This is a genomic window from Nocardia sp. NPDC088792 (assembly GCF_044750615.1).
GTDB lineage: Bacteria > Actinomycetota > Actinomycetes > Mycobacteriales > Mycobacteriaceae > Nocardia.
Window position 1 is genome coordinate 457454 of sequence record NZ_JBIVKC010000004.1, and the last position, 56039, is coordinate 513492.

Here is a 56039-nt window from a genome sequence, read left to right on the forward strand (position 1 = left end):
ATCGCCACCCTGGTGGTGGGGAGCATTCTCGGCATGAGCCGCAAGCTCATGCTCGGCGGGCTGGTGCGGATCTTCCCGCCGCTGCTGGCGGGCACGGTCGTGGCGGTGGCGGTGGGGCTCGGTGTGGCGATGTTGTTCGGCAACAGTTTTCACCGGTCGCTGTTCTATATCGTGGTGCCGATCCTCGGCGGCGGTATCGGAGAGGGGGTGATCCCGCTGTCCTCCGGATACGCCTCGGCGCTCGGTGGTGAGTCCGGAAGCTATGTCGCGGAACTGATTCCGGCGGCGATCATCGGGAATATCGCGGCGATCATCACCGCCGGTGTGCTGCGCCGGCTCGGTGACAAGCGGCCGCAGTGGGATGGCGGTGGGCGGCTCGTTCACGAGGCGACGCCGGAGTTCATTGTGCCGCAGCAAGAGTCACCGTCAGATCGGGAACCGAATCACGCGCTCGGGGTCCTGATGATCACGGGCCTGTTCGTCTTCGCCTCGCTGCTGGAGAAGCTGATCCATCTACCCGCACCGGTGGTGGTCATCATCCTCGCGGTGTTGTGCAAGCTCTTCGGAATCTTCCCGCAGTCCGTCGAGGCGGACGCGCGGGCCGTCTACGCGATCATCTCCCGATACTTCATCTTCCCCACCATGGTCGGCCTCGGCATGGTCTACCTCCCGCTGAACAATGTCATGTCCGTCCTGTCCCCCGGCTACGTGATCGCCTGCACCGCAGTCGTTCTCACCATGGCCCTCACCGGCTTCCTGGTCGGCAAGGCCATCGCCATGTACCCGGTCGACGCCGCGCTGGTCACCGTCTGCCACAGCGGCCTCGGCGGCACCGGCGACGTAGCGATCCTCTCCGCCGCCGACCGCATGAACCTGATGCCCTTCGCCCAGATATCCACCCGCATCGGCGGCGTGACCACCGTGATCACCGCCGCCTGGCTCATCCGCCTACTCAGCTGACCGGAAACCTCCCCATGCGCGTACTGATCGCACCCGACAAGTTCAAAGGCAGCCTCTCCGCCGCCGAAGTGGCCCACTGCCTCGCCCGCGGCCTCTCCGCCGCAGGCGCCCACCCCGTAGAACTACCACTGGCCGACGGCGGCGACGGCAGTGTGGCGGCCGCAATTCGAGCCGGCTACACCGCACACACCGTCACGGTGGCGGGTGCGACCGGTCTGCCGCATCGAGCCCGCATCGCCGTCTCCGACGGACTACCGAATGCCCGGACAGCGCTGGTCGAGGTCGCGGACACCTGCGGTCTCGCCACCCTGCCCAGCGGCCGGCTCAGCCCACTCGACGCCTCCAGCCTCGGTTTCGGCCAGGCGGTCCGGCAGGCTCTGCGGCACCGGCCGGCCCGGCTGGTGCTGGCTCTCGGCGGCAGCGCCAGCACCGATGGCGGACTTGGGCTGCTGACAGCCCTCGGCATCCGCGGCCTGGATGCAGCCGGGCGACCGCTGTACCCGTGCGGGCGTGCGCTTTCGGCGCTCGCACGGATCGACACGAGTTCGGCAATCGACCTGACGGGCGTCGAACTCATCGTTGCCTCCGACGTCACCAATCCCCTGACGGGCCCGCGCGGTGCGGCGCACGTTTTCGGCCCGCAGAAGGGTGCATCGAACAACGACACAGCCGTATTGGATCGAGGCCTATCGCACTTCGCCAAAGTCCTTGCAGAGTCCAGTTTTCCGCAAGCTCAATCTCTCGCTACGGCGCCCGGCGCCGGAAGCGCCGGCGGAATCGGTTTCGCCGCAGCCCTCCTCGGCGCCCGCATGATCTCGGGCGCCGAATTCTTCCTCGACCTACTCGATTTCGACACACATGCGGCGGGAGCCGACCTGGTCATCACCGGCGAAGGTAGCCTCGACGACCAATCCGCCCACGGCAAACTACCGACTGTCATCGCCGGCCGCGCAGCCCCGATTCCGGTGATCGCGGTAGCGGGCCGCAGTACCCTCCCCCGAAATCACTGGTCCACAGCAGGTTTCACGCACGTCCACGCCCTCGCGGACAGCACTGCGCTCGACACGAGCCGAAACCGCCCGCTCACCGAGCTCCTGCTGGAACGCATGGGCCATCAGATCGCCGATACCTACCGCCTCTAAAGCAACTCGACCTCGTCGAACCCCACGGTGAAGCTGTGTCGCTGCTCCCGCAGCACGCCGCCTTCCCGATGCACGGTGCCCTCCCGGAAGTCGATGCGCAGCTCCTCCCGCCGCGCATCGACCTCCTGCACTACCGCACACACCCCACTGAACGGCCCCTCCGGGAAGTAGACGACGTCACCCGGTCCGTATTCGCTGAATCCCACGCCGCCACAGTAATCCCGCACGGCGATCAGGCGGCACAGTCGATCTCCCCACTGGTCATCCGATGCGTGGTTGTATAGCCCAGGCCCAGATAGATGCGGCGCGCGGATTCGTTGGGGTGCCAGTGATGCAGCGCGCAGAGTCGATCGCCCGCCGAGAGCGAGTGACGGGTCAACCGAGCACTGACCGCGGCGCCGATGCCCTGTGCCCGCGCCGAGGGCAGGGTCGCGATGGAAGCCAGCCAGCCGACGCCGCCACGGCGGCAGTACGCCCCGCACCCCACCAGCGCACCCGCCTCGTCTCGGACCACCGCCCACAGCTCGATCTCCGAGTCGCCGGGGCGCACCGAATGTGTCGGATTGGCGAGCGCGAGCAGCTCACGAATTTCTTTATCCACCAATGGATCCGGCGCCGATACGAGGACCCGCGCTTCGCCCGGCAACCGCGCCATGATCCCCGCATCACGGCTTCTCACCATCTGATCCCACTGCTCGTAGCCGGTCAGACGAAGACCACCCAGGTCAGTCCCCCTCGGAACCGAGATCCCTTGCGGCGGGCAAGGCAACTCGGCCAGGGCACGCGACAGCAGCTCCGACGCGCCGGCCCCGATCACCGTCAGCCACTCGACCAGACCGGGACCTCGGTCGGATCCGCCGAAGGCAACAGTCCCGTCGCCACCGGCCCACGCCACGGTGAACTGGTACGGCTCGAGGCTCGCGGAGACAAGATGGTCGGCGGTCGCCACCGCCAGCAGATCCGCATGGGATTCCAGACGCCGTATCCGCATCGCTCCAGTGTGGCCCAAGGCCGCGGTCACGTCCGATCATCGGATTCGGGAACGTAGACGTCCATTCCGATGATCGAACTGCTCCAGGAGTCCGCCTCGGACCGTCCTGGTTGGTGCGTGGCCACATGGAACCGTAGTCGGGGTTGCTCGATTCGTCTGCGACCATGCCGGGCATCCGTGATACTTGTGACTCTTGGGGTGATAGCGAAGGGCCCGGCGCGGTGGGCGGCTCCGCACTGAGGTGTGAGAGGGCGGGTCGGGAATGGCGAGACCACCACACACCGGAACGTCCGCCTCTGCCTGCGTACTGACCGAACCAGCCAGCGCGATGCGGTAGAAGGTCAACTGGCCGTGTCTAGTCGTGGCCGACGGAACTCGCAATATTGCCGAGGACCGAGTGGCACCTCACCGTCCAAAATCCGGACAGAATTGCACGCTGAGGTGCCACTCGAACGCGCCTTCCGCTAAGACATGGACGACGAAAAGAACTCTGCCGTAGCCGATTCCGGCAAGTACCCTTCGCAGTGTTCCGTTGATCTTTCCTGTTGGTGATGTCCGGACTGTGCCGGACCTCGGACAGGGTGATGATCGGGAGCGCATGCAGGGGGACGGGGATGCCCGGGTTCGAGTAGGGTTGACTGGTTCCGAATGTTGCTGGGGCACAGAACTGCTAGGGGCCTTCATGTCGGCGGTGGGACGACCGGGGTGGGTGCTCGCCGGGCGCTACCGGTTGATCGAGAAGCTGGGTAGTGGCGGGTTCGGGACCGTGTGGAAGGCGCGTGACGAGCGGTCGCGGATCGATGTCGCGGTGAAGGAAGTGTTGCTGCCGCAGGCAGAGTCGAGTGCGGAGCATGCCGAGCGAGTGGCTCGGGCCGAGCGGGAGGGCCGCAATGCCGCACGGTTGCGCGACCATCCGAATATTGTCGGGGTGCTCGATGTCGTCACTGATGGCGGGACGCCGTGGATCGTCATGCGGCTGGTTTCCGGTCGGTCCCTGAAGCAGCGGGTCGACAGTGACGGGCCGGTGGGCGTCGTGGAAGCCACTGCTATTGCCGGCGCATTGTTGCAGGCGCTGCGGGCCGCGCATGATGCCGGCGTGGTTCACCGGGATGTGAAGCCGGGCAATATTTTGCTCTCTGCCGAGGGTGAGGTGCTGCTGACGGATTTCGGGACCGCCCGCCATCATTCCGATCACACGCTGACCGCCAAGGAGTCGATTATCGGATCGTTCGAGTACATGGCGCCCGAACGCATCGACGGCGACGACACACCGGCCGGTGACCTGTACTCCCTCGGTGTCACGCTCTATCACGCGGTGGAGGGGGTTTCGCCGTTTCGCCGCGACACGATTCACGGAACCATGAAGGCGGTGATGTTCGGCGCGGCTCCCCCGCCAGCGCGCGCCGGGCAACTCGGCAGGCTGATCACCCGGCTGATGGACAAGCAACCGGAGCTACGTCCCTCCATTCCGCAGGCATTGACGCTGCTCACGACTGAAGCGCCGGCCCTTGCGGCGAAACCGGAAGTCCCCACGGATAATTCACGATCACCGAGAGCCGGGCGCAGGCGTGGCGAGGTCGGCCAGCTGCTGGCCCGTGCCCGCGATCATCAGAAGCGCGGCAATATAGGCGAAGCCGAACGGCTACTCCGCCAGGCCGCAGCAATGAATGACGCCCTCTCGATGTCCTTCCTGGCGCGACTTCTCGAAAACCGCGGCGCCCGCACCGAAGCCGAACGCTGGTACCGGCAAGCCGCCGAGAGCGGCGAAACCCTCTCGATGCTCACCCTGGGTCATATGTGCATGAAGGCGGGCGACCTCAACCAAGCCGCCTACTGGTACCGGCGCTACGTCGACCACGGCCATATCCTCGGCAAGGTCCACCTGGCAACGGTGCACGAGGCCCGGGGAGAGGACGACCGAGCCGAACTCCTCTACCGCGAGGTGGAACAGGACGGCGATATGGTCGCCCTGAAAGCCCTGGGCGACCAATGGAAATCCCTAGGGCGCACAGACGCCGCCAAACGCGTGTACCGCAAATCCGCCCAAGCCGGCTACACCCCCGCGAAGGAAGCCCTCGAGAATCTGACCGCACGCTAGTCCTCCGAGTGGCCTGCCACGCGCTAGATCGAGCTGAGTTCCGCGAGCCGATCTGCGGCATCAAAACTGCTGGAGGCCAGGCCCACCATGGGTGGCCCGGCGGGCGTACGTCTCTTCTGGGTGGACGGCGATCACATCGAGTTGCAGCACCAATGAGCCAGGAACCTGCCCGTTCTCGAAATGCTCGGGGCCGGGGACGATGACAGCCTCGGCATCCAACCGAGTGGCCTGGGCCTTCAGTTTGGCCAAGGGCGGTCGTCCCGAGAGCGGGTCGTAGATGACCATGCCGGAGAAGTCGTAGCCGAGCCGTGAGGCCGTCTTTCGGATCTGCGATTCGTCCCAGAGCTGGGCTACGCCGGATACATCGGTCCTGAGATATCCGAGTGCTGTTGGCTGATAACGCATTACCGCCCCTCTGTTTTCTTGCCCGTCGAGTGCGAGGTATCCGTGGAACTCCAGGTAGAACCCTGAGCAGCCCCCGGGCTTGTCGCCGTAGTTCTGGAGTTCGAGAAAGCCGCCGGGGAATGTGAAAAGCCGCCGGCGTTGAACGGTGCCTGGCTCTTCGACCGCCTGGTCTTCACTCTGTGGCTCGTCGCTCACGTCTGCCCCGTTCGTAATTGGTGAGGCAGGCTCAGGGTCGGGATCGAGTCGGTATGGACACTGAGCGCCTATACCGGACCGACCGTAGGGTCGAGATGAGTTCAAGGCATTGCCGCATATCCGGAACCGGTTGGGATATACAGAAATCGGTATATAGTTCGCTCAGTAGCGAGACGTGCTGGTACCCCTGTGAGCCATCTGAAACCAACCATTCCAACGCGACACAGCGGGGTGTCCGATCATGCACTTGACGACCGGGGCGGCGATCCGACGGATGCGCAAGTCCATTGGCATGACGCAGGCGGAACTCGGGGCTCTCATTCACTTCACGCAGCCGGCCGTCTCACAGTTGGAGCACGACGGCGCGGCCGTCCACGACGTTCGTGTTCTGCGGCGCGTGGCGAAGGCACTGCAAGTACCCCTCTCCATGCTGGTCGTGGAGTCCGACGAGGAGGCGGACGTGAACCGACGCGCGTTCCTCAAAACCGGTGCGATCGGCACTGCCGCGGCTATAAGGCAACGACGTGCTGACGACACGACGATGCACGCTGGGATCAAGGTCGGCGTGGCTGATGTCGAGAGAATCATCAACGGCACCAATCAAATTCACAAGCTGCAATTGATGGTCGGTGGAAACCGTTTGCACGATGTAGCCGCCAATGAAGTGCGCTATGTCGAGCATTTGCTCGACCACGGCAGTTACGCCGACAGAGTCGGTAAAGCCCTGACAAGCGCGGGGGCCGAGATGATGACCGCCGCAGGTTGGATTCACTACGATGCCGGTCGCTGGAGCGAAGCGAAGCGGTACTACGCCGATGCCGCTCAGGCTGCGACCGCCGCCGGTGACGCGACCGCCACCGCGCATGCCTGGATCAATTCCTGTCTGCTGTCGTATCGGGAAGGTTCGCGGCCGAGGGAAGGAGTTCAACTGGCCGAGGCCGCGCAATTGGCGGCCAGGCGCGATGGCGGCCCCAAACTGCGCGCCCTGGCCGCGATCCGAGAGGCTGAGGCTTACAGCGTGATCGGCGATCGTTCGGCCATGGTCACGGCGATCAGCCGAGCCCATCGGGCGTACGACTCGACCAGAGGGCAGGATCCAGGCTATCTCGACTACCTGTCGGATACACAGCTGAATGGCCTCACCGCGTTGGCGTTCATGCGGTCCGGCAGCCATCGAGATGCGGAGACATACCTGCAATCTGCAATCGCAGGAACTGCGGCTTATCCTCGTGAGCGAACCGCCTGGCAGATCAGGTTGGCACAGAACTACATTCGCGCGGGCGCTGTTGCTGATGGCTGCACACTGTTGATCGACAACTTCGAGAACATAAGCAGCGTTGCCTCGATGCGGTTGCGCACAGCGGTCACCGACCTTGTCGCGACGATCCAATCACACTCCACGGTCCCAGAAGCGCGCGAATTCTCGGAGAGATGGACGACCCGCTGATCGAATCATGCGCCCATACCGACACGGCTGGCGATTCTCGCACTGAGCAGGCGATACCGATCCTTTGTGTCCTCGTTCGAGAGACAATAGTCACGAGTGGACCGCGCACCCTTGGTCTTCGGTGCCGGATCGGTAAACCTGGTACCGCAAGGAAACTGTTGCTCGGTGAGATCGATCGTCTCACCATTTATGACATTGAAGTAGTGTGAAACCTTTTCGCCAGTAGGCAACGTGGCAACCGTATTCAGTATCTCACCGCCGAGATAGTCTTGAACTACGCACGCAGTTACCGCGCACTGGCCCCTTGCCCGATCGTGCTCGTTCCAGCCGGAACTCTTGCTGGTGTCCGCTGACCAGGACTTCTGTAAGGCATCCTGTAGGACTTCAACGGCGACAATGCCCATACGTACAGGATACGGAAGTCGGTCCAGTAACGACCAGCTGGCTTCGCGGTCGAGAGTTACGGCGTTCGAGGCGATGGCGCGTCGAGGAGTTCGTTCCAATAGTTGGGATTTCGACCATAGTTCGGGGTGGTGAAGGCGCGGTCCCAGGGTGCGTCGGCGGGCAGGTCGGGTCCGTCGGTAGAGACCGCATCCTCGGCTAGAGCAACGTCGTAGTTGCGTTCCAATGCCGCGCGTACGGTCGCCTCGACGCACACATTGGTCTGCAGTCCGGCCACGATAAGGCGTTGGATAGCAAGACTTCTCAAGACCGGGTCTAGTTCGGTGTACGCGAAGAAGCTGTGTCTGGTCTTCTCCAGGATCAGATCCTCGGGAGTCGGCGCTACCGCTTCGATGATCTCCCGGCGGTATTCCTGTTGTGCGGCAGACAGCACCGGCACGCGGGACTGTCTCGATTGCATATGGCGGACCGCTCGCGGATTCATTGCAAGCGACCCGGCCGGGCTCCCCATCTGCTTCGAGTAGATGACTGGAATCCTCGCGAGCCGGGCCGCGGTCAGGAGTTCGGCGCACTCGGCGATGACGGTGTCCAGCCGCCAGATCGGCGGCCAGCCCAGAGCATCTCGCACCCCGTCGTCGACGGTGTAGCCCGTCTGCATATCGATCATCAACAACGCCGTCCCGGCCATGACAGCTCCTCCCACGAATTCCATGGCATCGCGCCAACTTCATGATGAACGGGATTGATGAAGTGGAGCGGGGAACACGTCGATTCTGGCGGGAAAGGGCCTGAGGAGCCGCTGGGCGGCTCGATCAGCTTGGGGTGCTCAGCGATTCATCTGTCTCGCGAGGTTCCGGTTCGGTTGTGGGTTGGGATTGGGCGCGGGCTGTGGGGAGGAAAGAGCAGCCCAGGCAGATGATTCCGAAGAAGAGGTAGCCGAGGGTGACCTTGGGGGCTGCGGCCCAGGCGACCTGGCCGGCGTGGATGAGGCCGATCCAGGCCAGGGCGGCGCCTACTGTGCAGGCGATCGCGGCTGTGCGGAAGCGTTTTTCGAGGATGAAGGTGACTACTGTGCCTAAGACCAGGCCGGCCAGGACGCCGCCTTCGCCGAGGGTTTTCATGCCGTCGTAGACGACGCCGGCTTGGCCGAGGGCGTCCATGCCTACTTTGTCGGCGGTGGTGCCGGCGGCGCTGAGGGCGTTGTCGATTTGGCCGGTGGCCCATTCGGCGATGTTGGGGAGCAGGGCCGCGACTACTGCGACCGCGTGGAGGCGCGGAACTGCTTGGAAGGCTTGGGCTCCGATCAGGAGGCCGATGTAGAGGAGGATCGGGACGATTGCGGGGATGGGGAGGATGGTCGAGAGGAAGCCGAAGAGGCCGAGTAGGCACATGAAGCCGATGACTACGCCGCTGGCCAGGGAGTAGCCGGTGCGGCCACCGGCGTCTTTCCAGCCGGGGTGGCCGATGTAGACGGCGGGTGGGAAGGGGGAGCCGAAGGCGGACCCGATGATTGCGCCGCAGCCGTCGGCCAGGAGGACGCTGCGGAGGTTGTAGTTGTCGCCTGCGGCGGCGGCGCTTTCCACGTTGCTCATGGCTTCGGTGAAGTTGTAGACGCCCAAGGGGATTGCGGTGGCGAGGAGGGGTGAGAGGTTGCCGAGGCCTTCGAAGAGCAGGTGCAGGCGGAGGGTCGGGAGGCCGACGGCGATGTCGTGGGCGGCCTTGGTGACCTCCGGGACCGACATGTATCCGCCGATCCAGCCGATCGCGGTGCCGACGAGCAGGGCGACGAGGCCGATCGGGATATTGCCGGGCAGGCGGACATCGGTGAAGAAGCCGATCAGGATGATGGCCAGGACCGGCAGGGCGATCCAGGCGGCGTCGAACATCTGGGCGGCGGGGCGCATGGCGATGAAGGTGATGGAGATACCGGCCAGCGTGCCGAGCATGGCGGCGCGCGGTGTGATGCGGCGGATGTAGGGGCCGACCAGGGCGCCGATCATCACGATGACGCCGATCATGAACGCCCACGCCAATCCCGCCGACCAGGCTTTGATCGGGTCGTGGGTTTTCAGATAGATGGGCAGCATGACAACGAAGACCACGATGAACATGTGCGGCACGCTCGGGCCGTACGGTAGCGCGGTCACGGTGTCGCGGCCTTCGCGCCGGGCCAGCCGGCGCGCGAGCACCATGTAGTAGCAGTTGCCCAGCACCAGTGCGACGCCCAGCGCGGGCAGCATGGTGCCGAGCACATCGTGGCTGGGGATCTTCACGACCGCGATCGAAAGGGTCGTCAGGGTCAGGACATTGACGAGGATATTGAACGACAGGCCGAAGAAGGCATTGGTGTCGCCGCGGGTCCACCACGGCAGCGGCATGGGTGTGGCGGTGGCGGAGTGCGGGCCGGCGGGGGCATCGACGGACATCGGAATTCCTGTTCGCTAAGCCGGGGTGGTCGAGGAGACCGGGGTATTCGAGGCGGCGGTCGACAGTGCGCCGATCACCGTGGCGGAGGGGGCGACCCAGCCGAAGATGCCGCCCTGTGCGGCGATCATTTCCAGGCCCACGCGCTGGAATTCCGGGAAATACGATCCGACGCAATCGGAGACGACCAGGCATTCGTAGCCGCGGTCGTTCGCCTCACGGACGGTGGTGTGCACGCATACTTCCGTGGTGACCCCGGTGACGAACAGGGTCTGAATCTCGTTGTCGTTCAGGACGGCTTCGAGTTCGGTGGCGTAGAAGGCGCCCTTCCCGGGCTTGTCGATCACGACTTCCCCCGGCGCGGGAGCCAGTTCGTCGATGATGTCGTGGCCGTATTCGCCCCGGATCAGGATGCGGCCGAATCTTCCAGGATCGCCGATGCGCTGGGAGGGATTGCCGCGCAATAGTTTCGCGGGCGGGCAGTCGGAGAGGTCGGGCAGGTGGCCCTCCCGGGTGTGGATCACCGGGATCCCGCACTCGCGGGCGGCGGCGAGAAGTCCGGCGAGCGGATCGATCACGGTGCGCAACAAGGCGACATCGTTGCCCAGGCTCTCGCCGAAGCCGCCGGGCAGCAGGAAGTCGCGCTGCATATCGATGACGAGCAAAGCGACAGTATGCGGGTCGAAGGTGAAAGGTCCCGGCTGGGCCGGGATTTCGTGGACTGCGGTCATCTTGGTTCTTTCTGTGCGAGCCGGATATGGGTCTGCGCCCGCACGGGGCGCGGCTCGTCGAGGAGGCGGGCGGCGGCCGCCAGTACGGTGTCGTCGCTGAGTGCGGGGCCGAGGACCATCGCCGAGATTGCGCGGCCGTCCGCGGTGACGCCGACCGGTACGGCAATGGCGGTGAGGTCCAGCAGGTTTCCGAAGTGGGTGTAGTGGCCCAGAACCGTATTGGTGCGGATGGGGTCCGCGAGGACCTCACCAACGGTGAAGGTGGTGCCGATCGTCGGCACGACCATCACATCGAAATCCGCCCACAGGCGCGCCACCACCGACCGCAGGCGCTGCAGCTCCTGCTGGGCGCGGAAGACGTCGACGGCATCGAATCGATATCCACCGGTGAGTATTTCGCGGATCACCGGCAGGATGGACTCCGGATGCCCGGTCAGGAAGTCGCCGAATTCCACCAGCCGTTCGGCCACCCAGGGGCCTTGATACAGCAGTTCCCCCGCATCCAGGAACGGCCGCAGCGTCGTTGTGACGCAGTCGAAGCCGAGCCGGGCGAGGCGGTCACGAAGCGCGAGGTGCGCGACCCCGAAGACGTCGTCGCCGAAGAATTCCAGCTCGTCCTCGGCGGGCAGTCCCACCCGCAGCCGGGTCCCGCCGTAATGCGGGCCGCGGGATCGGCTCCACGGATCGTCCGGATCGGCGGCGCCGATCACCTCGAAGACCCGGTCCAGATCCTCGATCGTGGCGGCCATCAGAGTCATGCAATCCAGCGACTTACACGCGGGCACCAGGCCGACCGCGCTGATCAGGCCGCGCGAGGGCTTCCAGCCGACAATGCCGTTGAGCGCGGCGGGCACCCGCCCCGAGCCCGCGGTATCCGTCGCGACACAGAACGGCACCTGCCCGAGTGCGACGGCCCGCGCGGACCCCGAACTGGAACCGCCGCAGATCAACTCGTCGCCATAGACGCTGCGCGGTATCGGATAGGGCGTGCGGGTGCCATTGAGCCCGGTGGCGAACTGGTCCAGGTTCGTCTTCCCGACGCACAATGCCCCGGCATCCAGCAGCCGCCGCACCGCCGGTGCGGTCTCCGTTGCGATATAGGCGAAGTCGGGGCAGGCGAGGGTGGTGGGCAGGCCCGCCACATCGATGCTGTCCTTCACCCCGAACGGGACACCGTACAGCGGCAGTGTCCGCGCCCCCGGCCGTCGCTCGATTTCCGCTGCCGCGGAGAGCAATTCCGTCCGCGAGCGCCGGGTGATCCAGGTGCCGTCGTCCCCGCCGGCCGTCATGGCGTCGGCGACCCGCGCCGCCGTGCTGGTCGGTGATCCGCTGCCGCTCTCGTGCGAGGCGAGGATCTCCGCGATGGTGGGGCCCGATATCCGCATTTGTCGATTGTCGACAGAATGTGTGAAGTCGGTTGTCTCCGTATGTATCCGCTGTGTTAGCGGATCTCGAGATCCAGGTAGGCGCGCTCGCCGTGCTGCCGCAGCGCCGCGCAGGCCACCGCGGAGTCATTGGCCTCCAGGGCGGCGAGCAGATCCTCGTGCCGGCGGATGCCATTGTGCCGCGCGGTCACCCGCTCCTCCCGGCGCATATTGCGCGCCATCGGGAGCTGCAGTTTCAGCAGTATCGGCGCATAAGCGAGATCCAACTGCCGGTTTCCCGCCAGCGCCACGATCTCACCGTGGAAGCGCCGATGCGCATTGTCCCGCTCGAACAGATCCCCCGCCGCATCCGCGACCCGCATATCCTTCAGCGCCCCTCGCACCTCCCGCAATGGATCCCCCTCTTCCGCCAGCGGGAAAGCCGACTCCATCGCATGCTGCTCGAGCACCCGCCGTAGTTCGAACAACTGCAAGATATCCGTCGCCGACCAGACGGCGACCCGAAACCCTCGCCGCGGCAGATGCTCGATAAGCCCTTCCTGTGCAAGCAACCTCAATGCTTCGCGCACCGGCGCCCGGCTGGTCCCCAATCGCGCGCACAGCGCTTCCTCCCCCACCCGCTTTCCCGGCTCCAATCCCCCGCTCAAGACCTCGGCACGCACATGTCGCGTCACCATCTCCACCAGACTCGGTGGCAGCACCGCAATTTCCGCACTCGACGTCATGACACGAGTGTACGAATCCGATGATCAGTCACCGGCCCTCCACCAAATCAGAAGTGTCACCACTTCGGACACGGCGAAGTCCGCGCCCGACACCCATGATCATTTGCCAGCTAATTGCTACTTCATTCACGTATGATTCCCTGGCAGCATCTCGCTCCACTGTTCAGCAATAGGACGAAGACCGATAAGTCGCGTGATATTTCTCCAATCATGTTGTATGGCTGGAGGTTTAATGGCACGGCTCGACGGTGGGCAGCTTACGGCGCTGGGTGTTCAACTTGCGGTAACCCAGTGGGCGCTGGTGGGAGTTTCCACTATCTATATTGGTTTGATCGGCGGGCTCGGCGTCCGGGAATTGGCCGCCGGGGGGTTGGCGCTGATGTTGTTCGATCAGGTGCGCAATACCTGCGCCGGACTGATCAGTGCCACCGAGAATCGGGTGGCCGGGGTGCTGGGCGAGCTCGATCGGTTCGGCGCGGCCTCGGAGTCGGTGGCGGATACCGGGATCGAGGATGTGCTGCGGTCGAGTTTCCTCATCGCGACCGGCTCGGGACTGCTGGGGACGATGCTGCTCGTCGGGCTGGGCTGGGCGCTGCGGTGGATGAGCCAGGACCTACAGGTGGTGGGCGGGGCACGGGTTGTCCTGCTGGGCCTCGCGCCCGGCTTGGTGCCGAGCCTGTGGTTCCTGGTGCTTCGCCAATACCTCGTGGGCCGGCAGCGCCCGCGCAAGCTGATGCTGGTGGCCCTGGCCGCGGTGCCGCTGAACGCCGGCCTGGGCCTGATGTTCATTCACGGCTGGGGCGGGTTTCCGGCCTTGGGGCTCACCGGATTCGGCATCGCCATGTCCGTCGGCTACACGCTGATCTTCGTGGCACTGTGGACGGCGGTCCGCACCGACCGCGAACTCGGCCCGGCCCTCCCCCACGGCCCGGCCCGGCCGACCGGGCACAGTGTCCGGACCGACCTCCGGCTGGGCACGCCGATCGCATTGACCTACGGCGCCGAGACCGGCATGTTCTCCCTGCTGGCCACGGTGATGGGCGCGCTCGGCCCCGAGGCGCTGGCCGCGTATACCGTTGTCTCCCAACTGATGCACATCGCCGCGCAGGCGGCCACCGGACTCGCGCACGGCGCCTCGGTCCTGGTCAGCCACGCGGTCGCGCGACACAGGAGCCATGAGGCGCGCGCTGTGGCGTGGGGCGCGCTGCGCCGCGCGACGGTCGTGCCGATATGCGCCGGCTTGCTCTATCTCTTCTGGGCCGACTGGATCGTGCGGCTGTTCCTGCACGGCGACACCGCCGACACGGTCGCCGACCTGGCCCGCTGGCTGCTGCTCATGGCCGTACTCCTGCAGTTCTTCCACGCCGGCCAGCACCTCGGCATCGCCCTGCTCCGCGGATTGCAGGCCACCACCGCGGGTTTCCTGCTGGCGATCACCGGCTCCTGGGCGATCGGCATCCCCGCGGCCGTCCTGCTGGCCTTCCCCGCAGGTTTCGGCGCGCTCGGGGCCTTGACCGGTCTCGGCCTCGGCATGGCCGCGACCTCCGCGCTCACCCTCCGCCACTTCTTCTACCGCTTCGAACCCAGCTTCAACGGCGTCGGCCCAAAGCAGCTGTCACCAGCACCCGAGTGGCATCTCCCGTAGAAAGCCCTCCAGCAGGGATATCAAACGCCTGACAGATTCCGTAATTTGTTGCGGGCCAGGATATTCCGTTGTCACCACGAAGCGTCGGTCTCGATGCAACATACGCGATCTCATTGCACTTCAGCACATTCCGAGCTAAGTTTGCGCGCATTCGAACCGTGTGAGATGGGGTGATGTCGATGGCGTCCGACCTGCGGCAAATGCTGTCGGAGTCCCGGATGGTCGTGGCTCCGGGTGTACATGACGGCTTGGCGGCGAAGGTATTCGGGGACGCCGGCTTTCCCGCGGTGTACATGAGCGGAAATGGAACCTCCGCCTCGTTGCTCGGGGCGCCCGACATCGGACTGCTCACCATGACCGAGATGGTCATGCGCGCACGCGCGATCGTTGCCGCGACAGGCGTGCCGGTCATAGCGGATGCCGATACCGGCTACGGAAACGCGGTGAATGTCGCGCGCACAGTGCGGGAATACGAAGCGGCAGGCGTGTGCGCGATCCATCTCGAGGATCAGGTCATGCCGAAGAAATGCGGCGCCATGGCCGGTCTGGAACTGGTTTCCGCCGACGAGCACGCCGATCGGATTCGCGCCGCGATCGACGCCCGCAGCAGCGCGGATTTCCTGATCATCGGCCGCACCGACGCGCGGCTGCCACTCGGTTTCGAGGAGGCGCTGCGTCGTGCCCGCACGTACGCCGATGCGGGCGCGGATCTGGTGCTGGTCGAAATGCTGCAGTCGCCGCAGGAGATCGAGCACCTGGTACGGCAGATGCCGGTTCCGGTCATGATGAACGCGGTCTCGGGAAAGACCCCCGATCTTGTGCCCGCCGAGTTCGCGAACCTCGGTATCGCGATTCTGGCCTATCCCCTGGCGTCGATCCTCACCTACACGCGATCGATGCGAGACCTGGCCGCTCATCTCGCACACGGAGGGTCCCCGGCGCAATTCTCGCCCGCAGAGCTGTCATTGGACCAATACGCGCAAGTGCTGGGGTCTCGGGCATGAAGAAGCCCCGCACCTTGGGTAGGCAGGTGCGGGGCTTCGCCCTCGCGCGCGAACTGGGCGGGGTGTCGCCTAGATCGCGCCCCAGCGCGAGTTCAGGGTGCGCTCGGCAGTGGGGGTGAGGGACCCGAGGATGCGCAGGCGGGCTACGCCTCCATCGGGATAGATGTCCAGCCGGACGTGGGTCGCGGGCCGCTGGGCGTCGGGGCGGACACGGAAGCGGTGCGGGGTGTCCGGCTGGACCGGGATGCGGGGCTGGAGTTCGAACCAGGCCGGGTCGTCGGCGTCGGGGAGCGGGCCGTTGCCCTCGTGATCGATGGCCAGCAAACGGATTTCGCCCGGCGAGTTGAAAACCAGGTTGGTGGTATCGAATTCGATGAGGTCGGGCACGCCCTGAGCGGCCAGGCGGATGATCGCCCAGTCGTTGGCGTCGTCGCGGCGGCGACCGGTCTCCCAGCCTTCGGCCTGGTTGCGGGCAAGACCGGGAGCCAGCATATTGTCCGGTGCCGAGTAGAACATGTTGGAGCAGGCCTCGACCCGCGCACCGTTCTCCAGCGCCGCGAGGTCCACGGTCAACCCGGTGAGCAGGGTCGGGTCCGGGACCACGTCACCGTGCACGCGGATGCGGGCGATACCGCCGTCCGGATGCATGTTCAACCGCACATGAGTGAAGACACGCTCGTCGGAGACCGGGAATTCGTGCTTGGCGTCGCCGCCGATCGCGCTCTTGGGCACGATCTCCACCCATTTGGCGGCCGAATTCAGTTGCGCCACGGACGGATAACCTGAGACACGGCAGGCCTCCACGGAGATGTGCGGCGGGTAGTTGCCCTTGAACCAGGCGGTATCCACCACCACGCCGCGGATGACACCGGTCAGGCCCAGCCGCACGATCGCCCAGTCATTGCCCGGACTGCGCCGGCGCCGGGTTTCCCAGCCGTCGTACTCCTGGCCCTTGGGCCCGAAGGTCTCCGGGGAGAACCGGGGTTCCCACGGCTGGATGAGGTTCTCGCGCTCCTCGAAGGATTCGTCGTTGGCGGCGATGACCGCACCACGATTGCTGCGCAGGGCGAGATCCGGGAGGCTGGTGAAATCCGACATGTCTTCTCTCACTGGGGGTTCAACGGGACAGTTCGCGATCCAGGTGATCGGCGGCGATCCGCGTGGCCAACTGCTCCAGCAGATCCCCGGCATTGCTCATGCAGACCTCGGGATCGGGTTCGATATCGGTGAGGGCGTAGGCGTCCGCTATTCCGTAGGGGCGCAATTCACTTCGTTCGATCAGGCGCCGGCCGGAGACGGCCAGTACCGGCACCTCGGCCTTGGCGGCCGCGCGTGCCACGCCGATCGGGGCCTTGCCGTGCAGGGTCTGCTCGTCGAGCGAACCCTCCCCGGTGAGCACCAGGCGCGCGCCGGCCAGGGTGGCGTCGAAATCGACCTGCTCCAGGATGATCTCGATACCGGGCCGGATATTCGCGCCGAGAAACGCGAGGGCGGCGAAGCCGACCCCGCCGGCGGCTCCCGCCCCGGGACGATCGGCCACATCATGGCCCAGCTCGCGCCGCGCCACCTCGGCGAAGCGCGCGAGTCCGCGCTCCAGTTCCGCGACTTCGGCTGTGCCCGCGCCCTTCTGGGGCCCGTACACCGCCGCCGCACCGCGCGCACCCAGCAGCGGATTGTCGACATCGGAGGCCACGACCACCGGCACCCTCATCATGCCCGTGAGATCGATGGTCTCCAGCCGCTGCAGGGCCGCACCGCCGGGCGGCAGCACCCGCCCATCGGCGTCGAGCAGGCGCGCGCCGAGCGCGGTGAGCATGCCCGCTCCGCCGTCGGTACAGGCGCTGCCACCCAGACCCAGGACGACCCGTCGCGCACCGCCCAGGACAGCGGTGCGGATCAGATCGCCGGTGCCCGCGCTGGTCGCCGCCAGCGCGGTAGCCGAGGTGGGCTGATCGGGCAGGCGCCGCAGCCCGGAGGCCTCGGCCAGTTCGATGACGGCCGACTCCCCCTTCATCGCGAAGGAGGCGACGACGCGGTTGCCGACCGGCCCGGTCACGGCGGTCTGCAGACCGGCGTAGCCCGCGGCCACCATCGCGTCCACGGTGCCGTCGCCGCCGTCGGCGACCGGCACGGTCACGACCGGAATGTCCGGCCGGGCCTGCCGGAGCCCGGCGGCCAGGTGCGCGGCGACCTCGGGAGCGGTGAGCGAGCCCTTGAACTTGTCAGGGGCGACGACCACATGTCCTTCGTTCCACCCCTTGTTGCCGCCGCGCACCTGGATCATCGCGCGCTCCCCGCCGCTTCGAACTCCGGCTGCGCCGCAATGGCGGTGGGGGCGTCGTCGAACGATTCGGCGAGCTCCTCGAACTCGGTGACGGCGTCGATGTTCGCCGCACCCATGGACACATTGGTGACGCGCTCGAGGATGACCTCGACCAGCACCGGCACCCGGTGCTCGGCGAGCAGCTGCTTGGCCTCGTCGAACGCCGCACCCAGCTTGCTCGGGTCGGTGACGCGAACGGCCTTGCAGCCCAGGCCCTCCGCCACCTTCAGGTGGTCGACGCCGTAGCCGTTGACGTCCGGGCTGTTGATGTTCTCGAAGGACAGCTGCACGTAGTAGTCCATGTCGAACGCGCGCTGCGCCTGACGGATCAGGCCCAGGTACGAGTTGTTCACCACGACGTGGATGTACGGAATGTTGAACTGGGCGCCGACGGCCAATTCCTCGATGAGGAACTGGAAGTCGTAGTCACCCGACAGCGCGACGACCGGCGTGCTCGGGTCGGCGGTGGCCACACCCAGCGCGGCGGGCAGCGTCCAGCCCAGCGGCCCGGCCTGGCCGGCATTGATCCAGTGCCGCGGCTTGTAGACGTGCAGCATCTGCGACGCCTGGATCTGCGACAGGCCGATGGTGGTGACGTAGCGGGTGTCCGGGCCGAACGCGCGGTTCATCTCCTGGTACACGCGCTGCGGCTTGATCGGGATATTGTCGAAGTCGGTCTTGCGCAGCAGGTTCCGCTTGCGGTCGCGCACCTGCGTGGCCCACTCGGAGCGGTCGGGCAGGCTGCCCGCGTCCTTCTGATCCTGCGCGACGGCGATGAAGGCGTTCAGCGCGGCGCCCGCATCGGAGACGACACCGTAATCGGGCGCGAAGACGCGGCCGATCTGGGTCGGCTCGATGTCGACGTGCACGATGGTGCGGTCCTTGGTGTAGGTGTCGATGCCGCCGGTGTGGCGGTTGGCCCACCGGTTACCGATACCCAGCACGAAGTCCGAGGCCAGCAGCGTCTCGTTGCCGTAGCGGTGCGAGGTCTGCAGACCGACCATGCCCGCGTGCAGCGGGTGGTCGTCGCCGATGGCGCCCCAGCCCATCAGGGTCGGGACCACGGGAATGCCGGTCAGCTCGGCGAATTCGAGCAGCAGATCCGCGGCGTCGGCATTGATGATGCCGCCGCCGGCCACGATCAGCGGACGCTCGGCCGCGGCCAGCATGGTGAGCACCTTCTCGGCCTGCGCGCGGCTCGCGGCCGGGCGGTGCACCTCGAGCGGCTCGTAGGTCTCGATGTCGAACTCGATCTCGGCCAGCTGCACATCGATCGGCAGATCCAGCAGCACCGGGCCCGGACGACCGGAACGCATGAGGTGGAACGCCTTCTGGAAGGCGCCCGGCACCTGCGCGGGCTCCAGCACGGTGGTCGCCCACTTGGAGACCGGCGCGGCGATCGACGAGATGTCGACGGCCTGGAAGTCCTCCTTGTGCAGCTTGGCCACCGGCGCCTGTCCGGTGATGCACAGGATCGGAATGGAATCCGCACTGGCGGAATACAATCCGGTGATCATATCGGTGCCGGCCGGACCCGAGGTGCCGATGCAGACGCCGATATTGCCGGCGGCGGCACGGGTGTAACCCTCGGCCATGTGCGAGGCGGCCTCGACGTGGCGGGCCAGCACATGCTTGATGCCGCCGTGCGCGCGCATCGCGCTGTAGAACGGGTTGATCGCGGCGCCGGGCAGGCCGAATGCCTGTGTGGCGCCTTCTTTTTCGAGGATGAGGACGGCCGCGTCCACAGTCCGCATGCGTGCCATGTCAGTTCTCCGTGTTTCGGTATTCGAGCAGGCGCTCGGCCCGGCCCAGCACTCGTGCCGGGCCGGGTGTGATCACCCAGCCCGCGGGAATGTGGAGGGCACACTGCCCGTGCTCCTCCACCGCCCGGAGTTCAGTGGTTGTCAAGCCTTGTTGCCCTTGCCGGACAACGCCTCCGCGACCAGCAGCAGGGCGGAGTGATCCAGCGAGCCGTGGCCCATGGCGCGGGCGGCGGCGATGAGCTGCGCGGTGAGCGCACCCATCGGGATCGAGACGTCGGCGTCGCGGGCGGCATTCAGGATGATGCCCATGTCCTTGTGGTGCAGGTCGATCCGGAAGCCCGGCGCGAAGCTGCGCTCCAGCATGGACTTCCGCTTCAGCTCCAGGATGCGGCTGCCCGCGAGGCCACCGGCCAGCACATCCAGACCGGCCTCGGCGTCCGCGCCCAGGCCCTCCATGAGCAGGATCGCCTCCGCCACCAGGGCGTAGGTGCCGCCGACGACCAGCTGGTTGGCGGCCTTCACGACCTGACCGGCGCCGTTCGGGCCGACCAGCGCGACGACCTTGCCGACGGTCTCGAAGATCGGCAGCGCGGCGTCGAAGTCGGCCTGCGAACCGCCGACCATGATCGACAGCACGGCATTGACCGCGCCGGCCTCACCACCGGATACGGGGGCGTCGAGGACCCGCAGGCCCTTCTCGGCGCCCGCGGTGGCGGTCCACCGGGAGGTCTTGGGGGTGATGGTGGAGAAGTCGATGTACAGCGTGCCCTCGGCGGCGTGCTCGAGGACGTCGGCGAAGACCGCCTCCACATGCTCGTCCTGCGGCAGCATGGTGATGACGATGTCCTTGTCGCGCACCGCTTCCGCCGCGCTGCCCGCGGTGGCGCCGCCGGCGGCCTTCAACTTCTCCAGGCCCGCGGGCGAGAGGTCGAATCCGGTGACCTCGTGACCGGCCTTGACCAGGTGACCCGCCATGGGGCCGCCCATGATGCCGAGGCCGACGAAACCGATCTTGCTCACTTGATCCACTCCCAATCCAGTTCAGGGTCTTTGTATTCCAGGCCGATGTAGCCGTCGTAGCCGATGGCGTCCAGGGCGCCGAAGAGCTGCGCGAAGTCGAGCTCGCCGCTGCCCGGCCGGCCACGGTTCGGGGAATCGGCGATCTGCACGTGACCGAAGTAGCGGCCGTAGGTGTCGATCGTCGAAGTCAGGTTCTCGTCCATGCGGGCGAGGTGGTACAGATCGCACAGGAAACGCACGTTCGGCTCGCCGACCTGCTCGATGATGCGCACCGCGTGCTCACTCGAGACGACCGGATAGGCCGGGGACTCAATGGCATTCAGCGCCTCGAGCAGCACGATGGCGCCGATGCCCTGCGCGGCCTTCGCCGCGAAACGCAGGTTCTCCAGGGCGAGCTCGTCCTGCTTCTCGGGGCTCTCGCCCTCGATCCGGTTGCCGTACAGCGCGTTCAGCGCCTTGCAGCCGAGCCGCTCCGCAATGCCGACGGCGACCGGCACGTTATCGCGGAACTTGGTCTCTGCCCCCGGCACGGAGACCAAGCCCCGCCCCGCCGGAATCAGATCGATGAAATTCAATCCGACCAGCTGCACGCCGGCGTCCTCGATCGAACGCACGAAGGCGTCGATCTCCTGGTCGCCCGGCGTGGCGTCTTCACCGAAGGGCCACCAGAATTCGACCGCGTCGAATCCGGCCGCCTTGGCCGCCGCGGCCCGTTCGAGCAGCGGCAGGTCGGTGAAGAGAATCGAGCAGTTGACGTCGAATTTCCGGGGCACGCCCCCGGTGGTGAAACTCATCGGATTCCTTCGCGATAGGTCTGCCAGCTGCCGATCTCGGTGATATCGACCAGCTGCGTATAGGAAACGGGCGACCGGCGCAGCAACATCGACAGCACCGAACGGTTGTCGTCGAGTTCGATCACGCCCAGTTCCAGTTCCGGCGGCTCGGCCGGCAACAGGCTGGCGCGCAGCGTATCCATAGATACATCGAATAACTCACCGGCGATCGAGGCGCCGCCGTCGGAGACCGGGTGCAGACCCGGGAACCGATCGCCGACCGAATAGAACCGGTAGCGGGCTGCGGTTTTCACCTCACCGGCGAAGGGCGCGCCTTCGAGCAGGTGGTTCAGCGGACCGCCACGCATGGCGCCGCCATTCAGGAAAATGAGGGGCATTGTAAGGTCCTTCCTCCCCCGTCGGTCGAAATTATGTCGGCGATCACGTGTGCCGCGAAAGCCGTGATCAACCCAATCGTGGAGATCGTTCCGGGGTCGAGTTCGTAGATTCGTCCAGCCGAGGCGGTTCAGTCGCGAATTTCGTCCGCGAGCCGATCGCCGCCGCCTTCCATAACACCGAGTACTGCGTCGCGTTCGTCATCCGCCGCGGCGAAGACGGAGGCGCCCGAACGATTCCCGATACGCAACTCGTTGAACAGCAAGTTGAGCAGGATCGCCGCGATCGCGGTGCCGGTGATACCCGCATTCATGATCGTCGCGAACCATTGCGGGAATGCGTCCCAAAATGTCGGCGCGGCAATCGGAATGAGCCCGAAGGCCATTGCCACCGCGACGATCACCATATTCAGGTTGTCGTGGAATTGGACCCGCGCCAGCGACCGGATACCGCTGGCCGCAACGGTTCCGAACAGCACGACGCCCGCGCCGCCCAGTACCGGATACGGAATTCCGGCGACCACCGCACCGAATATCGGGAAGAAGCCGAGCAGCAGCAGGATGCCGCCGCCGGTGGCGACCACGAACCGGCTCTTGATTCCGGTCAGGGCCACCAGGCCGATGTTCTGCGCGAACGCGCTGCACGGGAACGACCCGAACAGCGGGGCCACCGTCGAGGCGGCCATATCCGCGCGGATGCCCGCCGCGACCCGGCGGGTGTCGACCTTGGTCTCGATGATCTCACCGATGGTGATCACATCGGCCACGGTCTCGGTCATGATCACCAGCACCACGATGGTCATCGAGACGATCGCGCCGATGTCGTAGGTCGGCGAGCCGAAGGGCAGGATCGACGGCAGCGCAATCACTTTCGTCTGCCCCACTGCGGAGAAGTCGGTCTTCCCCATCAGGGCGGCGATGGCGGTCCCCGCGATCAAGCCGATCAGGATGGACAATCGCGAGATCGCGCCCTGGAAGAGCCTGCTGACCACCAGGATGATCAACAGCGTGAGCCCCGCCAGGCCGATATTGCTCATCGACCCGTACCCGGCCCGGTGCGGATCATTGCCCAGCGCCCAGGTGAAGGCCACCGGCAGCAGCGACAGACCGATCATGGTGATGATCGTTCCGGTCACCACCGCCGGGAAGTACCTGATCAGCTTGGCGACGAAGGTGGACAGCACCAGGCCGATCAAGCCGGCGACGATGATCGCGCCGTAGACCGACCGCAGGCCGCCCGAGTGCGAGATCGTCACCATGGTCGATACGGTGGCGAACGAAATGCCTTGCACGATGGGCAGTTTGCTGCCGACCGGGCCGAGGCCGAGAGTCTGCAGCAGGGTCGCCACACCCGAGACGAACAGTCCGGCAGTGACCAGCAGGGCCATGTCGGGGCCGGAGAGTCCGGCCGCGCCACCGACGATGAGCGGCGGCGCGATGACACCGCCGTACATCGTCAGAATGTGCTGGGCTCCGTAGGCGATGGTCTTACCGACCGAATAACGCTCGTCTTCGGGCCCGGTATGTCGTACTCGCCCTTGCAGTTTCACGCCGAACACGGCTCTCTCCTCAGCAAAACCCGGGGACGCCGAGCCAGGCATTGCCGGCGGGGGTCGCATCGTCGCGGTTCAGGCTGGCCTCGATCAGGCCGTAGGGGCGGTCGGCGGCAATGAACACCTCGCCCGGGTTCTCCACGTGGAAGGGGCTCAGGTCCACCAGGAAGTGGTGCTTGTTCGGGGCCGAGAACTTGATCTCGGCGACCTCGCGGTGCTGCTCGAGGACGGCGCGACCCATGCTGTAGAGGGTCTGCTGCAACGCCATCGAGTGCACCACGGCGAACTGCCGCAGCAGGGTGGCACGGATGGAGGAGTAGGACTTGTCCCAGTCCACATCGGTACGGTCGTAGCGCCACCGGGCCACCAGCGAGGTCGCCATGATGCGGTCCTTGGTGGGCTGCAGGGTGGTGTACTTGTCCTCGAAGTAGCCGTGGAACTCCGAGCCGGTGGACTTGAGCAGCACCAGGTCCTTGATGCCGGTGATCACGTGCGCCTCACGGCTCGCGCCGTAGCCATCCATGTTCACGACCGTGGTGCGGGTGCCGCCACCGGCCTTCACGAACGAATGATCATGTCCCGCACCGTCTACCGGGATCCGGTCCCAGGCGTACTCCTCGATCTCGATGCGCGCGCCGTCGGCGCCGGGGCAGCGGGAGACGAAGTGATCGGCCAGGGTCAGGCCGAACTCCTCGATGGAGCGGACGCCCTTCTCCTTGGCGAAGGCGAAGGCGGTGTTCTTCTGGGTGTCGGTGGGCAGGATGTCCTTCTGATCACCGGTGATGTGCGCGTCCTCGAAGCGGCCGCGCAGCGCGGTGGAGACGTTCAGGTCGCGAATGGTGTGCCGATCGGTGTCGCGGTAGACGCGCACAACCCGGTTCTCGGCCTTGCCGTACTGGTTTTGTCCAAGCTGAATGGCCATGGAAACGAATCAACTCCCTCGGTAGGCAGAACAAGCGAATGGGGACAGCAGCAGCGGCACGTGATAGTGCGCGCGATTGCCGGTGGGGGTGAAAGTGATGTCGACCTGGGACAGGAAGTAGTCCTGCCCGGTCCGGGCGGCGTACGCGGCGACCTCGAAAACCAGCCGGTAGCGGCCGGATTCGAGGCGATCGGGGCCGAGGTTCTGGATGCGGCCGTCGGCGTCGGTGACACCGACGCCGAGCAGGGCGGGCGCGTCGTTGCGATCGGGCTCGCCGATCAGTTCCAGGCGGACCGGAACTCCTTCGGCCGGCAGGCCGCGGGCGGTGTCCAGCACATGCGTGGTGATGGCGCTCATGCGGATTCTCCCGTCGCAGCCGATTCGCCGACCGTGGCGCGGCCGGCGGAGACCACCTTCTGCAGGCGCAGGCGCGCGATCTTGCGCAGTTCGGTGGCCACCACCTTGGCCTCGGTGTCTTCGTCGTTGCCCAGCCGCAGCAGCACCGCGTTGAGGATCTCCTGGGAGGTCAGCCCGGTGGCGCAGATGAGGAAGACGCGGCCGAATCGCTTCTCGTACAAGCGATTCGCCGATGCCAGGGATGCGATGGTCTCCACGTCGGCGGCCACGCCGGACTGTTCCTCGCGGGACCAGGCGGCGCCGCGGTCCTCACCCTCACGGCGTTCGCCGATGCGCGGGTGCGCGGCCAGGGCGCGGTCCACGTCCTCGCGGGTGAAGGTGTCGGCGAGCAGGTCCGAGGTGTCGAGCAGGCTGTCCAGATCCGGGAAGGGCCGGGCGCCGAGCAGGGCGTCGGCCCAGGCGGGCACATCACAGCACTCGAGCAGAGCGGGCCGGATAGCGGCGCCCTCTACCTCGTTGAACTCGTCGACAGTGACCATATCCTGCTCTTTCTCGCATTGCGGAAGTTCTATTCCGACTGACGAAATAGTGTCACAGGTCACGCGCCCACGTCAACAGTTTGTTGAAATCTGTTGAAATGCAGTCAACCGCACAGTCCGGCAACTGTCCAGGAAACGCAGAAAACCCACTGCTGAGCAGTGGGTTTCCGAAAGCCTCGAACGGGCCGAGCGACCTCTCAGGCGCGGGTTCGGTTGAGATAGTTGTAGACGGTGAAGCGAGTGACGCCGAGGGCCTCGGCGACCGTCTCGGCGGACTTGCGATAGCTGAACGCGCCACGTTCTTCGAGCAGACGCACCGCCCGCTGCTTCTCCGCGCGCGGCAGCTCCGCCAGCGACGTGCCGAATTCGGCGGCCACCTCGCTCAGGATCCGGCCGATCCCCTCGGCACTCTCGGCGGGTTCGGGATCGGCCGAGACGAGCCGGACACAGGCCAGCGTCTCCCCCTCCCACACCAGCGGGACATCATCGGGCAAACGGTCCTCGGCACGAATCAGCGTGCCGCCCACGCGTTCCAGCAAGGGGGCGAGCGTCACCAGCACGGGGTGCGTGACGTCCGGCCCGGCACGTTCGCTCATTGCGCCCGCTCCCCATCGCCGGCCTGCTCCACCTGCAGCGTCACCCGGGTCGCGCCATTGGCGAAGGCCACCGCGAGCATTTCCTGCAGGGCGGGCAGCAGTACCGCGCCGGGACCGGCGACCTCGGTGCCCAAGGGCCCGAATTCGCATGTCAGACCGAGCTTCTCGAGCGCGGCGAAGGTTTCGGTGGCATGGGGCGGCGGATCACCCTCGCCGTCGAAGGGTTCGGTGGTGAATTCAGCGCGCAACCGCATGGCCAACAGGCTACCTCCGGCAAGATCGGCGACACGTCGGTAAACTTCCGCTATCCGGAAATCTCGACGAGGCGGGACAGTGACTGAACAAGACTCGGCCAAGGGACGCGGCGGCGGCGTCCAATCCATCGAGCGCGCGTTCGCGCTGCTGGAAACCATGGCCGACGCGGGCGGCATGATGGGCCTCTCACAACTCGCCACCGAATCGGGCTTACCGCTCCCCACCATTCACCGCCTGGTTCGTACGTTGGTCGATCTGGGATATCTGCATCAGGAGCCGTCGCGCCAGTATGCGCTGGGCCCCAAGCTCATCAAGCTGGGCGAGACCTCGGCCCGCATGCTCAGTCTCACCGCACGGCCGCATCTGACCCGGCTGGTGGACGAACTCGGCGAGTCCGCCAATATGGCCATGCTGGACGGGGATCGGATCGTCTACGTCGCGCAGGTGCCCTCCCGGCACTCGGTGCGCATGTTCACCGAGGTCGGCCGGCGGGTCCTCCCGCACTGCACCGCCGTGGGCAAGGCCATGCTGGCCGGGATGCCGCCGGAGCGGGTCCGGGAGTTGCTGCAGCGCACCGGAATGCCACGCTACACCGACCACACCGTCACCGACCCCGCGGAATTCGCGCGGCAGCTGGAGGTCACCGCGCGCACCGGCTTCGCCATGGACGACGGCGAGCAGGAGCTCGGGGTGCGCTGCGTCGCGGTCGCGGTACCCGAAGCCCCTGCCCGGCTTGCCATTTCGATCTCCGGACCGGCAGGCCGGATAACCGAGGAACTCATCGATCGAGCGGTGCCGCTCCTGTCCGAAGTGGGCCGGAAGGTGTCGGCCGATCTTCGCTAGGCGCGGCGGTCTGTCGCATCCGCGGCACCGCTGCGATATCGGCGAATTCGAGCGTATCGGGCACTTCGAGATCCGGGATGGGCACGCTGTCGCGGTGCAGCGCCCCCCGGCTCTCGGTGAGCGGCAGTCCCGATCCGCCCTTGCGCACCGCGATGATCTCCGCCGCGATGGAGACCGCGGTCTCCTCCGCGGTGCGCCCGCCCAGGTCCAGCCCGATGGGCGAACGCAGGCGCGCCAGTTCGGCTTCCGTCACCCCCGCCTCGCGCAGGCGCGCGAGCCGGTCCTCGTGGGTGCGGCGGGAGCCCATCGCGCCCACGAACGCCACCGGCAGCCGAAGGGCCACTTCCAGTAGCGGCACATCGAATTTGGCGTCGTGGGTGAGCACGCACAGCACAGTCCGGGAATCCACCCGGATGCGTTCCAGATAGCGGTTCGGCCATTCCACGACCACCTCGTCGGCATCCGGGAAACGCGCGCGGGTGGCGAAAACCGCCCGTGCGTCGCACACGGTGACGTGGTAGCCGAGGAACTTGCCGATGCGGGCGGTCGCCGCGGCGAAGTCGATCGCCCCGAAGACGATCATCCGCGGCGGCGGCACATGGGACTCGATGAAAACGGTGACCTCGCCGGCAGACCGCACGCCCGGCACAGCGGCAGGCCGCACGTCCGATACAGCGGCAGGCCGCACGTCCGATACAGCGGCAGGCCGTCCGTGATCACAACCGATGGTGCGTACTCCGGTGGTGCCGGCATCGAGCATGGCTCGCGCCTCGGCAAGTACGCGGTCGTCGAAATCGGCTCCGGTGGCCCACCAGGTGCCCAGCGCCAGGACGGCGCCGCTGTCGAGGTCGCGGACCAGTGCCACGGCCTCCCCCTCAGCTCCCAGGACCGCCGCCATCGCCTCGCGATTGGCCGCGGTCACCGGCTGGACGAACACCTCGATGGTTCCGCCGCAGGTCAATCCGACCGCGAAGGCGTCGGAATCGCTGTAGCCGAAGGTTTCCCGCATCGCGGTACCGGATCGCAGCGACGCGCGGCACAACTCGTAGACCGAACCCTCCACACAGCCACCGGAAAGACTTCCGATGACCGTGCCATCGGCGTCCACGGCCAGGGCCGCGCCGATCGGACGGGGCGCACTGCCGCCGATCCCGATGATGGAGGCGACGGCGTAATCCTTGCCCGCCGCATGCCATTCCATGAGTTGTGCCGCGATGTCGCGCATCACTTATCTCCCGAATGCTGCTTCTATGCCGTTGATGCCGAAGTAGGCGACGAACACGACGCTGACCACGGCCACCAGCCAATGGATCTCGCGGAACTTGCCGCGCGCGAGTTTGATCACCGTGTAGGCGATGAGGCCCGCGCCGACGCCATTGGTGATCGAGTAGGTGAAGGGCATCAGCGCGATCGTGATGAAGGCCGGCACCGCGACCTCCAGATCATTCCAATCGATCTTGCGGGCCTGGGTCATCATGAGCGCGCCGACCAGCACCAGGGCGGGCGAGGCCGCCTGGATCGGGACCACCGCCGCGACCGGGGTGAAGAACACTGCGACGCAGAACAATCCACCGGTGAACACGCTCGCCAGACCGGTACGGGCGCCCTCGCCGACACCCGTCGCGGACTCGACGTAGACCGTGGATCCCGCACCACCGGTCAGGCCGCCGATGATCTGGGCGACACCGTCGGTGGTCAGGATCTTGCCCATACCGGGCACCTGACCGTTCTCGTCGACGAGGCCGGCCTCGTCACAGACCCCGAAAACCGTTCCCATAGCATCGAAGAAGCCGGTGAGCACCAGGGTGAACAGCACCACGGTGGCGGTCATGGCGCCCGCGGTGGCGAAGCCGCCGAACAGGTCTATGTGGCCGAACAGGCCGAAGTTCGGGGTGGCGAACAGCGACTTCGGCTTCTCCGGCACGACCGTGCCCCAGGACTTCGGGTCGATCTTGACCATGGCGTTGACGATGATCGCCAGCACGGTGGAGATCGCGATGCTGATCAGGATCGCGCCCGGCACCTTGCGGATGAACAACGCCAGCATGAGCAGCAGGCCGACCGCGAAAATCAATGTGGGCCAACCGGATAGGTGACCGTCCACGCCCAGCGTCACCGGCGGGCCGCCGGGCGCGCCGTGACCCACTACCCCGGAGGACACCAGGCCGATCATGGCGATGAACATGCCGATGCCGACCCCGATGGCGTTCTTCATCGCCAGCGGAATCGCATTGATGATCATCGTCCGCAGACCGGTGGCGGCCAGCACCACGATGACGATGCCCATCAGCACCACCAGGCCCATCGCCTGCGGCCAGGTCATGTGCGGCGCCGCCTGATAGGCGACGACCGGGACCAGTCCGAGACCGGCGGCCAATGCGAGGGGCACATTGCCGACCAGACCCATGAGGATCGTGGTCAGACCGGCGGAGAAGGCGACGGTGGTGGTCAGCTGCGCAATGCTGAGTTTGTCACCGTTGATATCGGTGACGCCGCCGAGAATCAGCGGAACCAGCAATATGACATACGCCATAGCGACGAAAGTGGTGATACCGCCGCGGATTTCACGGGTTATGGTTGTTCTGCGCTCGGACAGCCGGAAGAACTTGTCGAGTGCCGAACTCCGCGTTTCCGCTGTGGCGATCGGGGTTTGTGTCTGGGTCATGGCTGCCCTCCTTTGGGCGTAGCCGACCTGCGGCCCGGGTTACAGGGAATACTCGGGCTGCGGATTCGAGCTGTTTGTTGTGGAGTCTCTACCGCGGAATTGCGGTCTGCCCCTGTTAATCAACGGTTCCGGATGATGTCTTCCGGAGACGACGGCACACGTGTGCTGGTGCCGGCGGTGAACTGAATTTCCTCCATAACTGCATTGAGCTGCCGTACCCGGATCGGGTCCATATCGAGCACGTAGGCGAGTTTGTCCATCATCGACTCGTGCGCGGAACAGGCTTGCTTCGCATCGAATCCAGGCATCACGCCGCCGTCGTGGGTGCTGAGAACCTTTGCGTAGGTGAGCTTTCCGGTCGCGGTGGCGCCGTACTCGTAGCGCATGCCGAACTCGAAATCCTCGGCGATGTGCACGGTGGCGAGGATCCGGCCGATGGACGCGTCGCCGCGGGAGGTCGTCATCTCAGCCTCGGCTCCCGGGATCCTGACGCATGATCCGCTTCCGCGCGGCGACGCCGTTGCGGGCGACCTGGTCGTGCGGAACGGTTTTCAACTCGTCGTGCTCCACGACCGTCTTGCCGCCCACCAGCAGGCGGGCCAGCGGCGGCTGCGGGCCGAAGACCAGCGTGCACACCGGATCCTCGATGGCGGCGCGGAAGCCGTCCACCTGCCAGATCGCGATATCGGCCAGCTTGCCCGGCTCCAGCGAGCCGATCTCGTGCTGGCGGCCCAGATTCCGGGCGCCGCCCAGGGTGCCGACCTCGAGGGCCTGGCGCGCGGTCATGGCCTTCGGACCGTGCACGGCGCGCTGGAACAGCATGGCCTGGCGCATTTCCCCGGCCATGGAAGTCAGTTCGGAGGAGGCCGCGCCGTCCACGCCCAGGCCGACCGGCGCGCCGGCGGCGAGCAGATCCTTGACGCGGGCGATGCCCGCGCCCAACCGGGCATTGGAGGTGGGACAGTGCGCGGAGCCGGTGCCGGTCTCGGCGAAACGGCGAATGTCCTTGTCGTGCAGGTGCACCGCGTGGGCGAACCAGACATCGTCGCCGAGCCAGCCCAACTGCTCCATGTATTCGACCGGGGTACAGCCCATCTGCTCGAGGCAGTGCTCTTCCTCGTCGAGGGTCTCGGCGAGGTGGGTGTGCAGGCGCACGCCGTGCTTGCGGGCCAGTGCGGCCGAATCGATCATCAGTTCCTTGCTCACCGAGAACGGCGAGCAGGGCGCGACCGCGACGCGCAGCATCGAGTCGAAGGACGGATCGTGGTACTTGTTCAGGATCTCCTCGGTATTGAGCAGGATCTCCTCGCGGTTCTCGACCACCTCGTCCGGCGGCAGGCCGCCCTGCGACTGCCCGCGGTCCATGGAACCGCGGCACGGGTGGAAGCGCAGGCCGAGCTCGGCGGCGGCGCGCACCTCGGCCTCGAACAGATCGCCACGGCCCTTGGGGAACACGTAGTGGTGATCGGTAGAGGTGGTGGTGCCGGTCAGCGCCAGCCAGCCCAGGCCCGCGGAGGCCGCGCCGTGGACGACATCGGCGTCCATGCTCGCCCACAGCCGGTAGAGGCCGGTCAGCCACTCGAACAGGGTGGCGTCCTGGAACAGGCCCTGGGTGGCCCATTGGTAGAGGTGGTGGTGGGTGTTCACCAGGCCCGGGGTCACCAGGCAGCCGGTGCCGGAGAGGCGTTCGGCGCCCACCACCGTCGGCGCCGGTCCCGCGCCGAGGGCTTCGATACGACCGTTCTCGCCGATGACGAGATACCCGTCCGGGATCTCGTCACCGACAACCGGTGCGATGTAAGCGTTCTCGATGACGATCTTGCTCATGCGGCGGCCGCCTCACGCTCTGCCGCCAGCAGGACGGCATCCAGAAACTTCTAGTAAATCAATCCCACGCCGGGCCGGCGGTCGGGACTTCGCGCACCACGGTGCCCTCGATCAGGCCGTACGGGCGATCCGCGGCCCAGAAGACCTCATTGCCGTTGATCTGGCCGAACGCCGTCAGATCCACCTCGAAGTGGTGCTTGTTCGGCAGCTGCAGCTTGACTTCGACGATGTCCGGGCAGGTTTCGAGCACGCGCTCGCCCATCTCGAACAGGGTCTGCTGCAACGACAGGCTATGGGTCTCGGCGAAAGCCGAGAGCAGGCAACGCCGCACGACCTCGTAGGACTTGTCCCACTCGGCGTTGTCGCCGGTGTGCCGCCACTGCGCGTTGACCTCGGTCGCGAGCACGCGATCGGTGGTCGGCTGCAGGGTGGTGTACTTGTCCTTGATGTAGCCGTGGAACTCCGAACCCGTCGAGTTCAGCACCACCAGATCCTTCAGACCCGAGACGACCCACGCCTTGTTGCCGTCGTAATGCACCAGGGCGGTACGGGTTTCGCGGCCGGAACGCACGAACGAATGCGGGTGGGCGTTGAGGCCCACCACATTCCGCTCCCAGGTGTACTCCTCCAGCTCCACGCGGGCGTGGTGGATGGTGGGCTGGGAGTCCACGAAGTGGCGCGCCAGCAGCAGGCCGAACTCCTCCGGGGAGGCGATGCCGTGCTGTTTCGCGAAGGCGAAGACCGTGTTCTTCTGGGTGTCCGTGGGCAGCACATTGGCGTTGTCGCCGGTGTAGTGCACCGCCTCCATATCGCCGGACAGGGCCGAGCTCACATTGAGGTCGCGGATCTCGTGCTTGGAACCGTTCTTCGTCACACGGACGACGCGGGTCTCCGCCTTTCCATAGCGGTTCGCACCGAGCTTGATCGTCATTGTTCAGCTACCTCGATAGGTGGAGAAGGAGTAGGGACTCAGCAGCAGCGGCACGTGGTAGTGCTCGGCCGCGTCTGTGACGGTGAAATCGATGGTCACCGTGGGATAGAAGGGGCTGATCTCTCCGGTCTGGAAGATCAGCCGGTACGCACCGGGCTCCAGCGAAGGCAGATCCTTGATCCGCCCGTCGGCGTCGGTGTGCTTGTCGGCGAGGATGGTGCCGTCGGCGCGTTCGAGACGCACCGCCAACCCTTCGGCCGGGCGGCCGGTCGCCGCGTTCAGCACGTGGGTGGAAAGACTCATATGTGCCCCAGCAGTTTTCGGATTCGGAGTGCGGTGATGTCGGCCAGTTCGATCTTGACCTGAGCCTGCTCCGCCGCGGGCGAATTACGCAACCGGCGGCGCAGCTCCGCGAGCATCTCGGCGGCATTGCGGCCGCTGGCGCGAATCAGGAAGACATGGCCGAAGTGGTTCTCGTACTCCACGTTTCCGGCGGCCAATTCGGCCAGCACCTCGGGATCGGCATCGGCGGCGCCGGCCTGCTCCTGCTTGGACCACTTGTCCTCCTGCGCGGAGGTCTCGGCCTTGGCTTGCCGCTCACCGATCCGGGGATGCGCCGAGAGCGCTTCCTCCACGTCGGACCATTCCAGTTCGGCGACGCCGATGGCGCCCGCCTCGATGAATGCCGACTCACTCGCATACGGCCGGTTGGCCACCATCTTGCGCGCCCAGCGCCGCGATGCGCAGCAGGTGAGCAGCTGCGACTCGGCGTCTTCGAGGGACAGCGACCCGAGCCATTCCAGGCGACTCGACATCCGACCTCCATCCATTGGCGTTCTGCCGGTTAACTAAACCGGCCTGGTACCCGGTGCGGCAGCACCGAGACATCCGAACCTGTGGCTTGCCCCACAGGCGGTCGTTTGTAGCTACATCCAAGTCCCGTAACCCACATGTCACCGATCGTTAGCGTGCGACCCGGCTTGTGTAACGTAGGTCATGCTCCGGCGACCGACCGGTCGCCCCTCAATTGCTGGTCACAGCGATTCCGGCACCGAAACGACGGGATTTGATCTCTCCATCATGCGGTTACGTTCCCTGCTCGACATGACGGATCTGGGCCTCGGGCTCGTCACCGGTGAGGACGAGCTCGATCGCTTCGTGCGCTGGGTCGTCACCACCGACATGCTCGACCCGAGCCGCTACATGTCGGGCGGCGAATTCGTCCTCACCGGGCTGCAGTGGCTGACCCAGCCCGCGGACTGCGAGACCTTCATCGCGAACCTCGCCCAGGCCAAGGTCGCCGCCGTCGCCGCGGGCGACGCGCTGTTCGGGGAACCGCCCGCGGAACTCGCCGCGGCCTGTCGCAAGCATCGGATCCCGCTGTTCCGGGTCGACGCGCAGGTCGCCTTCGCCACCGTCACCGAGACCATCAACCGGCATCTCTCCGTCGGGCGGGCCGCCGATCTGGCGGCGATCCTGGACCGGCACCGCCAGCTGGTCGCCGGTGGCGGGCTCGGGTCGGTGCTGGAATTGGTCCATCGCACGCTGGGCACACCGTGCTGGGTGGTGTCGTCCATCGGGCGTGTGGTCGCGGGCACATCGGACGAGCTGCCGGATGCGGTGCGCGCCGCTTTCCTGAGCGCGCGGCGGCTGCCGCACGTGTTTTCCTACGATGGCACCCGGTACTCGCTGTTCGCGGTCGACGCGGACGGGACCTCGCGCATCGCGGACTGGTTCCTGGTCTTCCAGAGCGACTACAAGGACTGGCCCGACGAACGGCGGGCGCTCACCAGCGAACTCGCGGCGGTGGTCGCGCTGGAACGCGCGCGGCTCGACGATCGGCAGAGCGCCGAAGGGCGGCTGGCGCAGGAACTCATCGACCTGATCATGTCCGAGGCCAAACCGGCCGAGATCATCTCCCGGCTCGAACTCACCGGGCTCGGGCTCTCCGAGCGCTATCTGGCGGTCGCCGCCACCGCCGACTCCGGGGCCGTGCGGCCCGGTGAGGTGCGGGCGGTACTGCGCGAAATCCTCTGGGACAGAAGCCCTGCCGTCGGCGTGGTGGACGGCGAAGCCATCGCGCTGGTCTCCGTGGGCGGGGAGCAGCTGCTCGACGACCGCATCCATCGCGCGATCGAAACCCTCGAACCCGGACTGCACTCGAGCCGTTTGGCCGTCGGCATCAGCGGCGCGGTCGACGGGGAAGGACTGCGCGGCGCGGTCGAGGAGGCCCGCTACGCGCGGCGCATGGCCGCCGAGCGCAACGAACCCACCAGCATCGTGCGGCACGATGAGCTCGCCACCCATATGCTGTTGCTGGCCAGCGTGCCCGACGAAGTCCGCCGGATGTTCCGGGTGCGGCTGCTGGATCCGCTCAGCAGCTACGACAAGGACAATCGGTCGGATCTGGTGCACACGCTGGAGACCTTCCTCGAGGTGTCCGGGTCCTGGACCAAATGCGCCGATCTGCTGCACCTGCACGTGAATACGCTGCGCTACCGCATCCAGCGCATCGAGGAACTGACCCAGCGCGACCTGTCCCGGCTCGAGGACCGCGTCGACTTCTTCCTCGCCCTCGCACTGCGCTGACGGCTCCCGAAGCCGCGCCGACGGCTCACAGCAGCGTCACCTTCACATCGTCGAGGAACATGACGTGTGACAGGACGGCGTCCACCGGCACGTCGAACACCATGCGCGCGACGAGAACCTTCCCCGCGGGCATGCCGGTATAGGTCGGATCGACCGCGTGATCGAGGTTGTAGGTCATGGTGGCCGAATCATCGACCGCGAATCGGCGGCCCTGTGTATCCACCAGTGTCACATCGGAATTGCGGAAATCCTGCGGACCGGACGTGATGTTCTTGATCCAGAAGGTGGCGATCACATATGTGCCCGCCGCGGTATTCTCCACGAATCCGCTGCGGCCCACCGTCTTCATTCCGGTCTCAACACCGTGCAGCATGAATTCGAATCGATTGTCCCGACCGCGCTGATCGACCCGTACCGTCACGATCGCAGGCGCCGCCGGGCCCGGCGAATGGCTCGCGCATCCGCTCAGGAGGGCGGTCGATGCGAGTACTGCACTGAGGACTGTCCTGCGCATAGGATTCGTCCTATCAGCACATGATCAAGGCCCGCAATCATGCCGATCAATCTCCGATCATTCCTTGATCATTCCTTGACACAACACATTTCAACGCGCGGCAGCTCGCGCCACCGCATCGTGTCCGGGCATCCACCTGTGCGCGAGAGCCCGTGCCGCCGTATGCTGACGGCCGCATGATCAGGATCTACGGGGAGTAGTAGTGCAGGCGAATATCAATGGCAGCACGATGCCGGTGCTGGAGATGCAGTTGGCGCCGGGGGAAGCGGTCATCACGCCGCACGGCGAATTGTCCTGGATGTCACCGAACATCACCATGACGCAGACCACCGGCGGGCCGAACGGTGGCGGATTCATGAACTCGCTCAAGCGGGTCGCGGGCGGCGGTGGCTTGTTCATGACCCAGTACCAGGCCACCAACGGTCCCGGGCTGGTGGCTTTCGCGACGAAGGTGCCCGGCCACATCGTGCCGGTCGACATTCACCCGCAGCGCAGCATGCTGGTGCACCGCCACGGCTGGCTGGCCAGCACGCCCGGCGTGAATGTCAGTGTGGCGCTGCAGCAGTCGATCCGCAGCGGCCTGTTCGGCGGCGACGGCTTCCGGCTGCAGCGCTTGGAGGGACAGGGCCGCGCCTGGATCGAACTGTCCGGTGAGCTGACCCGCTACAACCTGGCGCCCGGCCAGACCATGCTGGTGCATCCCGGCCATGTCGGAATGTTCGACCAGACCGTGCAATTCAGCATCACCACGGTCCCCGGCATCCGCAACAAGATCTTCGGCGGTGACGGCTTCCTGCTGGTGGCCCTGACCGGGCCGGGCGAGATCGTGCTGCAGAGCATGCCGCTGCCCAACCTCGCCCACGCCCTGCTGCCCTACGTCGGCGCCGAAGCCGGTGGCGGCGCGGCCGCCAGCACCTTCGTCGGGTCCATGCTGCGCAGTTAGGTCAGCGTCGCGCAATCGCCGGCGGCCGCGCGGCCCGCGAACAGGTCCGAGGTGAAGCCGAAGGCCGCCGCCGCGAACGGCAGGATCGCCGCGCTGTGATCCAGGCCCGCGAATTCGCGGTACTGCACGGCAATTCCGCGGCGGCAGTAGTCGGCGGCGAGACCACGGACGTCGTTCACGATCATGACGCCGTCACCGATGCCGTCGCTATTGCCGACCCCGAGCAGCAGGGGCCCGCGCGGAGTTCCGGTGGCGCCCATGCGCAGCCGCTCCAGCGCCGCCATCAGTGGGCCGATCGTCCGGTAGTCCTGGTACGGCGGGCGGAGCAGCTGCTCGGTGGTGAGGCCCGGGAAATGCTTGTCGGTGAAGCACTGATCGGCGACCTCGGCCATGATCTGGGCGCCGTAGCCGGAGAGGTACTGCGACATGTCGAGGCCGAAGCCCCGGCCGATCCCGGTGAGCGCGAACGGAATCACGCTCGCCCAGCTGGCGCTGCCGTCGATGTAGTCGATGTTGTGCGGCAGGTACACCGGCAGTCCGCCCGCGGCCGCGCCCAGGATATTGAGCTCCGGTGCGTAGTCCGGGGCCAGTTCGGCGGCGAACTCGGTGGCGATCGACCCGCCCGAGTAGCCGACCAGGCCGACCGGTGTCGACGGCTCCACACCGAGCAGCTGTTCCGCGGCCCGGATCGCGTCCAGGGTGCGATAACCCGAGCCCTGACCGGTGGCGAATTCTTGCCGCCGGCCCTCGTAATCGGACAGGACGACGGTGAATCCCGCTGCGATATAAGCGGCTACGAGGTTCGCCTCCAGGGCCGGCAGCGAGGTGCGCGAGCCACCGCCCTGCAGGGTGAACGACGGATCGCACTGCGCGCCCAGGGTGTCGTAGGCCATCTGGTACGACACGATCCGCGTGGTCGCGGTCGCACCCGGGGGCCGGATCACCGTGGCAATCGCGATATCCGGCTGATCCAGCTGCCCGGTACTGCGGTACAGCAGCTGATCCGCGGCGACCGGTGTCGGAATACCGTCCAGTTGTATCGAGACGGGATGGGACTGCACAACGGCGCCCACGGCATCGTCGGCCTGTGCGGGTGCGGCCGGCACCGCCAGGGCGAGCGAGGCGCCCGCGAGCCACACTCGCAGCAGTAGCCGATATCCGGATCCGCGATCCGCCACAATTGCTCCCAACTCTCGTGCTTCGACGGCCGAACCGGCTGAAAGGTAACCCGCGCGCCATACCGTCCGGTACCGCCGCAGTTCCGATCGGCGTGTCCCGCTCGTCGACCGAACTCGAATTACGGCCGGTCAAATATGCTGCGCTCTGTTCAGTTCCGGAATCGAATCGGCACGGGGAAGGGTCGTCGAGAATGACATTGCGACGGTTGGATTATCGGCGCATTGCACTCAGCGGATGCGGCACCGCGGCGAGTTTCGCCATTGCCGCCGCGATACTGCCGGCGCCGGTGGCGCAGGGCGCATCGGATGAATTCACCAAGCAGACTTTGCATTTCGCTACCATGGTCGGGCCCGATGACGATATTGCCTGTGATGTCGTGGGTGATCTGTACACGCCCGCGGACGCGAGTCCGGCGAACCCGGTACCCGCTATTTTGACGACCAACGGGTGGGGTGGTTCGAAGAACTCGCAGGAATCCACCGGGACCTATTACGCCGCACACGGTTACGCGGTGCTGGCCTATTCGGGACTCGGATTCGGCGGATCCGGGTGCCGGACACGGCTCGACGATCCGCAATACGACGGGAAGGCCGCGAGTCAGCTGGTCGATTTCCTGGGCGGGCGGGACGGCATAGCATTCACCGATCAGGCGCATACGCAGCCGGTCGCGGGGTTGAATTACGTCGTGCACGACGCCGTCGATCACGCGGGACAGGCGGATCGCTACGATCCGCGGGTCGGAATGGTCGGCGGGTCCTATGGCGGAGGTATCCAATTCGCGGCGGCCTCGATCGATCCCCGGATCGACGCGCTCGTGCCGATGGCCACCTGGAACGATCTCTCGTATTCGCTGGCGCCCAATAGCACCGGGCAGCTGGAAGGAGTGTCGAGCGCGATTTCCGGCGCCGCCAAGTCGACCTTCGGGCTCGGATTATTCACCGACGGAGCAATATTGAGTCCCCGGTCGGACGGCGCTTACCTGCAGGACCCGGCGCGACTATTGGGCTGCCCGAATTCCGCGGACGTCGCCTGCCAGGCGCTCGGCGCGGTACTCTCCCCCTCCGGATTCATGCCGCCGGAGCTGATCGATCGACTACGCACCACCTCGGTATCGAGTTACCTCGACCGGATCAAGGTGCCGGTGCTGTTGATCCAGGGCCAGCAGGATGCCCTGTTCGACCTCAACGAGGCCCAGGCCACCTATGACGGGCTCCGGCAGCGCGGCGTACCTGCCTCGATGATCTGGATGTCCATGGGGCACACCACGACACAACAGGAACCGGGCTCGAACTTCAAAGCGGTGGACCCGGTCGCGAACTACTGGGATGCCAGGACCTCCGCTTGGTTCGACCACTATCTGCGGGATCAACCGGTCGATCCCGGCCCCGGCTTCGCGTATTTCCGGCCCTGGGTTCCGTTCACCGGCGACCCGGCCGGCCCCTACGCCACCGCTTCGGAACCGCGCGTCGCCGAGTCGACGACGCTGTACCTGTCCGGCGATGACTCCCTGACACCCGATCCCGCGGCGATCCGGCCCGGCACCGCCGCCTTCGACACCATCCCACTGGGCATCCCCGCCGGCAACGACCTCGAGGCCGCCCGGAAGGCGCCGGGCACCGACCTCCCCGGCACCTTCGCCTCGTGGACGACCGAGCCCGCCACGACACCCCTCGATGTCGCCGGAATGCCTCGCCTGACACTGCGGTTGGCGACCGAACGGCCCCTGAACGGGTCCGTGGAGGATTCGCTGGTTCTCTTCGCCAAGATGCTCGATGAGGCGCCGGACGGACAGCAGACCGTGATCAACGGGCTCGTATCGCCCGTTCGCGTCCTCGACACGAACCAGCCGGTCACCATCACAATGGAGGGACTGGTTCATCGGTTCGAACCGGGGCACCGGCTCCGGGTGACCGTTTCCGGCGGCGAATCCGCTTTCCGGGGCGGCACCGCCCAGCATCACACGGCGATCGCGGCAGGAACGGACCAGACTCTCGAACTTCCTGTCCTGCAAGGCAACTGAGACGGATCGAGGAGGGGCGATGAACTGGCGCAGAGTTCTGCTGATCGCATCGATCGTGGTGTGGGCGCTGCTGATCGTGGGCGCGTGCACGACGGTGCTGCTGCCGAAACTGCCGACACCGGGTCTGCTGGTGTCGTTCATCGTCACCTCGTATTCGCTGTGGCTGCTGATCGTCGCGGTGGCGGGTGCGCTGTTCGCCTGGGCGGCGTGGCGCTTGCGATGGCGCTGGGCGACCGCGGGAGTGGTCGTCATCGCCGTCCTCGCGGCGGTCGGCGGGTTGCTGCCCTGGGCGATGTCGCTCGGCACCGCCAATGCGAACGGCGTGAATCTTTCGCTGCCAAGGTATTTCAGCTCCGGCCCACATATCGCCGCGCCGACCCCGACCGAGGTCTACGCGACGCCGGACGGGCAGCCGCTCCGACTCGACGTGCGGCGCAGCCCGCATCCGGCGCCGGGCCGGCCCGCGGTCGTGGACGTGCACGGCGGTGCGTGGATCGAGGGCGGCCGCGGCGATGACGCCATGCTGGGTCAGTGGCTGGTCGAGCAGGGCTACACGGTGTTCGACATCGACTATCGGCTCTCGCCGCCGCCGCGGTGGAATGTGCAGGCCTCCGATGTGAAGTGCGCCATCGGCTGGGTCGCCCAGCATGCGCAGACCTACGATATCGATCCGGGCAATATCACCGTCACGGGCGGCTCGGCGGGCGGCAATCTCGCCCTGCTGGCCGCCTACACCCCGGGGACCGGCGCCTATCCGCCGTCCTGCGCGGTGCCCGAACAGCCGGTGCGCGCGGTGATTTCGTTCTTCGGGCCCACCGCCGTAGGGCCACTCATGCACGATTCGGGCGCGCCCTCGCTCGCGTCCGAGGTCGAGTCCAAGGTGTTCGGCGGCAGTCCGCAGGCGCTGCCCGCGGAATACAGCACGATGTCGCCCATGACCTACGTTCGCGCGGGACTACCGCCGACGCTGCAGTTGATCGGCTCTCGCGACCACCTCGTGCCGACCGCTCAGGCCACGACCCTCGATGACCGGCTCGCGGCCGTGGGTGTCGCACACCGGACGGTCGTATTGCCTTGGGCCGACCACGGTTTCAACGGCGTCTGGGGCAACTGGTCCACCCAGATCGCCTACGGCGTGCTCGCCCAATTCCTCGGCGTCTACACGCATTGATCGCCGATGACCGCGCCGTGCGGTGAGCTTTCAGCGCAGCGTGCCGCCGGCCAGGTCCGAGCGCAGCTGTTCGAGCCGTTCGATGTGGCGGTCGATATCCGCGGTGCCCCACCGATGCAGCCGCTCGGCCATCGCGGCTCCCAGCTCGAGATCGAACGGGAAACCGGCGGTGGGCGGGAACGAGCGATCGCGATCACGGAAGCGAGCGACCTGATCGCGCCGGGCCTGCAGTTCGGTGTCGACGAGCCGGAGCAGCTGCTCCTCGGTCATGAAGCCCGAAAAGCTCAGCCGGGTAGTGAATTCCGGATCGGTGAACTTGGTGGACGGCACGTAGGGCCCGGTGAGCCAGTCGAGGAAGACGGTCATGCCCTCCGCGGTCAGCCGGTAGGTCTTGGCGTCCTGCGGGCCCGGGCGGGCTTCGACCTCGTAGACGACCCAGCCCTCGTCGGTCATCCGGCCCAGCGCCCGATATACCTGGCTCATCTGGGTGTTCGAGCGCATGAATCGGCCGTGCTGGTCGAAGAACTTCTTCAGGTCGTAGCCGGTAGCGGGGCGGACGCCCAGGACGCCGAGCAGCAGGTATTCCAGCTTCATCGGTCGGGAACCTTTCGCAGCGGTCTGGGGTCTCCGGAAACTATAGGCGGCCGGTATTCCACTTGTCAGATACCCATTAGACCGATCGATATACTACGATCACGTAACTATACCGATCGGTTTACATATTTCCGACCCGCGTAAGGCAGAAAGCTGGAGGCCATGACCGAGCCCACCGTCCGCACCGAGCGTCACGGACACATCCTGACCATCACCCTGAACCGGCCCGACAAGCTCAACGCCTTCGATTTCCCGATGATGCGCGGACTCGCCGAGGCCTACACCGAGCTCGCCCAGGACAAGGACCTGCGGGTCGGCGTGCTGCGGGCCAACGGCCGCTACTTCACCAGCGGACTCGATCTCGGTGCGCTGCTGCCCAAGCTGCACCTCGAAGTACTGTCCCAGCTCAATCCGCTGCCCTTCGAACTGTTCAAGGGGCTGGTCCCCAAGGGCGGCGTCGACCCGTGGGGCGTGGGCGCACCACTGTGCCCCAAGCCCGTGGTGACCGCGGTCGAAGGACGCTGCTTCACCCTGGGCATCGAGCTGCTGCTGGCTGCGAGCATCAATGTGGCCGACACCTCCGCGACCTTCACCCAGTACGAAGTCAGCCGCGGACTGTTCCCGTTCGGCGGCGGAACGGTCCGCTGGCCACTGGCCGTCGGCACCCACAATGCCAACCGCTGGACGCTCACCGGCGACGACTTCCCCGCCGCCGAAGCGCATCGAATCGGCCTGATTCAGGAACTCACCGAACCCGGCCAGGCCGTGGCCAAGGCGCACGAGATCGCGGAAACCATTGCCCGCCAAGCTCCCCTGGGCGTGCAGACCGTCCTCCGCAACGGCCGGCTCGCCCAGGACAAAGGCGCCGCCAAGGCCCTCGGCAAGGTCCGGACGGAATTCGCCCGGATCCTACTCAGCAAGGACATCCGCCGCGGCTTCCAAGCCTTCAAGAACCGCGAAGAGGCTGAGTTCGAAGGGAATTGACGGCCGCCAGCTGGTAACTATTGCCATAGCGGCGCACCCAGCCACCCGTCGGATGCGTGAAATGGGTTCCGAGCAGCACGGTTTCGGAAGCACTGAGCTCGGCCAGCAGGTTCGCGCGGGAACGAGTGGCCAGGGCCGAGTCGACATTGCCGACGCCGGTGTCGACGACGATGCGCTGTCCCGCGATCTCGACCAGGAAGCTGTGCACCGACAGCCGCAGGCCCGAATTCTCGTCCACCGCACTGTGATCCAGCCACTCCTCCCCCGCGACCAGGTCTGGCGTGAGGCCGGGCAGCAGCCACCCGCCCTGTCCCCCGAGCTCGAACTCATCGATGCGGCCGGTGCCGTTCAAGCCGGCCGTCACCGCCCGGGTTGTGAATCCCTTTCTGCCGCAGCAAGAATCATCGGAGGTGGCAGTCCATTGGTTGGGTGGTTGCGCGATGAGAATTCCGAAATCCCGGAGCAGGTCCGAGGCCGCGTGCGCTGCCGAGGAGTTCACTGCGGACGAACTCGAGGATCGAGCCTCGGAGAGCCATGACGCCGATCTCGGCTCCGTCCGTTTCGGTGCGGTACTGCGGAAACTGCCGGGGCTGATCGCCCAGGTGGCCCGATTGTGCTGGCAGGCCAGCCGGGTGGACACCGCGATCACCGTGCTGCTCGACATGGCATCCGGCACGCTCGCCGCCTTCGGCCTGCTGGCGACCAACCGGGTGCTCAATGCCTTGTTCCTGGACGGGCCGACGCCCTCGCGCCTGGTGGCGGCCCTGCCGGCGCTGTTGCTCGTCGGTGGCCTCGCCGTGTTGCGCGTCGGTCTGCTGGTCGGGGCGAGCTGGTCGCAGGCGCGGCTCAAACCGCTCGTGGAAGACACCGTGGAACGCCGGCTGTTCGCCGCCACCACCCGGGTGGAACTGGTCGCCTTGGACGACCCCTGGTTCCACGCCATGCTGAACCGCGCCCGCGACCGCGGCCTGTCCGAGGCGTACCGCCTGGTCACCACCGTCACCGCCGTGCTCACCGCGATCATCGGATTCCTGTCGGCGGCAACGGTACTCGGCCTGCTGAACCCGATCCTGCTACCGCTGCTACTGGTTGCGGCGATACCCGACGCGTTGATCGCGCTGCGCATCGCCAAGACCAGATACCAGGTCGGATACCAGCTTTCGGCCACCCGGCGCCGCAAGCGAATCCTCACCGACCTGATGGCCGACCGGTCCTCGGCCGCCGAGATCCGGGCGTTCAATATGCGCGATTTCCTGCTGGACGCCTACGACCGGCTCGCCGGACAGGCGCGGGCCGTGCAGCTGCGGCTGGCTCGCCGGGAGACGATGATGACCGTGGGCGGCGACGTGGTCGGCGGTCTCGGCCTCGGGCTGGTCTACCTGGCCCTCGGGCTGCTGCTGTACCTCGGCGCCATGCCGCTGGCGGTGGCGGGCACCGCGACCTTCGCCATCCGTTCCGGGCAGTCCTCGCTCTACAGCCTGCTGTACGCGGTCAATCAATGCTTCGAATCCGGGCTGTATTTCGGCGACTATCTCGACTTCTGCGCCGAGGCACAACGCCGCGTCCCGGCGGCCGGCCGCTCGGCCGAGCCCCCGGACTTCCACTCGATCACCGCATCCGACATCGGGTTCACCTACCCCGGTTCGGTAGTGCCCGCGCTACGGTCGGTTTCGGTGCGGATCCACCGGGGTGAGGTGGTGGCGCTCGTCGGCGAGAACGGTTCCGGGAAAACCACTTTGGCGAAGATTCTCGCCGGGCTCTACCACCCCGACGAGGGCACCGTGCGATGGGACGACACACCCGTCGAAGCGGTCGATCCCGATCGGCTGCGGGAGCGGATCGCGGTCATCATGCAGGACTACACCCGGTGGCCGATGAGCGCCCGCGACAACATCACCATGGGCCGGGCCCTCGACGAGGGGCGACTGACCGAAGCCGCCGGGGCGGCCGGGGTGGACCGCGTCGTCGACCGGCTCGGCAATGGCTACGACACCCAGCTGGATCGGCGCTTCCGGCACGGCGCGGAGTTGTCGGGCGGGCAGTGGCAGCGGATCGCCATCGCCCGCGGCTTCTATCGGGATGCGCCGCTGCTGATCTGCGACGAGCCGACCGCCGCCCTGGACCCTCGCGCCGAGCATGCCCTGTTCGAGACGGTGCGCACCCATTCCCTCGGGCGAACCGTGCTGCTGATCACTCACCGCCTGGCCAGTGTCCGCTACGCCGACCGCATCTACGTGCTGGAGAAGGGGGAGGTGGTCGAGCACGGCAGCCATCGGGACCTGATGGCCGCCGAGGGCTTGTACGCCGAGCTCTACGCCCTGCAAGCTTCGGCCTACGAACAGTCCGGCGAGGCCGGGCCGGGGCTATGAGATTTGTTCTGCCACCAGTGGATCCGCGAGAGCATCCGCGGCGGCCGGCCAGGCGACGGCGCCGTGCCGGGCGAGCGTGGCCTTCGCCTGCGCGAGCTGTTCGTAGACCAGGAGCACCGGTTCGCCGGGCGCCGCCATCGAAAGAACCGTGGTGAAGGCCTCTTCCAGGCCTGCACAGGGCACGGCCCGGATGCCCGAATCGGCCGCACTCAGCGCCGCGGTGATCAGCTTGGTCATCTCGCCGGGCTCACGGCCGCGCAAATCGGCGTCCTCGTAGACCGCGACCCGGTCGGCCAGCCGGCCCACCGCATAGGCGGCGTCGGATACCAGCTCGTCGGACCTGTCGCCGGGCAGCGTGAGCGCCACCACCGGGCTGCGACCCCACCGACGCCGCAGCAGGTCGCCGATCGCGGTGAGGGCCGCCGTATTGTGCGCGTAGTCGACCATCACGGGCCGGTCACCGATGCGGTAGACGCTGCCGCGCCCGGCATTGTGCAGGCTGCTGTCGAAGGTGGCGAGCGCGTCTCGCACGACGTAGCGCGGCACCTCGAGCGCCCGGCACGCCGCCACCGCGGCCAGGGTGTTGGCGACGTTGAAGGCCGCCAGCCCGCCGAAGGTGACCGCGACGTCGGCCACCCGCAGGAGCGGCGTCCGTCGAGTGCCCTCGGCCTCGACCAGCCAGCCGTCGTCGAGCAGGTAGCCAGTGCCGCCCTGTCGCACGTGCCGGAGCAGCGCCGGATCGGCGGGGTCGAGGCCGAACAGCAGCACCTTCACATCACGACCGGCCACGGCGGGCGAGGCGGCGAGCTCGGCGCAGCGGGCGTCGTCGGCATTGAGCACCACGTGGCCACCGTCGGCGATCTGCTCGGCGACCAGCGCCTTCACCCTGGTGAGATCCTCGATGTCCTCGATGCCGTCCACGCCGAGGTGGTCGGCGGTGATGTTGGTGATCACGGCGACGTCGGCGCGGTCGTAGCCGAGACCCCTGGCGAGGATGCCGCCGCGCGCGGTCTCCAGCACGGCGGCCTGCACGGTGGGATCATCGAGGACCATCTCGGCCGACCTGGGCCCGGACGCATCGCCGAGGTAGACCGGCCGATCGTCGGCGAACACTCCGTCGGTAGTGGACATGCCGACGCGTAAACCGCTGGCGCGCAACACATGCGCGATCATGCGCACGGTGGTGGTCTTGCCGTTCGTGCCGGTCACCGAGACGATGGGCACCCGCGCCGGCGTGCCGGGCGGGTACATGTGGTCGATGATCGCGCCGGCGACATCCCGCCGCACCCCCTCGGTGGGTGACAGATGCATGCGCAACCCGGGTGAGGCGTTGACCTCGAGGACGACCCCCGAGCCGCTCCCCGGCTGCCACGAACCGCTGATATCCGTCAGTCGCAGATCGACGCCGCACACGTCCAGCCCGATCGCCGCCGCCGTCCGACGGCACAGCGCGGCCACATCCGGGTGCACCAGATCGGTGACATCGCGGCCGGTGCCCCCGGTCGACAGATTGGCGGTGCGCCGCAACCACACCACCTCGCCCTCCGCCGGGATACCGCGGGGCTGGAACCCCTGTGCCGCCAGATGCGCGGTGACGGTCCGGTCCAAGATGATTCGGGTCAGCGGCCGATCGTGCCCCAGACCGCGGCGCGGATCGGCGTTCGCCTGCTCGATCAGGGCGGCGATATCGGAGCGGCCATCACCGGTCACGTGGGCGGCAGTCAGCTGCGTCGCCGCGATCAGCCGGCCACCCACCATCAGCACCCTGTAATCAGCACCGGGAACATAGACCTCCACCAGCGCGCCCGCGTGCCGCTGACTGATCTCCCGGTAGGCCGAGACGACCTCTTTCGTGGTCCGCAGCTGCAAATGGACGTCCCGGCCGTGGTTGCCCGCAACAGGTTTGACCACTACCGGTCCGCCGAGTTCGTCGAATGCCGCGACGGCCTCCCGTTCGCTATATACGGCGATCCCATCAGCCACCGGAATACCGGCGGTGTCCAGCAGCCGCTTGGTTATCTCCTTGTCCGCGGCGATATCCACGCCGATCGCCGAGGTGCCCGCGGTCATCGCGGCCCACACCCGGCGTCGACGGCAACCGTGACCCAGTTGCAGCAGGGCGGCGTCGGACAGCCGCCGGACCGGGATGCCGCGCGCCCTGGCGGCATCGGCCAGTGCCTGACCGCTCACACCCAGCCGCGAACGCTCGTAATCGGTGGCCAGCCCGACCAATTCGGCGGTGATATCCGGGCGCTGCCCGCCGGCCAGTCCGGCGACCACGCGAACCGCCAACCGCAACAGGCGTTCCGGGATCGGATCCCGATCCCACTCGTCGACCGGGCACTCCACGATCACCCGATAGAGCCCGGCGCGACCGGCGTCGATCGTGCGCCCGAAAAACACCTCCCGCCCGATGAGATGCGACAGTTCCAGCGCAACATGCTCGGCGACATGCCCCGCATAAGTACCCCGCCGCATCTTGTCCACCAGCCCGTTCGGCCGCCCGGCGCCGCAATGATGATCGGCCAGCCCGGGCAGCGCATGCAGCAACTGATCGGTAAAGCCCGGCCATTCGCTGGTCTCCTGACGGGTCAGTTCTTCCAAATCCACCAAGGCGACCGCGACCGGTCGCGATACGAAGAGATTGGGCCCGCGCAGCCTTCTAACCTGAATGATCCGCATGCTGTCCTCCGATTCCGGGCGCTGCGGCGGCGCTGCCGGCGCGGGTTCCTCCAATGGTTATAACAGGGGAGATCGGCACCGTCATCGAACGGAAGACGTTGGGGCAGCGTATTTTTCACCCCGCTGAAAGGGTTGCAGAGCGAGGGTCCATATGCCATCCGGAACGACGTCGCATTCGGTTGACGGATCGTACGGAGAATGTTCGACTGGGCACATTCCCCGCCCGAACCCGGATCGCCACCCGATCCGGCCGATAACCCGGTCGGCAGCGTCTTACCAGCCGAAAACGCCCGTCCGAAGTACGATCGGGCCATGCGGTCCATTTGGAAGGATTCCCGCTGATTGGATTCTCGATGGCATCAGGTGCGAGTGGTGCCTTCGAAAAGGTGGCCGTACCAAGCCTTTCCGTCCTCACGGGACATCAACAGCCTGACAGTCTCGGGACGGCCATCAGATACGCGCCACGAATCGCTGGTGTGGAAGTGGCTCGAGGCGACATCTCCCGAACCCAATAACCGCTCACTACCGACCGGCCCGTCTTGCGCATGCAAACCTCCGACACCGCACGCCAATTCACCGGACTGAAGCTCGCCGGCATGAACGGCACGGCAGTCCTCGCACTCACCGGCACCTGGGTGCGCTGAGCCCGCCCCCGTGCAGCCGCGGATCGACAGAAGTATCTTGCTGTGCTGCAACAGCTTCAGGCGCGTTCCAACTGTCGGCTGCCGTACAGAGGCGGCGCGTGTACAACAGGGGGCGGCGCGGCGGGTGGTGTAGGTCGGGGTCGAAGGCTTTGTGGGCTCGTGGCGGATTCTCGTCATCACTTGGCGGTACATCGGAAGCGCAACTTCGTGCCCGGTGATGACGATGGGGGTGCCCGTCGCTGAATCGTTGGGTCCCGATCACCGAGCCCATCTGTAGGAGCCGCCTGATGACCAGTACCTTCCAGATCCCTCCACTGGCCGAGCTTCGCCGACGTCAAAGCGCGAAGTGGCATACCTTCCCCGAGGACATCCTGGCGCTGACCGTCGCCGAGATGGACTTCCCGCTCGCCGAGCCGGTCGCAGCCGCCCTGCATGACGCGATCCGCCGCTCCGATACCGGATACGCGGCACCGACCGGTGACCTCGCCGACGCGGTCGCCGATTTTGCCGACCGCACCTGGGGCTGGCGCCTCGACCCCGCCGGCGTGCACACCGTCGCCGATGTCGGGATCGGCATCGTGGAAACCTTGCGCCGCATCGTTGCCCCCGGAGACGCGGTAGTGATCAGTCCCCCGGTCTACGAGCCGTTCTCCTGGTGGGTACGCGAGGTAGGAGCCCACCTCGTGCAGGTGCCGCTGACCGAAACGCCGCGCGCCGAGGACGATTACCCGGGCCCGCGTCTGGATCTGGACGCTCTCGAGCAGGCGTTCGCCGAGGGGGCCAGGGCTTATCTGCTGTGCAGTCCGCATAATCCGCTGGGCCTGGTACACCCGCGCGAGGATCTGATCGCACTCGCCGAACTGGCCGACAGGTACGGGGTTTTCGTACTGGCCGATGAGATCCACGCTCCGCTCGTGCTCGCCGGGGCGGAGTTCGTCCCCTTTCTGTCGGTTTCAGACGACGCCAGGCGCTGGGGATTCTCATTCCTGTCGGCCAGTAAAGGCTGGAATCTGGCCGGGCTCAAGGCCACCGTCATCGTCACCGCCGACCGGGCGCCGAGACGATACGTCGACCGGCTCTCCCCGCATTGCCTGTACCGCACCGGGCATCTGGGTGTGATCGCCACCGTCGCCGCGTTGAACGAGGGCGATCCCTGGCTCGCCGAGGTCCTCGACATCCTGGACCGAAACCGGGTCCTGCTCGCTGAACTTCTGGAGAAGCATCTGCCTGTGGCACAGTGCATACCGGCGCAAGCCAGCTTTCTGGCTTGGATCGACCTTCGTGAACTCGGATGGGGCGAGGATCCGGCCGCTCACATCCTCGCCACCGCCAAGGTCGCCCTCAATGCCGGGCATCGCTATGGTTCCCCCGGCTTTGCCAGGCTGAACTTCGGTTGCGCGCCGGAGACCCTCACCGAAGCCATCACTCGAATCGCCGAATACTGCTGAAAGCCGGGCCGCCACCGGTTATCTCGCCCGACACCCCGTTTGGCCCGTGTCGAGACCACGGGCCCCACGGGAGTCTGTCATATTGTTCTACCGAAATGTCTTGCTGCAGAGAGGTGGTCTTTCCGGCGGACTGCGCGCCGTGGAGCACCTGCGGCAGGTCTTCGCCGAGCCGCACGCGGTAACCCTGCGCGACACGGTCAGCTTCCACGGCGCCGCGCAACAGTTCGACGCATCGAGCACACCGATCGACCCCGAGGCCTCCACAACAGCTGCCGAACAGCTGCTCGAACAGATCGAGTGGTGGGGCCGAGCCTTGCGTTCGGCACGCGCCGAGCACCCGTACGCCGCGCCTGAACACCCACGCGGCCCGCGGCTGGCACAGCGAATTCATCAGGCGCAGATAGTCATTCGGCTACAGAGAACTGTTATCCCCACGGCCGCAACACTATGCGCGTTCCACGGACAGGACACTCGCCGCCGATCTCGGCTCGGCTCAGTCGGGTGAGTCGAAGAGTCGTCGCGGCCCCACGCCTTCCAGCCCGAGCTGATCACCGGGATTGACCAGCCCACACTCCTGAAACGAAAGGCAGCCACAGCCGATGCAGCGGGTGAACCGATCCCGCATCCGCTCGAGCCGCTGGATGCGTCTATCGATTTCAGCACTCCAGCAATCCGATGCCCGAACCCAGAATTCCTGGGTGGGCTCCACCCCCTCGGGCAGCAGGGCCAGCACATCACCGATCACCGTGAGCGGAATGCCGAGGTTGTGCGAGGCGCGAATGAAGGCCACCTGCCGCAGCGTCTCGCGTCGATACCGGCGCTGATTGCCGCTGGTGCGCCGACTGCGCAGCAGCCCCTGTCGTTCGTAGAAGCGCAATGCCGAGGCGGGAACCCCACTACGGTCGGCCAATTCACCGATCGTGAGCTCGCAGGTCTGCGCGGGTAGCGATGCCATGAAGATCACGCTACTTGACTTGAACACGTGTTCAAGTTCGACGCTGTCCCGACGACGAATAACCAGCCGACAACCACATTCGATCAAGGAGAACACCATGGATCTGCCACCCGATATCACCCGCCCGGACGCCCACACGGTGCTGGTCACCGAATCACCTGCACACCAGCGAAAAGTGGTGCAGGACAAGCTCGCCGAGCTGGCGCACACCGCCTGGCCGGCCGGACTGGTCTCGCTCAGTGCCTTCCTCAGTATCGACGGCGAGAAGGTGCTGACCTACAGCCAGTGGGCCGAAGGCGCGTCAGGGCGTGAGTTCGTGAGCGGATTCGCCGGCACCGAACCGATCGAGTATCACCTGTACCGCAGCGTCGCCGGCCCGGATCGACCGGTGCCAGGTTGCACGGTCGTTTTGAATATCGAATTCCAGGGCCCCGATCCGCAGCGGCAGCGGCAGTGGATCGACACCGTACTCGAGGCGATGGCCGAGGAAACCGATCCGGCGCCCGGCGGGATCTCCGGCCACTTCCACGTGAGCACCGACGGCACCTGGGCAATGCCCTTCGCCGAGTGGACCGACGCGCAGGCCCATATCGATGCCCTGGAACGATCCACCCTGGGCATGGTGGGGTCCGCACCGGGATGGCAGCGCGTCCGAGATTTTCCCGGTGTGAAAGGCAGCCGATTCCGGCGCTACACCATGCTGGGCAGTCTCTCCTCGCCGCTGCCCGGCCCCTCCGACACTGAGGTCGTCTCGGATACGATCCTCACGAAAGTGCAGGACAGTCCGACGGACTGGGTATCGGAGCACGTCCGCTCCTACGTCGAAACCGACGGTGCCAGCGGCCACATCTATCACGGATCGCCGACCTTGCTACTCACCACTCTCGGCCGCAAATCGGGTCTGCTGCGTCGCACGGCGCTTATCTATGGCAGAGACGGCGACAACTACCTCGTGGTGGGTTCGAATGCTGCCGCGCCACAACATCCCAGCTGGTATCTCAACCTGCTCGCCCACCCGCGAATCACCGTCCAGGTCAAGAGCGAGCAGTTCACCGCAACGGCGCGCACCGCCACCACCGCGGAGAAAGGTCGGCTCTGGGAACACATGGCATCGATATTCCCGCTCTACGACACCTATCGACACCAAACGGCTCGAGACATCCCGATCGTGATCATCGAGCCTCTCACCACTGCCCGATAGAGAAACTCTCGATTTTGCCGAGCTACCGATGAGAACCCGCCCTGTCGATCGCCATCGATGCCGTCGAGTACCCGTTCCACTTGCATATTTCGACCTCTATGCCGCGGACGTGTACTCGACCCTGCACCGGTGCCGCATCGGGGCTCTCGAACAGCACCTTGGCCCGCGCACCGTCGTGGAGAACGGTGCGCGGGCCGAGGTCGTCGGATCAATCGCGTGGCGTCTCGGGGGCGCTGTCGAGACGGCCGGGCAGAAACTGCAGGGTCAGAAGCGCGCCGACGATCAGCACACCGAGGCAGGTGTAGGTGGCATGTGCCATGCCGTGTGCGTAGGCGCTGTCGGCGGTGTGGGTGAGTGTGGCGCCGAGGCGGGCCGGCAGCGTCGCGGCGACCGCGTGCGCCCCGGCGATGTTGTCCCGGGCCGCGCCGCCCGCATCGGCGGGCAGCCCGTGCAGTGCGTCGCCGAGTCCGGCGCGGTAGACGCCGTTGAGGACACTGCCCAGGACCGCGGTACCCAGCACCACGCCGATACTTTGCAAGGTGCGCGAGAGCGCGTTGCCCATGCCGGCTTGATGCTCGGACAGCGTGCCCAGGACCGTATCGGCAGCCAAGGGCAGTCCCAGCCCCAGCCCCAGGCCGAACACCGACAACCCGAGCGCGACAATGCCGTAGCCGCTCCCGGCATGGGCCTGAGCAAGCACCAGCAGCCCGCCCCCGCCGATCAGCATGCTGGCCGGAATCACGTACCGGACACCGATTTTCACCCCGAAGGTCTCGCCCATACCCGCTCCGGCCAGCATGGCGCCGATCATCGGCAGCAACCGCAGACCGGTGCCCTGTGCGTCGCTGCCCTGCACGATCTGCAGAAACGGCGTGAGCAGGAACAGCACTCCGCTCATCGCGAAACTGATCACCGCGAAAGCGATCGTCCCCCACGTGAACAGGCGATTGCCGAACAGGCGCAGATCGATCAGCGGCGACCGGCTGCGCCGCTGGCGGAACACGAAGGCGCACAACAGGATCGCACCGCCGATCAGTGCGGCCGGCACACGCCCGCCCCACCCATCGGCGGGCTGTTCGATGATCGCGTAGGTGAGGGCGACGATGCCGGCACCGGACAGGATCGCCCCTTGCCAGTCCAGGCGCGGGTCGGCGGGATTTCTGCTCTCGGGCACGAAGGCCCAGACACCGATCACGGTGAGGGCCACGACCGGAGCATTGATCATGAAGACCCAGCCCCAGGAGAAGTGCTGCAGTATCCATCCGGCCAGCAGCGGGCCGGCAGGCAGCGCGACCACCGCGCCGACCGTCGTCACCGTCACTGCGCGGCGGCGATCGGCGTCGACCGGGAACAGCACCGGCAGGATCGCCATGCCCATCGGCATGATCACCGCCGCGCCCGCGCCCATCAGGGCGCGCATGGCGATCAGTTCACCGGCGGTGTCGACCTGGCTGGCGATGATCGAGGCGGCACCGAAGAGAACCAGACCCGCCAGCAACGTCTTGCGGCGACCGAACTTGTCGCCCAACGTGCCCATCGGCAGCAGCAGTCCGGCCCAGACCAGGTTGTAGGCGGTGGTGATCCACTGCAATTGGCTGGTGGATGCCTGCAGTTTGGTGGACAGGGTCGGCAGGGCGGTGATCAGAATATTGCTGTCGAGCCCGACCACCAGAAAGCTCAGGGTGAGCGCGGCCAGGCCGAGCCAACGACCCGTCGACCGCCCGGCGGGACCCGCCGACACGGTCGACGCCGGTGAGTCGATAGTTTTCCGGTCCGACACATCGGACCTAGAGTTGGACATGATTGGCTCCTTTCAGCCAGTCATCTGTCCCCGGGGATCGGACTTGTCTTGCCGGACTCCCGATCCCCGGGGTACTTCACCCCATGACTTGGGGCAAACTCATTCGCTGGCGCGCACCTCGCCTTGCCCTTGGGCCGCGATGGCCTCGAACAGCGCTATGACCTGCGTATTGAGCGCTCGCACCGCCGCGGCGGGCGCCGGGCCGTCCTTCTCCAAGGTGCGGCGCAAGGTGTATTCGAGCAGGTCGGCGCGCTCGCGCAGACTCATCCCTGCCTGCTCATAGGATTCCGCGGCAGCGAAGAAGCCTTGCATGACACTCTCGAGCAGGCAGCCCGCCTGCTCGACACCGAGCTCCGCGCGCAGCAGGCCCTGCTCGTGGACGAGTTCGAAGTAGTTCTCGTTGCCGGCGAGCTCGCGCTGAGCGAGGGCGACCGCCTCGTCTTCGGCGAGCACGCCCAGAATTTCGACATCGGACAACAGCAGTGCCTTGACCAGCGGCCGGTGCGACACCTCGACGAAGATCGCACTCATCAACCGGTGTGGCAGAGCCAATTCCGGATCGGTCGACAGCGCCGCCACCAGGGTCTGCATCAACCGCGTGGTCTCGCGCCGCAGCACCGCCCACAGCAGCGCTTCCCGCGTCTTCCAGTGCAGATAGATGGTGCCCTTGCCGATTCCGGCACGCTTGGCCACGTCGTCGACGGTGACCCGCCGATACCCGTGCGACTGCAACAGCTCGGCGGTGACATCGAGGATCAGTTCGGCGCGCGCCGCCCGCGCGTCGGTGCCGGTCCGGAGACGCTGTGATTCCCGCATGGGTTTGACTATATGACCAGATTTCTATTTTGGTCAACCAGTTCTCGAGCGGGTTCGAGATTCGGAAACCGGCGGAATTAATGGGTCTACAGTTCCGTTAACGACAGATGCTGGTGATCGAGACGATCGATCACAGGGACTGGATGAGGAAGAAATGCGAACTTCAGGACAACTGGGCATGGCCGTTCTCGCCGCTGGCGCACTGGTTCTTTCCGGTTGCACCACTGCTGCAGCCCACCACGATCAGCAGCCGGCATGGTCGGCGGCGTGGTCCAGTGCACCACAACGTCCCAGCGCGGGGTTCGGACCGAACTGGTCCGAGCAAGGATTCTCCGATCAGACGCTGCGCCAGGTGGTGCGCCTGACCAACGGCGGCGACCAGGTCCGCATCCGGCTGTCGAACCACTATGGCCTCGGACCGCTCGAGGTAACCGGGTCGACCGTCGCGGCGACCGATACCGGCGCCGCCATCACAGCGACGACACTGCATCCGCTGACCTTTGCCGGCACGAGCAAGGTCACCATTCCCGCGGGCGCAGAGCTGACCAGCGATCCCGCACCTCTGCACGTCACTCAGCTCGAAAACGTAACGGTAACACTGTATTTGAGGGCCACCACCGGCCCGGCCACCTTCCATTCCCAGGCCTGGACCGACAGCTACCTCGCCACCGGTGACCACCTGTCCGACCCGGCCGCCGCAGCCTTCGCCGCACACACCAACTCCTGGTACTACCTCACCGACGTCGAAGTAGCGGGCCCGGCACCGCGCCGTGACACCGTCGTCGCCTTCGGAGACTCCATCACCGACGGATTCGCCTCCACGCCCCGCGCCGATCACCGCTGGCCCGACCAGCTGGCCGATCGACTCGTGCACGCCGATCGGCAACGCGCGGTCCTCGACGAAGGCATCGGCGGCAACCTGATGCTCAACGATTCAGCCTGGTACGGAGACCGCGCCTCGACCCGCTTCTCCCACGACGTGCTGGACAAGCCCGGTGTGCGCTCGGTAATCCTGCTGGAAGGGGTGAACGACCTCGGATTCAGCGAGACCGATCAGCCCACCTACAAGCCGGACCCCGATGTCTCAGCCGCACAAGTGATCACCGGCTACCAGAACCTGATCACCCAGGCCCACAACAAGGGCATTCGCATCATCGGCGCCACCCTGCTCCCCTTCGGCGGCTCCGACCACTACAGCGCCCGATCCGCAACCAAACGGCACGCCATCAACGAATGGATTCGCACCTCCGGCCAATTCGATGCCGTCGTCGACTTCGCCGCAGCAGTAACCGATGCCACCAACCCGGAGATCCTCGCACCCGCCTACGACAGCGGCGACCATCTCCACCCCAACGATGCCGGCTACCACGCGATGGCCGAAGCGATCAACATCGCCACCCTCTGACACCCACGGCAAATAATCGCAGGCATTCGTGACCCGAGAACGCCACCCGCTCGAAATCGATGATCTACCACGGCAATCGCTTCCGAACCGATTTCCAGGCCGTCCACAGGCCGTCAGACGACAACTACCAACCACCCACAAACAACCCGCAGCCACCTGAAACCGCAGGTCGGCCGTGCGTTACTGACCAGGACACGCCGTCCGAAGTACCATCGGACAATGCGGTCCATTTGGAAGGGCTCCATCGCGTTCGGGCTGGTCAATGTTCCCGTGAAGGTTTATACGGCCACGGAGGACCATGACATCAAGTTCCATCAGGTGCATGCCGCTGATGGGGGGCGGATCCGGTACGAGCGGGTGTGCACGGTGGATGGGCAGCCGGTGCAGTATGCGGATATCGATCGGGCT

55 protein-coding genes (2 of these 55 running past the window's edge) are annotated in these 56039 nt (G+C 66.4%); 18 read left to right on the plus strand and 37 right to left on the minus strand.

Annotated elements, in window-relative coordinates:
• Together ACIP5Y_RS28705 and ACIP5Y_RS28710 are read left to right on the plus strand one after the other, a co-directional pair.
• Nucleotides 1-960: the 3' portion of a 2-hydroxycarboxylate transporter family protein gene (locus ACIP5Y_RS28705; RefSeq protein ID WP_400354674.1), read on the plus strand. The gene continues 342 nt to the left of window position 1, outside the view; only the last 960 of its 1302 coding nucleotides appear in the window; its start codon lies beyond the left edge, outside the window; its stop codon occupies nt 958-960.
• 14 nt (nt 961-974) lie between these two features.
• Nucleotides 975-2102, plus strand: a complete 1128-nt coding sequence (locus ACIP5Y_RS28710) for a glycerate kinase (protein WP_400354675.1) — start codon at nt 975-977, stop codon at nt 2100-2102.
• Here ACIP5Y_RS28710 and ACIP5Y_RS28715 read toward each other — a convergent pair.
• Complete coding sequence (locus tag ACIP5Y_RS28715; protein ID WP_397001997.1) at nt 2099-2308, minus strand: hypothetical protein; 210 nt, start codon at nt 2306-2308, stop codon at nt 2099-2101. The genes ACIP5Y_RS28710 and ACIP5Y_RS28715 overlap by 4 nt on opposite strands.
• 26 nt (nt 2309-2334) lie before the next feature.
• Nucleotides 2335-3093, minus strand: a complete 759-nt coding sequence (locus ACIP5Y_RS28720; protein WP_400354677.1) for a GNAT family N-acetyltransferase — start codon at nt 3091-3093, stop codon at nt 2335-2337.
• Nucleotides 3094-3775: 682 nt separating this feature from the next.
• Here ACIP5Y_RS28720 and ACIP5Y_RS28725 point away from each other — a divergent pair.
• Nucleotides 3776-5191, plus strand: a complete 1416-nt coding sequence (locus ACIP5Y_RS28725) for a serine/threonine-protein kinase (RefSeq protein WP_400354679.1) — start codon at nt 3776-3778, stop codon at nt 5189-5191.
• Between the two features lie 60 nt (nt 5192-5251).
• Here ACIP5Y_RS28725 and ACIP5Y_RS28730 read toward each other — a convergent pair whose 3' ends face one another.
• Nucleotides 5252-5791 (minus strand): hypothetical protein, encoded by a 540-nt coding sequence (locus ACIP5Y_RS28730; RefSeq protein ID WP_400354681.1) that lies wholly within the window; start codon nt 5789-5791, stop codon nt 5252-5254.
• 241 nt (nt 5792-6032) lie between these two features.
• Between ACIP5Y_RS28730 and ACIP5Y_RS28735 the strand changes: the two genes are divergently transcribed.
• Nucleotides 6033-7238 (plus strand): helix-turn-helix domain-containing protein, encoded by a 1206-nt coding sequence (locus ACIP5Y_RS28735; RefSeq protein ID WP_400354682.1) that lies wholly within the window; start codon nt 6033-6035, stop codon nt 7236-7238.
• A 5-nt stretch (nt 7239-7243) separates the two neighbouring features.
• Here ACIP5Y_RS28735 and ACIP5Y_RS28740 read toward each other — a convergent pair whose 3' ends face one another.
• The 6 genes from ACIP5Y_RS28740 to ACIP5Y_RS28765 all read right to left on the minus strand — a co-directional run bounded on the left by ACIP5Y_RS28740 (nt 7244) and on the right by ACIP5Y_RS28765 (nt 12905).
• A complete protein-coding gene (locus tag ACIP5Y_RS28740) occupies nt 7244-7642 on the minus strand; it encodes a hypothetical protein (protein ID WP_400354684.1) in 399 nt (132 codons plus the stop codon).
• A 56-nt stretch (nt 7643-7698) separates the two neighbouring features.
• Complete coding sequence (locus ACIP5Y_RS28745) at nt 7699-8328, minus strand: cysteine hydrolase family protein (protein ID WP_400354686.1); 630 nt, start codon at nt 8326-8328, stop codon at nt 7699-7701.
• Between the two features lie 124 nt (nt 8329-8452).
• A complete protein-coding gene (locus ACIP5Y_RS28750) occupies nt 8453-10066 on the minus strand; it encodes a regulator (RefSeq protein WP_400354688.1) in 1614 nt (537 codons plus the stop codon).
• Nucleotides 10067-10081: 15 nt separating this feature from the next.
• The gene (locus ACIP5Y_RS28755; protein WP_400354690.1) at nt 10082-10795 is read right to left on the minus strand and encodes a cysteine hydrolase family protein; all 714 of its coding nucleotides are present in this window, start codon (nt 10793-10795) and stop codon (nt 10082-10084) included.
• Nucleotides 10792-12180 carry an allophanate hydrolase gene (locus ACIP5Y_RS28760; RefSeq protein ID WP_400354692.1) on the minus strand — a complete coding sequence of 463 codons (1389 nt, stop codon included), beginning with the start codon at nt 12178-12180 and terminating at the stop codon, nt 10792-10794. Before ACIP5Y_RS28760 ends, ACIP5Y_RS28755 begins: the two co-directional genes overlap by 4 nt.
• 56 nt (nt 12181-12236) lie before the next feature.
• A complete protein-coding gene (locus ACIP5Y_RS28765) occupies nt 12237-12905 on the minus strand; it encodes a GntR family transcriptional regulator (RefSeq protein WP_400354693.1) in 669 nt (222 codons plus the stop codon).
• Nucleotides 12906-13137: 232 nt separating this feature from the next.
• Between ACIP5Y_RS28765 and ACIP5Y_RS28770 the strand changes: the two genes are divergently transcribed.
• Nucleotides 13138-14550, plus strand: coding sequence for an MATE family efflux transporter (locus tag ACIP5Y_RS28770; protein WP_400354695.1), 1413 nt, complete (start codon nt 13138-13140; stop codon nt 14548-14550).
• A 179-nt stretch (nt 14551-14729) separates the two neighbouring features.
• Nucleotides 14730-15554: an oxaloacetate decarboxylase gene (locus ACIP5Y_RS28775; protein ID WP_400354697.1), complete on the plus strand. Its 825-nt coding sequence runs from the start codon at nt 14730-14732 to the stop codon at nt 15552-15554.
• A gap of 69 nt (nt 15555-15623) precedes the next feature.
• On the opposite strand, the gene alc is transcribed toward ACIP5Y_RS28775, so the two are convergent.
• From alc to ACIP5Y_RS28840, 13 genes are all read right to left on the minus strand, one after another.
• Nucleotides 15624-16652, minus strand: a complete 1029-nt coding sequence (gene alc, locus ACIP5Y_RS28780) for an allantoicase (protein ID WP_400354699.1) — start codon at nt 16650-16652, stop codon at nt 15624-15626.
• Nucleotides 16653-16671: 19 nt separating this feature from the next.
• Nucleotides 16672-17838, minus strand: a complete 1167-nt coding sequence (locus tag ACIP5Y_RS28785) for a glycerate kinase (protein WP_400354701.1) — start codon at nt 17836-17838, stop codon at nt 16672-16674.
• Nucleotides 17835-19640, minus strand: a complete 1806-nt coding sequence (gene gcl, locus ACIP5Y_RS28790; RefSeq protein WP_400354703.1) for a glyoxylate carboligase — start codon at nt 19638-19640, stop codon at nt 17835-17837. Before gcl ends, ACIP5Y_RS28785 begins: the two co-directional genes overlap by 4 nt.
• A gap of 1 nt (nt 19641) precedes the next feature.
• Nucleotides 19642-19785 (minus strand): hypothetical protein, encoded by a 144-nt coding sequence (locus ACIP5Y_RS28795; RefSeq protein ID WP_400354705.1) that lies wholly within the window; start codon nt 19783-19785, stop codon nt 19642-19644.
• The gene (locus tag ACIP5Y_RS28800) at nt 19782-20660 is read right to left on the minus strand and encodes an NAD(P)-dependent oxidoreductase (protein ID WP_400354707.1); all 879 of its coding nucleotides are present in this window, start codon (nt 20658-20660) and stop codon (nt 19782-19784) included. The genes ACIP5Y_RS28795 and ACIP5Y_RS28800 overlap by 4 nt, the downstream gene beginning before the upstream one ends.
• Entirely contained in the window at nt 20657-21454 is a 798-nt protein-coding gene (locus ACIP5Y_RS28805) for a hydroxypyruvate isomerase family protein (RefSeq protein WP_400354708.1), read from the minus strand. Before ACIP5Y_RS28805 ends, ACIP5Y_RS28800 begins: the two co-directional genes overlap by 4 nt.
• Nucleotides 21451-21831, minus strand: coding sequence for a gamma-glutamylcyclotransferase (locus ACIP5Y_RS28810; RefSeq protein ID WP_397001961.1), 381 nt, complete (start codon nt 21829-21831; stop codon nt 21451-21453). Before ACIP5Y_RS28810 ends, ACIP5Y_RS28805 begins: the two co-directional genes overlap by 4 nt.
• A 128-nt stretch (nt 21832-21959) precedes the next feature.
• Nucleotides 21960-23387 (minus strand): nucleobase:cation symporter-2 family protein, encoded by a 1428-nt coding sequence (locus tag ACIP5Y_RS28815; RefSeq protein ID WP_400354710.1) that lies wholly within the window; start codon nt 23385-23387, stop codon nt 21960-21962.
• 10 nt (nt 23388-23397) lie between these two features.
• Complete coding sequence (gene pucL, locus ACIP5Y_RS28820) at nt 23398-24303, minus strand: factor-independent urate hydroxylase (RefSeq protein WP_400354712.1); 906 nt, start codon at nt 24301-24303, stop codon at nt 23398-23400.
• Nucleotides 24304-24312: 9 nt separating this feature from the next.
• Entirely contained in the window at nt 24313-24660 is a 348-nt protein-coding gene (uraH, locus tag ACIP5Y_RS28825; protein ID WP_400354714.1) for a hydroxyisourate hydrolase, read from the minus strand.
• Nucleotides 24657-25199, minus strand: coding sequence for a 2-oxo-4-hydroxy-4-carboxy-5-ureidoimidazoline decarboxylase (gene uraD, locus ACIP5Y_RS28830; protein ID WP_400354716.1), 543 nt, complete (start codon nt 25197-25199; stop codon nt 24657-24659). The genes uraH (ACIP5Y_RS28825) and uraD (ACIP5Y_RS28830) overlap by 4 nt, the downstream gene beginning before the upstream one ends.
• A 197-nt stretch (nt 25200-25396) precedes the next feature.
• Complete coding sequence (locus ACIP5Y_RS28835; protein ID WP_400354718.1) at nt 25397-25795, minus strand: helix-turn-helix domain-containing protein; 399 nt, start codon at nt 25793-25795, stop codon at nt 25397-25399.
• On the minus strand, nt 25792-26049 hold the full coding sequence (locus ACIP5Y_RS28840; protein WP_400354720.1) for a thiamine-binding protein: 258 nt from the start codon (nt 26047-26049) through the stop codon (nt 25792-25794). Before ACIP5Y_RS28840 ends, ACIP5Y_RS28835 begins: the two co-directional genes overlap by 4 nt.
• Before the next feature lie 79 nt (nt 26050-26128).
• Here ACIP5Y_RS28840 and ACIP5Y_RS28845 point away from each other — a divergent pair, with 79 nt between their 5' ends.
• Nucleotides 26129-26893, plus strand: a complete 765-nt coding sequence (locus ACIP5Y_RS28845) for an IclR family transcriptional regulator (protein WP_400354722.1) — start codon at nt 26129-26131, stop codon at nt 26891-26893.
• Here ACIP5Y_RS28845 and ACIP5Y_RS28850 read toward each other — a convergent pair.
• The 7 genes from ACIP5Y_RS28850 to uraD (ACIP5Y_RS28880) all read right to left on the minus strand — a co-directional run bounded on the left by ACIP5Y_RS28850 (nt 26829) and on the right by uraD (ACIP5Y_RS28880) (nt 33131).
• Complete coding sequence (locus tag ACIP5Y_RS28850; protein WP_400354724.1) at nt 26829-28118, minus strand: XdhC family protein; 1290 nt, start codon at nt 28116-28118, stop codon at nt 26829-26831. The genes ACIP5Y_RS28845 and ACIP5Y_RS28850 overlap by 65 nt on opposite strands.
• A gap of 3 nt (nt 28119-28121) precedes the next feature.
• Nucleotides 28122-29558, minus strand: coding sequence for an NCS2 family permease (locus ACIP5Y_RS28855; RefSeq protein ID WP_400354726.1), 1437 nt, complete (start codon nt 29556-29558; stop codon nt 28122-28124).
• Between the two features lie 119 nt (nt 29559-29677).
• Nucleotides 29678-30022 (minus strand): hypothetical protein, encoded by a 345-nt coding sequence (locus tag ACIP5Y_RS28860; RefSeq protein WP_400354727.1) that lies wholly within the window; start codon nt 30020-30022, stop codon nt 29678-29680.
• A 1-nt stretch (nt 30023) separates the two neighbouring features.
• A complete protein-coding gene (locus tag ACIP5Y_RS28865; RefSeq protein WP_400354729.1) occupies nt 30024-31385 on the minus strand; it encodes an 8-oxoguanine deaminase in 1362 nt (453 codons plus the stop codon).
• A 58-nt stretch (nt 31386-31443) separates the two neighbouring features.
• Nucleotides 31444-32316, minus strand: a complete 873-nt coding sequence (gene pucL, locus ACIP5Y_RS28870) for a factor-independent urate hydroxylase (RefSeq protein ID WP_400354731.1) — start codon at nt 32314-32316, stop codon at nt 31444-31446.
• A gap of 3 nt (nt 32317-32319) precedes the next feature.
• Complete coding sequence (uraH, locus tag ACIP5Y_RS28875; protein WP_400354733.1) at nt 32320-32619, minus strand: hydroxyisourate hydrolase; 300 nt, start codon at nt 32617-32619, stop codon at nt 32320-32322.
• On the minus strand, nt 32616-33131 hold the full coding sequence (uraD, locus tag ACIP5Y_RS28880) for a 2-oxo-4-hydroxy-4-carboxy-5-ureidoimidazoline decarboxylase (protein WP_400354735.1): 516 nt from the start codon (nt 33129-33131) through the stop codon (nt 32616-32618). The genes uraH (ACIP5Y_RS28875) and uraD (ACIP5Y_RS28880) overlap by 4 nt, the downstream gene beginning before the upstream one ends.
• A 265-nt stretch (nt 33132-33396) precedes the next feature.
• Between uraD (ACIP5Y_RS28880) and ACIP5Y_RS28885 the strand changes: the two genes are divergently transcribed.
• Nucleotides 33397-34905 carry a PucR family transcriptional regulator gene (locus ACIP5Y_RS28885; RefSeq protein WP_400354737.1) on the plus strand — a complete coding sequence of 503 codons (1509 nt, stop codon included), beginning with the start codon at nt 33397-33399 and terminating at the stop codon, nt 34903-34905.
• A 25-nt stretch (nt 34906-34930) separates the two neighbouring features.
• Here ACIP5Y_RS28885 and ACIP5Y_RS28890 read toward each other — a convergent pair whose 3' ends face one another.
• Nucleotides 34931-35419, minus strand: coding sequence for a DUF4352 domain-containing protein (locus ACIP5Y_RS28890; protein WP_400354739.1), 489 nt, complete (start codon nt 35417-35419; stop codon nt 34931-34933).
• Nucleotides 35420-35621: 202 nt separating this feature from the next.
• On the opposite strand from ACIP5Y_RS28890, the gene ACIP5Y_RS28895 reads away from it, so the two are divergent.
• Nucleotides 35622-36362: a TIGR00266 family protein gene (locus ACIP5Y_RS28895; RefSeq protein WP_400354741.1), complete on the plus strand. Its 741-nt coding sequence runs from the start codon at nt 35622-35624 to the stop codon at nt 36360-36362.
• Here the strand turns inward: ACIP5Y_RS28895 and ACIP5Y_RS28900 are convergent.
• Nucleotides 36359-37540, minus strand: a complete 1182-nt coding sequence (locus tag ACIP5Y_RS28900) for a lipase family protein (RefSeq protein WP_400354743.1) — start codon at nt 37538-37540, stop codon at nt 36359-36361. The genes ACIP5Y_RS28895 and ACIP5Y_RS28900 overlap by 4 nt on opposite strands.
• Before the next feature lie 191 nt (nt 37541-37731).
• Between ACIP5Y_RS28900 and ACIP5Y_RS28905 the strand changes: the two genes are divergently transcribed.
• Nucleotides 37732-39561, plus strand: a complete 1830-nt coding sequence (locus ACIP5Y_RS28905) for an alpha/beta fold hydrolase (protein ID WP_400354745.1) — start codon at nt 37732-37734, stop codon at nt 39559-39561.
• 19 nt (nt 39562-39580) lie between these two features.
• Entirely contained in the window at nt 39581-40732 is a 1152-nt protein-coding gene (locus ACIP5Y_RS28910) for an alpha/beta hydrolase fold domain-containing protein (protein ID WP_400354747.1), read from the plus strand.
• 30 nt (nt 40733-40762) lie between these two features.
• Here ACIP5Y_RS28910 and ACIP5Y_RS28915 read toward each other — a convergent pair whose 3' ends face one another.
• Nucleotides 40763-41326 carry a PadR family transcriptional regulator gene (locus ACIP5Y_RS28915; RefSeq protein WP_400354748.1) on the minus strand — a complete coding sequence of 188 codons (564 nt, stop codon included), beginning with the start codon at nt 41324-41326 and terminating at the stop codon, nt 40763-40765.
• Between the two features lie 162 nt (nt 41327-41488).
• On the opposite strand from ACIP5Y_RS28915, the gene ACIP5Y_RS28920 reads away from it, so the two are divergent.
• Complete coding sequence (locus ACIP5Y_RS28920; RefSeq protein WP_400354750.1) at nt 41489-42310, plus strand: crotonase/enoyl-CoA hydratase family protein; 822 nt, start codon at nt 41489-41491, stop codon at nt 42308-42310.
• Here the strand turns inward: ACIP5Y_RS28920 and ACIP5Y_RS28925 are convergent.
• Nucleotides 42273-42674, minus strand: a complete 402-nt coding sequence (locus ACIP5Y_RS28925; RefSeq protein WP_400354751.1) for a hypothetical protein — start codon at nt 42672-42674, stop codon at nt 42273-42275. The two genes, ACIP5Y_RS28920 and ACIP5Y_RS28925, sit on opposite strands and share 38 nt — an antisense overlap.
• A 76-nt stretch (nt 42675-42750) precedes the next feature.
• Between ACIP5Y_RS28925 and ACIP5Y_RS28930 the strand changes: the two genes are divergently transcribed.
• Nucleotides 42751-44679, plus strand: a complete 1929-nt coding sequence (locus ACIP5Y_RS28930) for an ABC transporter ATP-binding protein (protein WP_400354753.1) — start codon at nt 42751-42753, stop codon at nt 44677-44679.
• Here ACIP5Y_RS28930 and cphA read toward each other — a convergent pair.
• On the minus strand, nt 44674-47361 hold the full coding sequence (gene cphA / locus ACIP5Y_RS28935; RefSeq protein ID WP_400354755.1) for a cyanophycin synthetase: 2688 nt from the start codon (nt 47359-47361) through the stop codon (nt 44674-44676). The two genes, ACIP5Y_RS28930 and cphA, sit on opposite strands and share 6 nt — an antisense overlap.
• Before the next feature lie 931 nt (nt 47362-48292).
• Between cphA and ACIP5Y_RS28940 the strand changes: the two genes are divergently transcribed.
• A complete protein-coding gene (locus tag ACIP5Y_RS28940; protein ID WP_400354756.1) occupies nt 48293-49453 on the plus strand; it encodes a MalY/PatB family protein in 1161 nt (386 codons plus the stop codon).
• Between the two features lie 100 nt (nt 49454-49553).
• The gene (locus ACIP5Y_RS28945) at nt 49554-49958 is read left to right on the plus strand and encodes an NADPH-dependent FMN reductase (protein ID WP_400354758.1); all 405 of its coding nucleotides are present in this window, start codon (nt 49554-49556) and stop codon (nt 49956-49958) included.
• Here ACIP5Y_RS28945 and soxR read toward each other — a convergent pair.
• Nucleotides 49947-50507: a redox-sensitive transcriptional activator SoxR gene (gene soxR, locus ACIP5Y_RS28950; protein WP_400354760.1), complete on the minus strand. Its 561-nt coding sequence runs from the start codon at nt 50505-50507 to the stop codon at nt 49947-49949. The genes ACIP5Y_RS28945 and soxR overlap by 12 nt on opposite strands.
• On the opposite strand from soxR, the gene ACIP5Y_RS28955 reads away from it, so the two are divergent.
• Nucleotides 50506-51609, plus strand: a complete 1104-nt coding sequence (locus ACIP5Y_RS28955) for a nitroreductase family deazaflavin-dependent oxidoreductase (RefSeq protein WP_400354762.1) — start codon at nt 50506-50508, stop codon at nt 51607-51609. The two genes, soxR and ACIP5Y_RS28955, sit on opposite strands and share 2 nt — an antisense overlap.
• A 208-nt stretch (nt 51610-51817) precedes the next feature.
• Here ACIP5Y_RS28955 and ACIP5Y_RS28960 read toward each other — a convergent pair whose 3' ends face one another.
• Nucleotides 51818-53410, minus strand: a complete 1593-nt coding sequence (locus ACIP5Y_RS28960) for an MFS transporter (RefSeq protein WP_400354764.1) — start codon at nt 53408-53410, stop codon at nt 51818-51820.
• A 99-nt stretch (nt 53411-53509) separates the two neighbouring features.
• The gene (locus tag ACIP5Y_RS28965; protein WP_400354766.1) at nt 53510-54226 is read right to left on the minus strand and encodes a TetR/AcrR family transcriptional regulator; all 717 of its coding nucleotides are present in this window, start codon (nt 54224-54226) and stop codon (nt 53510-53512) included.
• 154 nt (nt 54227-54380) lie between these two features.
• On the opposite strand from ACIP5Y_RS28965, the gene ACIP5Y_RS28970 reads away from it, so the two are divergent.
• Complete coding sequence (locus ACIP5Y_RS28970; RefSeq protein ID WP_400354768.1) at nt 54381-55631, plus strand: SGNH/GDSL hydrolase family protein; 1251 nt, start codon at nt 54381-54383, stop codon at nt 55629-55631.
• A 219-nt stretch (nt 55632-55850) separates the two neighbouring features.
• Nucleotides 55851-56039, plus strand: partial view of a Ku protein gene (locus ACIP5Y_RS28975; protein WP_400354770.1) — the start only. It continues 738 nt past the right edge of the window; the window shows 189 of its 927 coding nt (coding positions 1-189); its start codon is at nt 55851-55853; the stop codon falls past the right edge of the window.

Bases quoted from the DNA above. Each gene is read 5' to 3' on its own strand.
- ACIP5Y_RS28710 (WP_400354675.1), top strand. From the start codon at position 975: ATGCGCGTACTGATCGCACCCGACAAGTTCAAAGGCAGCCTCTCCGCC.
- ACIP5Y_RS28720 (WP_400354677.1), bottom strand. From the start codon at position 3,093: ATGCGGATACGGCGTCTGGAATCCCATGCGGATCTGCTGGCGGTGGCG.
- ACIP5Y_RS28725 (WP_400354679.1), top strand. From the start codon at position 3,776: ATGTCGGCGGTGGGACGACCGGGGTGGGTGCTCGCCGGGCGCTACCGG.
- ACIP5Y_RS28735 (WP_400354682.1), top strand. From the start codon at position 6,033: ATGCACTTGACGACCGGGGCGGCGATCCGACGGATGCGCAAGTCCATT.
- ACIP5Y_RS28740 (WP_400354684.1), bottom strand. From the start codon at position 7,642: ATGGGCATTGTCGCCGTTGAAGTCCTACAGGATGCCTTACAGAAGTCC.
- ACIP5Y_RS28745 (WP_400354686.1), bottom strand. From the start codon at position 8,328: ATGGCCGGGACGGCGTTGTTGATGATCGATATGCAGACGGGCTACACC.
- ACIP5Y_RS28750 (WP_400354688.1), bottom strand. From the start codon at position 10,066: ATGTCCGTCGATGCCCCCGCCGGCCCGCACTCCGCCACCGCCACACCC.
- ACIP5Y_RS28755 (WP_400354690.1), bottom strand. From the start codon at position 10,795: ATGACCGCAGTCCACGAAATCCCGGCCCAGCCGGGACCTTTCACCTTC.
- ACIP5Y_RS28760 (WP_400354692.1), bottom strand. From the start codon at position 12,180: ATGCGGATATCGGGCCCCACCATCGCGGAGATCCTCGCCTCGCACGAG.
- ACIP5Y_RS28765 (WP_400354693.1), bottom strand. From the start codon at position 12,905: ATGACGTCGAGTGCGGAAATTGCGGTGCTGCCACCGAGTCTGGTGGAG.
- ACIP5Y_RS28770 (WP_400354695.1), top strand. From the start codon at position 13,138: ATGGCACGGCTCGACGGTGGGCAGCTTACGGCGCTGGGTGTTCAACTT.
- ACIP5Y_RS28775 (WP_400354697.1), top strand. From the start codon at position 14,730: ATGGCGTCCGACCTGCGGCAAATGCTGTCGGAGTCCCGGATGGTCGTG.
- alc (WP_400354699.1), bottom strand. From the start codon at position 16,652: ATGTCGGATTTCACCAGCCTCCCGGATCTCGCCCTGCGCAGCAATCGT.
- ACIP5Y_RS28785 (WP_400354701.1), bottom strand. From the start codon at position 17,838: ATGATCCAGGTGCGCGGCGGCAACAAGGGGTGGAACGAAGGACATGTG.
- gcl (WP_400354703.1), bottom strand. From the start codon at position 19,640: ATGGCACGCATGCGGACTGTGGACGCGGCCGTCCTCATCCTCGAAAAA.
- ACIP5Y_RS28805 (WP_400354708.1), bottom strand. From the start codon at position 21,454: ATGAGTTTCACCACCGGGGGCGTGCCCCGGAAATTCGACGTCAACTGC.
- ACIP5Y_RS28810 (WP_397001961.1), bottom strand. From the start codon at position 21,831: ATGCCCCTCATTTTCCTGAATGGCGGCGCCATGCGTGGCGGTCCGCTG.
- pucL (WP_400354712.1), bottom strand. From the start codon at position 24,303: ATGGCCATTCAGCTTGGACAAAACCAGTACGGCAAGGCCGAGAACCGG.
- uraH (WP_400354714.1), bottom strand. From the start codon at position 24,660: ATGAGCGCCATCACCACGCATGTGCTGGACACCGCCCGCGGCCTGCCG.
- uraD (WP_400354716.1), bottom strand. From the start codon at position 25,199: ATGGTCACTGTCGACGAGTTCAACGAGGTAGAGGGCGCCGCTATCCGG.
- ACIP5Y_RS28835 (WP_400354718.1), bottom strand. From the start codon at position 25,795: ATGAGCGAACGTGCCGGGCCGGACGTCACGCACCCCGTGCTGGTGACG.
- ACIP5Y_RS28840 (WP_400354720.1), bottom strand. From the start codon at position 26,049: ATGCGGTTGCGCGCTGAATTCACCACCGAACCCTTCGACGGCGAGGGT.
- ACIP5Y_RS28850 (WP_400354724.1), bottom strand. From the start codon at position 28,118: ATGCGCGACATCGCGGCACAACTCATGGAATGGCATGCGGCGGGCAAG.
- ACIP5Y_RS28855 (WP_400354726.1), bottom strand. From the start codon at position 29,558: ATGACCCAGACACAAACCCCGATCGCCACAGCGGAAACGCGGAGTTCG.
- ACIP5Y_RS28860 (WP_400354727.1), bottom strand. From the start codon at position 30,022: ATGACGACCTCCCGCGGCGACGCGTCCATCGGCCGGATCCTCGCCACC.
- ACIP5Y_RS28865 (WP_400354729.1), bottom strand. From the start codon at position 31,385: ATGAGCAAGATCGTCATCGAGAACGCTTACATCGCACCGGTTGTCGGT.
- pucL (WP_400354731.1), bottom strand. From the start codon at position 32,316: ATGACGATCAAGCTCGGTGCGAACCGCTATGGAAAGGCGGAGACCCGC.
- uraH (WP_400354733.1), bottom strand. From the start codon at position 32,619: ATGAGTCTTTCCACCCACGTGCTGAACGCGGCGACCGGCCGCCCGGCC.
- uraD (WP_400354735.1), bottom strand. From the start codon at position 33,131: ATGTCGAGTCGCCTGGAATGGCTCGGGTCGCTGTCCCTCGAAGACGCC.
- ACIP5Y_RS28885 (WP_400354737.1), top strand. From the start codon at position 33,397: ATGCGGTTACGTTCCCTGCTCGACATGACGGATCTGGGCCTCGGGCTC.
- ACIP5Y_RS28890 (WP_400354739.1), bottom strand. From the start codon at position 35,419: ATGCGCAGGACAGTCCTCAGTGCAGTACTCGCATCGACCGCCCTCCTG.
- ACIP5Y_RS28905 (WP_400354745.1), top strand. From the start codon at position 37,732: ATGACATTGCGACGGTTGGATTATCGGCGCATTGCACTCAGCGGATGC.
- ACIP5Y_RS28910 (WP_400354747.1), top strand. From the start codon at position 39,581: ATGAACTGGCGCAGAGTTCTGCTGATCGCATCGATCGTGGTGTGGGCG.
- ACIP5Y_RS28915 (WP_400354748.1), bottom strand. From the start codon at position 41,326: ATGAAGCTGGAATACCTGCTGCTCGGCGTCCTGGGCGTCCGCCCCGCT.
- ACIP5Y_RS28920 (WP_400354750.1), top strand. From the start codon at position 41,489: ATGACCGAGCCCACCGTCCGCACCGAGCGTCACGGACACATCCTGACC.
- ACIP5Y_RS28930 (WP_400354753.1), top strand. From the start codon at position 42,751: ATGAGAATTCCGAAATCCCGGAGCAGGTCCGAGGCCGCGTGCGCTGCC.
- cphA (WP_400354755.1), bottom strand. From the start codon at position 47,361: ATGCGGATCATTCAGGTTAGAAGGCTGCGCGGGCCCAATCTCTTCGTA.
- ACIP5Y_RS28940 (WP_400354756.1), top strand. From the start codon at position 48,293: ATGACCAGTACCTTCCAGATCCCTCCACTGGCCGAGCTTCGCCGACGT.
- ACIP5Y_RS28955 (WP_400354762.1), top strand. From the start codon at position 50,506: ATGGATCTGCCACCCGATATCACCCGCCCGGACGCCCACACGGTGCTG.
- soxR (WP_400354760.1), bottom strand. From the start codon at position 50,507: ATGGTGTTCTCCTTGATCGAATGTGGTTGTCGGCTGGTTATTCGTCGT.
- ACIP5Y_RS28960 (WP_400354764.1), bottom strand. From the start codon at position 53,410: ATGTCCAACTCTAGGTCCGATGTGTCGGACCGGAAAACTATCGACTCA.
- ACIP5Y_RS28965 (WP_400354766.1), bottom strand. From the start codon at position 54,226: ATGCGGGAATCACAGCGTCTCCGGACCGGCACCGACGCGCGGGCGGCG.
- ACIP5Y_RS28970 (WP_400354768.1), top strand. From the start codon at position 54,381: ATGCGAACTTCAGGACAACTGGGCATGGCCGTTCTCGCCGCTGGCGCA.